Source organism: Roseibium algae (assembly GCF_037783265.1).
Classification (GTDB): domain Bacteria; phylum Pseudomonadota; class Alphaproteobacteria; order Rhizobiales; family Stappiaceae; genus Roseibium; species Roseibium algae.
On sequence record NZ_JBAKIA010000018.1, the window covers coordinates 57,074 to 111,806 of the forward strand.

At 54.4% G+C, this 54,733-nt stretch carries 60 protein-coding genes and 1 tRNA gene (2 of these 61 cut by a window edge); 25 read left to right on the forward strand and 36 right to left on the reverse strand.

What is annotated here, in order from left to right; genetic code table 11:
* Positions 1-2,125, forward strand: the 3' portion of a protein-coding gene (locus V6575_RS19875) for an AsmA family protein (RefSeq protein ID WP_340276836.1). 734 nt of this gene lie to the left of the window's left edge; the window shows 2,125 of its 2,859 coding nt (coding positions 735-2,859); its start codon lies beyond the left edge, outside the window; the stop codon is at positions 2,123-2,125.
* 49 nt (positions 2,126-2,174) lie between these two features.
* Here V6575_RS19875 and V6575_RS19880 read toward each other — a convergent pair whose 3' ends face one another.
* The 10 genes from V6575_RS19880 to phnG form a co-directional block, all read right to left on the reverse strand.
* Positions 2,175-2,555 (reverse strand): DUF805 domain-containing protein, encoded by a 381-nt coding sequence (locus V6575_RS19880; protein ID WP_340276838.1) that lies wholly within the window; start codon positions 2,553-2,555, stop codon positions 2,175-2,177.
* Positions 2,556-2,648: 93 nt separating this feature from the next.
* Positions 2,649-3,230: a phosphonate metabolism protein/1,5-bisphosphokinase (PRPP-forming) PhnN gene (phnN, locus tag V6575_RS19885; RefSeq protein WP_340276840.1), complete on the reverse strand. Its 582-nt coding sequence runs from the start codon at positions 3,228-3,230 to the stop codon at positions 2,649-2,651.
* Positions 3,223-4,365: an alpha-D-ribose 1-methylphosphonate 5-triphosphate diphosphatase gene (locus V6575_RS19890; protein WP_340276842.1), complete on the reverse strand. Its 1,143-nt coding sequence runs from the start codon at positions 4,363-4,365 to the stop codon at positions 3,223-3,225. The genes phnN and V6575_RS19890 overlap by 8 nt, the downstream gene beginning before the upstream one ends.
* On the reverse strand, positions 4,362-5,096 hold the full coding sequence (locus V6575_RS19895; RefSeq protein WP_340276843.1) for a DUF1045 domain-containing protein: 735 nt from the start codon (positions 5,094-5,096) through the stop codon (positions 4,362-4,364). The genes V6575_RS19890 and V6575_RS19895 overlap by 4 nt, the downstream gene beginning before the upstream one ends.
* Positions 5,097-5,196: 100 nt before the next feature.
* Complete coding sequence (phnL, locus tag V6575_RS19900; protein ID WP_340276845.1) at positions 5,197-5,895, reverse strand: phosphonate C-P lyase system protein PhnL; 699 nt, start codon at positions 5,893-5,895, stop codon at positions 5,197-5,199.
* 8 nt (positions 5,896-5,903) lie between these two features.
* The gene (gene phnK / locus V6575_RS19905; RefSeq protein ID WP_340276847.1) at positions 5,904-6,692 is read right to left on the reverse strand and encodes a phosphonate C-P lyase system protein PhnK; all 789 of its coding nucleotides are present in this window, start codon (positions 6,690-6,692) and stop codon (positions 5,904-5,906) included.
* On the reverse strand, positions 6,689-7,624 hold the full coding sequence (locus tag V6575_RS19910; protein WP_340276849.1) for an alpha-D-ribose 1-methylphosphonate 5-phosphate C-P-lyase PhnJ: 936 nt from the start codon (positions 7,622-7,624) through the stop codon (positions 6,689-6,691). The genes phnK and V6575_RS19910 overlap by 4 nt, the downstream gene beginning before the upstream one ends.
* A complete protein-coding gene (locus V6575_RS19915) occupies positions 7,621-8,763 on the reverse strand; it encodes a carbon-phosphorus lyase complex subunit (protein WP_340276850.1) in 1,143 nt (380 codons plus the stop codon). The genes V6575_RS19910 and V6575_RS19915 overlap by 4 nt, the downstream gene beginning before the upstream one ends.
* A 3-nt stretch (positions 8,764-8,766) precedes the next feature.
* Positions 8,767-9,402, reverse strand: coding sequence for a phosphonate C-P lyase system protein PhnH (phnH, locus tag V6575_RS19920; protein WP_340276851.1), 636 nt, complete (start codon positions 9,400-9,402; stop codon positions 8,767-8,769).
* Positions 9,402-9,842 carry a phosphonate C-P lyase system protein PhnG gene (gene phnG, locus V6575_RS19925; RefSeq protein WP_340276852.1) on the reverse strand — a complete coding sequence of 147 codons (441 nt, stop codon included), beginning with the start codon at positions 9,840-9,842 and terminating at the stop codon, positions 9,402-9,404. The genes phnH and phnG overlap by 1 nt, the downstream gene beginning before the upstream one ends.
* A gap of 185 nt (positions 9,843-10,027) precedes the next feature.
* Between phnG and phnF the strand changes: the two genes are divergently transcribed.
* A complete protein-coding gene (phnF, locus tag V6575_RS19930) occupies positions 10,028-10,762 on the forward strand; it encodes a phosphonate metabolism transcriptional regulator PhnF (RefSeq protein WP_340276854.1) in 735 nt (244 codons plus the stop codon).
* Positions 10,763-10,796: 34 nt separating this feature from the next.
* Here the strand turns inward: phnF and V6575_RS19935 are convergent, their stop codons facing one another.
* Positions 10,797-12,356, reverse strand: a complete 1,560-nt coding sequence (locus tag V6575_RS19935; RefSeq protein WP_340276855.1) for a CYTH and CHAD domain-containing protein — start codon at positions 12,354-12,356, stop codon at positions 10,797-10,799.
* Between the two features lie 103 nt (positions 12,357-12,459).
* Complete coding sequence (locus V6575_RS19940; RefSeq protein ID WP_340276857.1) at positions 12,460-13,002, reverse strand: cupin domain-containing protein; 543 nt, start codon at positions 13,000-13,002, stop codon at positions 12,460-12,462.
* 336 nt (positions 13,003-13,338) lie between these two features.
* Between V6575_RS19940 and V6575_RS19945 the strand changes: the two genes are divergently transcribed.
* From V6575_RS19945 to V6575_RS19965, 5 genes are all read left to right on the forward strand, one after another.
* Positions 13,339-14,037 (forward strand): GntR family transcriptional regulator, encoded by a 699-nt coding sequence (locus V6575_RS19945; RefSeq protein ID WP_340276859.1) that lies wholly within the window; start codon positions 13,339-13,341, stop codon positions 14,035-14,037.
* Between the two features lie 269 nt (positions 14,038-14,306).
* Positions 14,307-15,371, forward strand: coding sequence for a TRAP transporter substrate-binding protein DctP (gene dctP / locus V6575_RS19950; protein ID WP_340276860.1), 1,065 nt, complete (start codon positions 14,307-14,309; stop codon positions 15,369-15,371).
* An 18-nt stretch (positions 15,372-15,389) separates the two neighbouring features.
* Entirely contained in the window at positions 15,390-15,905 is a 516-nt protein-coding gene (locus tag V6575_RS19955) for a TRAP transporter small permease subunit (protein ID WP_340276861.1), read from the forward strand.
* Positions 15,906-15,909: 4 nt separating this feature from the next.
* Complete coding sequence (locus V6575_RS19960; RefSeq protein ID WP_340276863.1) at positions 15,910-17,223, forward strand: TRAP transporter large permease; 1,314 nt, start codon at positions 15,910-15,912, stop codon at positions 17,221-17,223.
* Positions 17,224-17,339: 116 nt separating this feature from the next.
* On the forward strand, positions 17,340-18,299 hold the full coding sequence (locus V6575_RS19965) for a dihydrodipicolinate synthase family protein (protein WP_340276864.1): 960 nt from the start codon (positions 17,340-17,342) through the stop codon (positions 18,297-18,299).
* 457 nt (positions 18,300-18,756) lie between these two features.
* Here V6575_RS19965 and V6575_RS19970 read toward each other — a convergent pair.
* Positions 18,757-18,841, reverse strand: a tRNA-Leu gene (locus V6575_RS19970).
* A gap of 177 nt (positions 18,842-19,018) precedes the next feature.
* On the opposite strand from V6575_RS19970, the gene V6575_RS19975 reads away from it, so the two are divergent.
* Genes V6575_RS19975 through V6575_RS19990 form a run of 4 tightly spaced genes read left to right on the forward strand, consistent with a single transcriptional unit; the run spans position 19,019 to position 20,867 of the window.
* Entirely contained in the window at positions 19,019-19,597 is a 579-nt protein-coding gene (locus V6575_RS19975; protein ID WP_340276866.1) for a YqaA family protein, read from the forward strand.
* Between the two features lie 17 nt (positions 19,598-19,614).
* Positions 19,615-20,130 (forward strand): disulfide bond formation protein B, encoded by a 516-nt coding sequence (locus V6575_RS19980; RefSeq protein WP_340276867.1) that lies wholly within the window; start codon positions 19,615-19,617, stop codon positions 20,128-20,130.
* Positions 20,127-20,381 carry a hypothetical protein gene (locus tag V6575_RS19985; protein WP_340276868.1) on the forward strand — a complete coding sequence of 85 codons (255 nt, stop codon included), beginning with the start codon at positions 20,127-20,129 and terminating at the stop codon, positions 20,379-20,381. The genes V6575_RS19980 and V6575_RS19985 overlap by 4 nt, the downstream gene beginning before the upstream one ends.
* Before the next feature lie 51 nt (positions 20,382-20,432).
* Positions 20,433-20,867: a metallopeptidase family protein gene (locus V6575_RS19990; protein WP_340276871.1), complete on the forward strand. Its 435-nt coding sequence runs from the start codon at positions 20,433-20,435 to the stop codon at positions 20,865-20,867.
* Positions 20,868-20,907: 40 nt separating this feature from the next.
* On the opposite strand, the gene ppa is transcribed toward V6575_RS19990, so the two are convergent.
* Entirely contained in the window at positions 20,908-21,447 is a 540-nt protein-coding gene (gene ppa / locus V6575_RS19995) for an inorganic diphosphatase (protein WP_340276872.1), read from the reverse strand.
* A gap of 171 nt (positions 21,448-21,618) precedes the next feature.
* The gene (locus V6575_RS20000) at positions 21,619-22,152 is read right to left on the reverse strand and encodes a GNAT family N-acetyltransferase (RefSeq protein ID WP_340276874.1); all 534 of its coding nucleotides are present in this window, start codon (positions 22,150-22,152) and stop codon (positions 21,619-21,621) included.
* A 471-nt stretch (positions 22,153-22,623) separates the two neighbouring features.
* Here V6575_RS20000 and V6575_RS20005 point away from each other — a divergent pair, with 471 nt between their 5' ends.
* Positions 22,624-23,019 carry a DUF2794 domain-containing protein gene (locus V6575_RS20005; RefSeq protein ID WP_340276876.1) on the forward strand — a complete coding sequence of 132 codons (396 nt, stop codon included), beginning with the start codon at positions 22,624-22,626 and terminating at the stop codon, positions 23,017-23,019.
* A gap of 122 nt (positions 23,020-23,141) precedes the next feature.
* On the opposite strand, the gene V6575_RS20010 is transcribed toward V6575_RS20005, so the two are convergent.
* The 3 genes from V6575_RS20010 to V6575_RS20020 form a co-directional block, all read right to left on the reverse strand.
* Positions 23,142-23,924, reverse strand: coding sequence for a Bax inhibitor-1/YccA family protein (locus V6575_RS20010; RefSeq protein ID WP_340276878.1), 783 nt, complete (start codon positions 23,922-23,924; stop codon positions 23,142-23,144).
* Positions 23,925-24,197: 273 nt separating this feature from the next.
* A complete protein-coding gene (locus V6575_RS20015) occupies positions 24,198-26,786 on the reverse strand; it encodes an ABC transporter permease (protein ID WP_340276880.1) in 2,589 nt (862 codons plus the stop codon).
* Positions 26,783-27,499 carry an ABC transporter ATP-binding protein gene (locus tag V6575_RS20020; RefSeq protein ID WP_340276881.1) on the reverse strand — a complete coding sequence of 239 codons (717 nt, stop codon included), beginning with the start codon at positions 27,497-27,499 and terminating at the stop codon, positions 26,783-26,785. The genes V6575_RS20015 and V6575_RS20020 overlap by 4 nt, the downstream gene beginning before the upstream one ends.
* A 197-nt stretch (positions 27,500-27,696) precedes the next feature.
* Between V6575_RS20020 and V6575_RS20025 the strand changes: the two genes are divergently transcribed.
* The 3 genes from V6575_RS20025 to thpR all read left to right on the forward strand — a co-directional run bounded on the left by V6575_RS20025 (position 27,697) and on the right by thpR (position 30,199).
* Complete coding sequence (locus V6575_RS20025) at positions 27,697-28,335, forward strand: arylesterase (RefSeq protein WP_340276882.1); 639 nt, start codon at positions 27,697-27,699, stop codon at positions 28,333-28,335.
* A 46-nt stretch (positions 28,336-28,381) separates the two neighbouring features.
* A complete protein-coding gene (locus V6575_RS20030; protein ID WP_340276884.1) occupies positions 28,382-29,434 on the forward strand; it encodes an NADP(H)-dependent aldo-keto reductase in 1,053 nt (350 codons plus the stop codon).
* Positions 29,435-29,662: 228 nt separating this feature from the next.
* A complete protein-coding gene (gene thpR, locus V6575_RS20035; protein ID WP_340276885.1) occupies positions 29,663-30,199 on the forward strand; it encodes an RNA 2',3'-cyclic phosphodiesterase in 537 nt (178 codons plus the stop codon).
* Between the two features lie 23 nt (positions 30,200-30,222).
* Here the strand turns inward: thpR and V6575_RS20040 are convergent, their stop codons facing one another.
* Positions 30,223-31,392, reverse strand: a complete 1,170-nt coding sequence (locus V6575_RS20040; RefSeq protein WP_340276886.1) for a glycosyltransferase family 4 protein — start codon at positions 31,390-31,392, stop codon at positions 30,223-30,225.
* An 87-nt stretch (positions 31,393-31,479) separates the two neighbouring features.
* Between V6575_RS20040 and V6575_RS20045 the strand changes: the two genes are divergently transcribed.
* Entirely contained in the window at positions 31,480-32,262 is a 783-nt protein-coding gene (locus tag V6575_RS20045) for an alpha/beta hydrolase (protein WP_340276889.1), read from the forward strand.
* 30 nt (positions 32,263-32,292) lie between these two features.
* Here the strand turns inward: V6575_RS20045 and V6575_RS20050 are convergent, their stop codons facing one another.
* Positions 32,293-32,934, reverse strand: a complete 642-nt coding sequence (locus tag V6575_RS20050) for a DNA-3-methyladenine glycosylase family protein (protein ID WP_340276891.1) — start codon at positions 32,932-32,934, stop codon at positions 32,293-32,295.
* A 98-nt stretch (positions 32,935-33,032) separates the two neighbouring features.
* Between V6575_RS20050 and gluQRS the strand changes: the two genes are divergently transcribed.
* A complete protein-coding gene (gene gluQRS, locus V6575_RS20055) occupies positions 33,033-33,941 on the forward strand; it encodes a tRNA glutamyl-Q(34) synthetase GluQRS (RefSeq protein ID WP_340276893.1) in 909 nt (302 codons plus the stop codon).
* A gap of 393 nt (positions 33,942-34,334) precedes the next feature.
* Here the strand turns inward: gluQRS and V6575_RS20060 are convergent, their stop codons facing one another.
* On the reverse strand, positions 34,335-35,306 hold the full coding sequence (locus tag V6575_RS20060; protein WP_340276895.1) for an AEC family transporter: 972 nt from the start codon (positions 35,304-35,306) through the stop codon (positions 34,335-34,337).
* A gap of 247 nt (positions 35,307-35,553) precedes the next feature.
* On the opposite strand from V6575_RS20060, the gene V6575_RS20065 reads away from it, so the two are divergent.
* A complete protein-coding gene (locus V6575_RS20065) occupies positions 35,554-36,675 on the forward strand; it encodes a hybrid sensor histidine kinase/response regulator (RefSeq protein ID WP_340276897.1) in 1,122 nt (373 codons plus the stop codon).
* 21 nt (positions 36,676-36,696) lie between these two features.
* On the opposite strand, the gene V6575_RS20070 is transcribed toward V6575_RS20065, so the two are convergent.
* Positions 36,697-37,335, reverse strand: a complete 639-nt coding sequence (locus V6575_RS20070; protein WP_340276900.1) for a 2-hydroxychromene-2-carboxylate isomerase — start codon at positions 37,333-37,335, stop codon at positions 36,697-36,699.
* Positions 37,336-37,495: 160 nt separating this feature from the next.
* Here V6575_RS20070 and V6575_RS20075 point away from each other — a divergent pair, with 160 nt between their 5' ends.
* Complete coding sequence (locus V6575_RS20075; protein WP_340276901.1) at positions 37,496-38,278, forward strand: phosphatase PAP2 family protein; 783 nt, start codon at positions 37,496-37,498, stop codon at positions 38,276-38,278.
* An 18-nt stretch (positions 38,279-38,296) separates the two neighbouring features.
* Here V6575_RS20075 and V6575_RS20080 read toward each other — a convergent pair whose 3' ends face one another.
* The 3 genes from V6575_RS20080 to V6575_RS20090 all read right to left on the reverse strand — a co-directional run bounded on the left by V6575_RS20080 (position 38,297) and on the right by V6575_RS20090 (position 39,683).
* A complete protein-coding gene (locus V6575_RS20080) occupies positions 38,297-38,749 on the reverse strand; it encodes a baeRF12 domain-containing protein (RefSeq protein WP_340276903.1) in 453 nt (150 codons plus the stop codon).
* 125 nt (positions 38,750-38,874) lie between these two features.
* A complete protein-coding gene (locus tag V6575_RS20085) occupies positions 38,875-39,165 on the reverse strand; it encodes a hypothetical protein (protein ID WP_340276905.1) in 291 nt (96 codons plus the stop codon).
* A 53-nt stretch (positions 39,166-39,218) separates the two neighbouring features.
* The gene (locus tag V6575_RS20090) at positions 39,219-39,683 is read right to left on the reverse strand and encodes a low molecular weight protein-tyrosine-phosphatase (RefSeq protein ID WP_340276907.1); all 465 of its coding nucleotides are present in this window, start codon (positions 39,681-39,683) and stop codon (positions 39,219-39,221) included.
* Positions 39,684-39,791: 108 nt separating this feature from the next.
* On the opposite strand from V6575_RS20090, the gene V6575_RS20095 reads away from it, so the two are divergent.
* Positions 39,792-40,091, forward strand: a complete 300-nt coding sequence (locus V6575_RS20095) for a 4a-hydroxytetrahydrobiopterin dehydratase (RefSeq protein ID WP_340276908.1) — start codon at positions 39,792-39,794, stop codon at positions 40,089-40,091.
* A gap of 14 nt (positions 40,092-40,105) precedes the next feature.
* Here V6575_RS20095 and V6575_RS20100 read toward each other — a convergent pair whose 3' ends face one another.
* Positions 40,106-40,333: a sulfurtransferase TusA family protein gene (locus V6575_RS20100; protein ID WP_340276909.1), complete on the reverse strand. Its 228-nt coding sequence runs from the start codon at positions 40,331-40,333 to the stop codon at positions 40,106-40,108.
* Between the two features lie 96 nt (positions 40,334-40,429).
* On the opposite strand from V6575_RS20100, the gene V6575_RS20105 reads away from it, so the two are divergent.
* The 4 genes from V6575_RS20105 to V6575_RS20120 all read left to right on the forward strand — a co-directional run bounded on the left by V6575_RS20105 (position 40,430) and on the right by V6575_RS20120 (position 44,617).
* Entirely contained in the window at positions 40,430-40,981 is a 552-nt protein-coding gene (locus tag V6575_RS20105) for a DUF924 family protein (RefSeq protein ID WP_340276911.1), read from the forward strand.
* Positions 40,982-41,436: 455 nt separating this feature from the next.
* Complete coding sequence (locus tag V6575_RS20110; protein ID WP_340276913.1) at positions 41,437-41,775, forward strand: P-II family nitrogen regulator; 339 nt, start codon at positions 41,437-41,439, stop codon at positions 41,773-41,775.
* A 20-nt stretch (positions 41,776-41,795) separates the two neighbouring features.
* The gene (locus V6575_RS20115) at positions 41,796-43,112 is read left to right on the forward strand and encodes an ammonium transporter (protein WP_340276915.1); all 1,317 of its coding nucleotides are present in this window, start codon (positions 41,796-41,798) and stop codon (positions 43,110-43,112) included.
* A 284-nt stretch (positions 43,113-43,396) separates the two neighbouring features.
* Entirely contained in the window at positions 43,397-44,617 is a 1,221-nt protein-coding gene (locus V6575_RS20120) for an ammonium transporter (protein ID WP_340276918.1), read from the forward strand.
* Positions 44,618-44,707: 90 nt separating this feature from the next.
* On the opposite strand, the gene V6575_RS20125 is transcribed toward V6575_RS20120, so the two are convergent.
* From V6575_RS20125 to V6575_RS20170, 10 genes are all read right to left on the reverse strand, one after another.
* Positions 44,708-45,376 (reverse strand): HAD family hydrolase, encoded by a 669-nt coding sequence (locus tag V6575_RS20125; protein WP_340276921.1) that lies wholly within the window; start codon positions 45,374-45,376, stop codon positions 44,708-44,710.
* 9 nt (positions 45,377-45,385) lie between these two features.
* The gene (locus V6575_RS20130; protein WP_340276923.1) at positions 45,386-46,204 is read right to left on the reverse strand and encodes an ABC transporter permease subunit; all 819 of its coding nucleotides are present in this window, start codon (positions 46,202-46,204) and stop codon (positions 45,386-45,388) included.
* Positions 46,205-46,331: 127 nt separating this feature from the next.
* Positions 46,332-47,219 (reverse strand): cation diffusion facilitator family transporter, encoded by an 888-nt coding sequence (locus V6575_RS20135; RefSeq protein WP_340276926.1) that lies wholly within the window; start codon positions 47,217-47,219, stop codon positions 46,332-46,334.
* A gap of 111 nt (positions 47,220-47,330) precedes the next feature.
* Entirely contained in the window at positions 47,331-48,122 is a 792-nt protein-coding gene (locus tag V6575_RS20140) for a DUF1223 domain-containing protein (protein ID WP_340276928.1), read from the reverse strand.
* A 116-nt stretch (positions 48,123-48,238) separates the two neighbouring features.
* The gene (locus V6575_RS20145; RefSeq protein WP_340276930.1) at positions 48,239-48,850 is read right to left on the reverse strand and encodes a DsbE family thiol:disulfide interchange protein; all 612 of its coding nucleotides are present in this window, start codon (positions 48,848-48,850) and stop codon (positions 48,239-48,241) included.
* On the reverse strand, positions 48,843-49,043 hold the full coding sequence (ccmD, locus tag V6575_RS20150) for a heme exporter protein CcmD (RefSeq protein ID WP_340276931.1): 201 nt from the start codon (positions 49,041-49,043) through the stop codon (positions 48,843-48,845). The genes V6575_RS20145 and ccmD overlap by 8 nt, the downstream gene beginning before the upstream one ends.
* A 5-nt stretch (positions 49,044-49,048) precedes the next feature.
* Positions 49,049-49,816 (reverse strand): heme ABC transporter permease, encoded by a 768-nt coding sequence (locus tag V6575_RS20155; protein ID WP_340276932.1) that lies wholly within the window; start codon positions 49,814-49,816, stop codon positions 49,049-49,051.
* Between the two features lie 71 nt (positions 49,817-49,887).
* Entirely contained in the window at positions 49,888-50,559 is a 672-nt protein-coding gene (gene ccmB / locus V6575_RS20160; protein WP_340276933.1) for a heme exporter protein CcmB, read from the reverse strand.
* Positions 50,556-51,230, reverse strand: a complete 675-nt coding sequence (gene ccmA, locus V6575_RS20165; RefSeq protein WP_340276944.1) for a heme ABC exporter ATP-binding protein CcmA — start codon at positions 51,228-51,230, stop codon at positions 50,556-50,558. Before ccmA ends, ccmB begins: the two co-directional genes overlap by 4 nt.
* Before the next feature lie 196 nt (positions 51,231-51,426).
* Complete coding sequence (locus V6575_RS20170) at positions 51,427-54,219, reverse strand: bifunctional aconitate hydratase 2/2-methylisocitrate dehydratase (RefSeq protein ID WP_340276934.1); 2,793 nt, start codon at positions 54,217-54,219, stop codon at positions 51,427-51,429.
* 489 nt (positions 54,220-54,708) lie between these two features.
* Between V6575_RS20170 and acnA the strand changes: the two genes are divergently transcribed.
* Positions 54,709-54,733: the beginning of an aconitate hydratase AcnA gene (gene acnA, locus V6575_RS20175; protein WP_340276936.1), read on the forward strand. 2,651 nt of this gene lie beyond the right edge of the window; 25 of the gene's 2,676 nt are visible here — the first part of the coding sequence; it begins with the start codon at positions 54,709-54,711; its stop codon lies off the right edge, out of view.

A 54,733-nucleotide genomic window follows, 5' to 3' on the forward strand; every position in this document is an offset into this window, starting at 1 on the left:
GGACGTGCTGGTGGGGATCAACGAAAGCAGCCTTGGTGTGACCGGGCAGGCCGGACTTGAGCCGTTGCGTTTGAATGTTGCCGTGTCCGGCTCTGGCCCGTCGCTCAATGACGTCGCGGGTCTGTTTGGTTCACCTTTGGCCAGTGACCCCGGTGCCTTCTCGGTCTTTGCAAATGTGGCTGGTGATGAGACATCGGTGTCCATGTCCGATCTATCTGCCAGCGTTGGCAGTCTTGGTCTTGATGGCCAGGTGGATGCGAATTTGAGGGGAGCCGTCCCGGAAGTGTCCGGCCGGTTGGTTCTGCGGGAAAGTTCTCTGGAAGATCTCCTGAAACTCGCTGGGCAATCCTTTCCTGCGAGCGGCTCTCTTGGGGGAGATGTTTCTTTTTCTGCCAGTGGAGACACCGCAGAAACGCTTTTGGCGACGCTTGACATCAAAGGTAAAGCCAAAGTCAGTGACGGTGCCGTGTCCGGCCTCGGCCTTGCTGACGCGGTGGGCGGCGATGCGTCGGCAGACCAGATTAACGATATTGCTCTGGAATTGACCTTCAACGGTCTCGACGAAAAAGCGAGCCTGAACGGCGGCCTATCCTGGCGCGGTGAAGCTTTTTCGGTCACCGGAAACGCGACACCAGCGCCATTGCTGGATGGCCGTTCTGCGCCAGTTGTCGCCAAAGTAAAGGGCAAACGGTTCAGTGCCGGATTTGATGGCTCGGTATCCGGGGCCAGTGGGCTGATGGGAGCAGTGTCGGTTGAAACTGCCGATTTGCGCAGCCTTCTTGCCTGGGTTGGTCAGCCGATCGAAGCAGGTAGCGGCCTGCAGGCGTTTAAGGCATCAGGCCTGTTTTCCCTGGCTGGAAATACACTCGGTTTTGAAGAAACCCGGTTTATGCTGGATGAAACATCCGGCGAGGCAAATGGGCGAATCGTTTTGAGTGAGCGTCCCAAGATTGAGGCCAAACTGGCTTTGAACGCGCTTGTTCTTGATCCGTATTTGCAGACGGGACAGAGTACAACTGCTGCACCGTCGAAGGGTCCCAAATCCGATGCAGGTCAAGCACCATCGGGCGGGGCTGGGTGGAGTGAGGCAAAGATTGACTTCAGTGGCCTCAAAGCCGCTGACGTTGATTTTGCCATCACGACGAAGGAAATTGTCTGGGACAAAATCAAGATCGATCAAAGTGCTCTTACGGCGACGATCAAGGACGGTGTTCTGACGGCAAAGCTCAACACTCTGCGCCTATATGATGGCCAAGGATCTGGCGAAATACGCCTGAATGGGCAAGGCGCAACCCCTAAGGTGAGTGCGAACTTCTCGCTTGATAGATTGAGCGCTTATCCGGTCTTGAAGGCTGCAGCTGATTTTGACTGGCTGGAGGGCGCTACCAACATTGCTCTCGATGTGACCACGTCTGGTGCATCACAGAGGGCGCTCGTAGATGCTCTCAGCGGGACCGCATCTTTTAACTTTGCAGATGGGGCCATTCGCGGGCTGAATATTCCGAAGCTGGTCAGAGGTCTTTCCATCGAAACCTTGCTGGGTTGGCAAAGTACTCCTGAGGAAAAGACAGATTTCAGCACCTTGTCAGCGTCTTTCGATATTAAAAAGGGTGTTGCGACAAGCGGTGATCTGACGCTGATTGGACCTTTGGTTCGGATGAGCGGACAGGGCACAACCGATATGCCAAATCGCACCCTGGATTGGCGCGTTGAACCGAAAATCGTTGCGAGCCTTCAAGGTCAGGCACCAACTCCGCGCAAAAAGGGCGCAGAGAAGAAAATGGCAGGCCTTGGTGTGCCCGTTGTTATTCGTGGGGCTTGGGATGACCCGCAAATCTACCCTGATATCAAAGGAATATTGGAAAATCCGGAAGCGGCTTACCAGCAACTTCAATCCATGGGGGGAGAGTTGTCGAAAATCCTAAAAGGCGGCAAACCTGATGATGCGTTGGTGGAAACAGCTAATGAAGCCATCAAAAAAGCAACAGGTGGACGGGCGCAGATCGACATCCAAAAAGTTATCGAAGGGGATGTGGATGATCAGGAAATTCTGAAAGCTGTCGAAGAAGGCCTCGGATTGCCTTCGGGGCTACTTGGTAATTTCGGCCGGAAGAAGAAAGAATAAGCCTGCCATCGATAGGATGAGTGGTCCAATGAACCTCTCATCCTGAGCCTTAATACTGCATTGGCCCGTAATCGTTGTAGCCCTGAGTGCCGCCCTTGAGAGACCAGTAGAGCAACAGAAGGGCACCAATCAGCGGAACAAAGACGATAAACAGCCAAAATCCGGACTTGCCGATATCATGCATGCGCCGGACAGTGACTGTGAGACTTGGAAAGAAAAACAGCAGATTGGCCACCATGGTGGCAGGTGACTGGTCTGGGTTCATGATGGCCGTTTGCCCGAATGTCGGGGCGATCAGGTAGCTGTCCACAGCCAGCAATATGAGGGTGGTCAGGAACATGAACAGCATCCACCACCAGTACTCGGCTCGATTGGCTCTGCCTGCGAATGTGAAGTAGTTCGCCAAAACTGTATCAGCAGCTTGAAGCATTCGTCTTCCCCCGAAGAATATCATTACCCAGAGGGATAGTGTCATTTATGCCTAAAATTCAGATTAAAGAACTTGGTTTCTGAAGTCTTGCGCTTAGAAATTCAGCCGCTCCATGATTTTAGCGATGCTTTCCTCTATCGGCCCGACATTATCTATCCTGATCACGTGCTCAGAGACACCGATCTCGAAATTCGCCAGCTTGAGGCGGCTCTCGATTTCCTGGCGACTTTCCCTGCCCCGTTTGGCCAGTCGCTCCGCAAGGACTTCTATTGGTGCTGTGATCAGCAAAATAGAGGCGTTTTGGTATTTCTTGAGGGCATCGGGCAGTGCTCTGCGGGAGCCATTGGCGATGACGGTCTCCCCGCGCTGGATTGCCTCGTCATAGTGTTGCGGAATGACGTAGCCAAGACCATGGGCAGTCCAGGCCAAGGCAACCTTGCCGGAGTGAACAAGGTCTTCAAAAAGACCACGGCTGATCGTGTCGTGATCTTCCGATGCGGCGTCTGAATCGCGTGTGATCGCTCGGCGGGCGAAATGAACCTCCGGGCGATCTTTCAGTTTTTCACGCAAGGCATCCAGAAGTGTGTCCTTGCCAGCCCCACTGGGGCCGACGACCAAGATAATGCGACCGGGACCGATCGGGTTTTCTGTGACTTGTCGACTGTTGTCAGGCAACGCGACGACCTTCCCGCCAGACGCCCCGGACAATCGGCACATTGCCGCTCATGCGGACCTGCACCAGATCAGCTCGGCGGCCTGTTTCCAGTGAGCCTCGATCTCTTAGGCCGATGGTGTTGGCAGGCGTGGATGTCACCATCGCGACTGCCTTCGGCAAGGAAATTGTCTCCACCTCATCGGCGATTTGAAAGGCTGCCTGGAGCAGGGATGCTGGAACGTAATCCGAGGACAGGACGTCCAGACATTCGGCTTCTGCCAGCTCGCGCGCAGAGACGTTTCCGGAGTGCGATCCGCCACGTACAACGTTTGGCGCCCCCATCAGGACAGCCATGTTTGCATCATGGGACGCCCGTGCTGCCTCGACGGTTGTCGGGAATTCAGCAATGCGCGTATCTAGATCGATTGCTTCATTTACATGGCTGATGGATGCATCATCGTGACTTGCTATGGCGATGCCGTGCTCATGGGCGAAAGCTGCGATTGTCTTTCGGTTTTTTGGCGCAATGTCGTTGGCCTGATTTTGACGCTTTTCGATGTAAGCTGCCATTTCCGCATCAGACATGCCTTTTTTAGTCTGGTAGTAGGTCTTGTAGGCATCCAGCGAGACGAATTGGCGCTGCCCCGGAGTGTGATCCATCAAGGATATGAGGCGGACATTTTCATCGCCGTCAAATGCCGAAAATGCCGTCATGACGTCTTCAGCAGAGACTTCACAGCGCAGGTGGATGAAGTGCTCCGCCCGAAGGCGGTTTTCAGCCTGACCGGTTTCAATGGCCTTGGCCAGCTGCTGCATATCGTTGGTGTTCAGATCAGCTTCGCTGTCCATGCCAACGCGCAGGGCATCGAAAACAGTGGTGATGCCTGCGCAGGCAACTTGCGCATCATGCGCCTGAACGGAAGAGATAGGGTTCCAGCGGACCTTGGGCCGGGGCGCGTAGTGAACTTCCAGATGGTCAGTGTGAAGCTCGATCAGGCCAGGGAGAAGGTAGTCACCTTCACAATCATGTCCTGCGACGGAACTTGATTGCGAGATGTCGGAAATCACGCCATTTTCTGAATGAAGTGCACCATCCAGAACGCTGTCTGGCAAGATCAGACGGGCATTTTTGAAAGTGTCTGTTGTGGCGCTCATTTTGAACCTCGGCATTTTGAAACAGCTTGTTCCGGCGTCAATGACCCGGTCAGCGAGAAGATGGTGTGAACCTGAAACGGAGCCCCGCGCTCGGCTTCGGTATAGAGCCCGAAGCTTGAGACCTTTCGGGCAACATCGGTCAGGTTCGCGAAATGAGCTCTTGCAGCCCGGTGCAGATGATCTGCTTCATCATTGCTTTCGAGCTTGTTGCTCAGCGTCATGTGAAAGCGCAGCTCGTCGAAGATATAGGGATAGCCCCAGTCCACCAGATTGCGGTCCTGGGACGGGCTCAGATTGCTATTGCGGCGGCGTTCCAGATCCGCAGCAGAGAGCGTTGCCCGGAATGGCTCGAATTGCCGAACGCATGCCTCGGCGAAGGCTTTGAGATCAGGCTCCGGGTTGTCTGGCGTCAAAGCGAGAAACTTGCCAAGCCGGTTTACGGAAAGCCCGGCCAGATCAAAGGGCGCAAGGTCTGCTGCGAAAGACGAGCAGGCGTTCAGTAGCTCTGTTTCAGTCGTCTCAACCTGCAGTGAAAAAGGCGCTTTTAGCGTTCCGTGAAAGCCATAGCGGCGCGGATCGACGGTCAAGGCCTGGGTGCGTTCCGGGCTTAGGCCGTCAATGGCTGGTTGTTGGAGGTCCAGACCGGTGAACGGATCGCGTCCAAGCCAGTGATTACCAGCCTGCATCAGGGGATCGTCAGCGGGAGCAGCAAAATATATGGCGTAGCGCATTGAAGACTCAAACGGCAAAGGGGGGGAATAGCAGGATCGGCATCATCGACCTAAGCGGTTGTGATGTCGATCCTGTGACAACGGTATTTTTCTACTGTGGTTATGCTGCGGCTTTGAAACCGGTGACGTCAATGATGCGGTCGGCAATGCGTTCGCGCACATCCTGATCGTGCAGGATTCCGATCATGGCAACACCAGCAGCCTTTTTCTCGTCGACGAGTTCGACGACCACAGATCTGTTTACAGCATCCAGCGAGGCAGTTGGCTCGTCGAGCAGAAGGATCGGGTAATGGCCTATGAAGCCACGAGCGATGTTTACTCGTTGCTGTTCACCTCCGGAGAAGGTCGCCGGGGGCAGATCCCAAAGCCGTTCGGGTACATTCAGGCGGGCCAACAGGTCTCGCGCTTTTGCGATGGCAGCGTCTTCAGAAGTGCCTTGGGCGACCAGAGGTTCGGCGACGACTTCCGTTGCCGAAACGCGCGGAATGACGCGGAGGAACTGGCTGACATAGCCGATTGTATCGGACCGCAGGGACAACATATGGCGTGGGGAAGCGTCAGCGATGTTGATGATTTCGTCGCCGTTGGTGACGAGTATCTGACCTTCATCACAGCGATAATTGCCATAAATCATTTTCAAGATGGAGCTTTTACCGGCTCCTGAAGGGCCACCCAGCACAACGCATTCTCCTGCTTCGACGGAGAAATCGACATTTGAAACCACGGGGATCGACGTTCCGCCCAGCAGGTGCATGGTGAAGGTCTTGCCGACGGTGTTGAGGTAAAGACGGACTGGCATGGTGGACCTCAGACCTGGAGAATGGAAGATACGAGAAGCTGGGTATAGGGCTCGCGTGGATCATCTAGAACCTGATCTGTCAGACCGGTTTCGATCACGTTGCCTTGCTTCATGACCATGATGCGATGAGACAGCAGACGAGCCACAGCAAGATCATGGGTAACGATAATGACCGATAGGCCAAGTTCGCTGACCAGTCGGCGCAACATGTCCAACAGCCGTGCCTGAACCGACACGTCCAGACCGCCAGTAGGCTCATCCATAAACACAAGACGCGGATGGGTGACGAGATTGCGCGCGATCTGCAAGCGTTGGCGCATGCCGCCTGAAAACGCCCGTGGATCATCGTCAATACGGTCTGCGGTGATTTCCACCCGGCCAAGCCAATCGGTCGCGGTCTCGCGGATGTTGCCATAGTGACGCTGACCGACAGCCATCAGCCGTTCGCCAACATTCGCGCCGGCGGAGACATTCATGCGCAGGCCATCAGCGGCATTTTGATGGACAAAACCCCAGTCTGTCCGCATCAGAAGACGACGTTCTGCTTCGCTCAGCTGATAGAGGTTGCGCATGGAGCCATCGCGCATGCGGTATTCAATCGCGCCTGCGGTTGGGGCCAGTCGCGTCGCCAGGCAATTGAGCAATGTGGTCTTACCGGAGCCACTTTCTCCCACGATGGCAAGGACTTCGCCCGGCCAAAGCTGGAAATCAACGTCATTACAGCCAATCCGGTCGCCATAGTAGCGGGTGACACCGTGGACCTGCAGCAGAGGTTCTTCGTTGGTTTGGAAACTCATTGGTCTGTCTCCCCGGTCTTGCCTGACAGAATTGAAGCTGCGGGATCTGCTGCCATTGGACCAAGGTGGCCATGGGCGCGGCGGTCCTCGCAAAAGGCGCTGTCCGAACAAACGAACATGCGTCCGCCCTTGTCATCCAGAATGACCTCGTCGAGATAAACATTCTCCGCGCCGCACAGACCGCAAGGCTTGTCAAAGGCCTGCACCTCGAATGGGTAGTCGTCGAAATCGAGGCTCTTGACCTTGGTGTAGGGCGGGATCGCATAGATCCGCTTTTCCCGGCCTGCACCATAGAGCTGCAGAGCAGCCATATTGTCGATTTTCGGATTGTCGAACTTCGGTGTTGGAGAAGGGTCCATCACGTAGCGATCATTGACCTCCACCGGATAGGCATAGGTCGTTGCGATATGCCCGTTTTTCGCGATATCCTCATAGAGCTTCACATGCATCAGGCCGTATTCTTCCAGCGCATGCATCTTGCGGGTTTCCGTTTCACGTGGCTCCAAAAACCGCAGCGGCTCGGGGATCGGGACCTGAAACACGATGATCTGATCTTCAGTCAGCGTTTGTTCGGGGATCCGGTGCCGGGTCTGAATGATGCTGGCATCGCTTGTCAGTGTACTCGTGGCAACGCGGGCTGTCTTTTTAAAGAAGCCACGAATGGCGACGGCGTTGGTTGTGTCGTCTGATCCTTGATCGATCACTTTAAGTGTGTCATCTGCGCCGAGAATAGCGGCTGTTACCTGAACGCCGCCAGTGCCCCAGCCATAGGGCATGGGCATTTCACGGGAGGCGAATGGCACCTGATAACCCGGGATCGCGATCCCCTTAAGGATGGCCCGGCGAATCATGCGTTTGGTCTGTTCGTCCAGATAGGCGAAGTTATATTCGCCCTCGTCCGGGGCAATGGCCTTGGGTGCAGCGGAGGTCATTCTGCAGCTTCCTTCCCGGTGTCTGAATGTGTTTGTTCGTCTTGGGGGAGATCAATTTTTTCTCGAGCGGCAAACCACTCGGCACGCATGCGGCGCACCAGATCGAGTTCTGCCTGAAAGTCGACGTAATGCGGCAGTTTCAGATGTTCGACAAAGCCAGTTGCCTGAATGTTGTCCGAGTGAGACAGAACGAATTCCGTGTCTTGAACGGGAGCTGTTTGCTCTTCGCCCAGTTCTTCCCAGCGCAGCGCCCGGTCAACCATGGACATGGCCATGGCTTTCCGTTCGACCTGACCGAAGACAAGACCATAGCCACGGGTGAATTTTGGTGGAGACTTGGCAGAACCTGAGAACTGGTTGACCATCTGGCACTCGGTCACCTTGATGGTGCCAAGCTTGAGATTGAAGCCAAGCTCTTCTGCAAAGAACTCCACTTCAACCTCACCGTATCGGATTTCTCCGGTGAAGGGGTGTGTGCGGGCGTAGCCCCGTTGTGAGGAGTAGGCGAGAGCGAGCAGGAAGCCTTCATCGCCGCGGGCCAGGTTCTGCAGGCGCAAATCGCGATCCGCTGGAAATGACAGTGGTTCGCGGGTTAAATCTCCGATTGTATCGCCGTTTTCCGGAAGCGGGTCGGCCTCCATCAGGCCTTCTTCACTCAGCAGATCGGTGACGCGTGGCATGGCTTCATCAATCGGGGTTTCGCTCGCGGCTGCCTCCAAGGCCCCTTCTTGTTCCGCAGCCAGTGCGAAATCGAGAAGCCGGTGGCTGTAGTCGAAGGTTGGGCCGAGAAGCTGTCCGCCGGGAAGGTCTTTGTAGGTCGCTGAAATGCGACGTTCGACCAGCATTTTTGCGGTATCGACCGGCTCTGAATAACCAAAGCGCGGCAATGTAGTGCGATAGGCGCGAATGAGGAAGGCTGCTTCAATCAGATCGCCCCGCGCCTGCTTGATGGCAAGTGCCGCAAGGCCTTCGTCATAGAGTGAACCCTCGCACATGACGCGGGCAACGGACAGTGCCAGCTGCTCTGCGATCTGGTCGACGGTCAGAGAGGGAACATTGGTGTCACCCCGGCGGCGTTTTGCCAGAAGCGTATGGGCATTGCGGATCGCTTTTTCGCCGCCCTTAACTGCAACATACATGGGTTAGGCCTCCATACGGGTCAGTTGTGTGGACCGTGGCAGTGCTGCAATCTCGGTCTCGCCAGCGAAAATCAGATCAATTCCGCGTGGGAACTGGGCATTGTTGGCCTTTACCTGATCCCAGAATGTCTGGGGTACGGGGGATGTGCCAAATTGAGTGACATCCTTGATGCCCGGGCCTGTCAGCTGAAGCATGCCTGCGGTATTGAACGTCTGACGCATGAGTATGAGCGTTGCGGAACGGTCGGGATAATCCGGGGTGCCTTGGGCGAAGTTTCCAAGGCCGATCAGTCGTTCAGGATCACTGATTAGGCAAAAGGAGGCCTCAACAGGAACGTTGACGATTGGCGCTCCTGTGTGAAAGCGCAAAAAGGCGGTCGCATCGGGTGAACTGGCAAGCGCCGGGTCCAGCCAGACTGGCGTATCGAAGTCTAGAAGCGTCAGCGCTAGCGCGGCCCCCATGGCCGTCAAAGGGTCTGGTAGATCCTTGAAGTCCGCAGCGAAAGGCTGGAGGCTGCCGGGCCGTGCGATGGCCTGCATGACAGCCCGGAAGCAATTCTGGGCATCGTGAACCGGATTGGAAAAACCAGGAGCAAGTCGAACGGCTGCTGCTGGTGAATGTGTCTGTGTGCCGAGCATCAATCGTCTCCCCGAACCATTGTGAAGAAGTCCACCTTGGTCGCCGCTGTTTCAGCTTTGATCTCGTCGCGCTTTTGTTTGCGCGCCTGTTCCAGAGGCAGAATGACGTTTTTCTCTATACGCTCGTGATGGGCAGGGCTTTGCCAGAGGGCATCGAAAATTGCGGCTTGCAAGGCATGCTGCTTGTGCCTGCCCAAAATGTAGGAGCTGCCGGTCTCTCCGGTGTCCAGTCGAACAACACACCGGGTGACCGTGACCTCGCCAAGGTTGAACGCACTGCCGGTACCGCCCATGCGTCCGCGTACCATCACGAGACCTGTCTCGGGAGCGCGGACCAACTCATAGTCCGGGCAATCTGCATGGGTTGCAAAAGCGCTTGCAATTGCCTGAGGACTTTCTTCCGACAAAATGGCCATGATGCCCTGTCGACGTGAGTTCATATCATTGCTTGGGGTCTGGGGGCTTTGGATATCCGGTGGTGATGAAGCATGTTCCGTGGTGGGCATTGAGCGGACCTTTTTTCGCGCCGTCTGGCGAAGAGGGCTTGAGCAAATCATCAAATTGTCTATTTGTATAGACGAATTTTTAAGTTGACACTTTGCTACCGGGATTTGATGACGGACGAATGACAATGCAGGTGAAGATTGATCGGGGCGCCGGAATCGCCGTTTGGCGCCAGATCGCCGAATGGCTGAAGGCTGAAATTGCCCAAGGTACATTCGTGACCGGAGCCAAATTGCCGACTGAATCTGACATCGCCGCCAGGTTCCAGGTCAACCGCCATACGGTGCGCCGCGCGATTGCTGCCTTGACCGGGGAAGGTCTGCTCAGGGCCGATCAGGGGCGCGGGACGTTTGTCGCCTCAACGCCCATGAACTATCCGATCGGCGCAAGAACACGGTTTTCAGAAATCGTATCCGGGCAAGACAAGACGCCGAGTGGGCGGATGATTGGAACCGGAGTTGAGGATGCAGATGCGCTGATTGCAGGTCAGCTTCAGATGCAGGTCGGTGCGCCTCTCTTGCGGATTGAAACCCTGCGCGTTGTGGATGGTACGCCTGTGCTTGTGGGCACCAGTTGGTTCGAGCAGGCTCGTTTTCCAGGTTTGGTTGCTGCTTATGCCGAAACGGGCTCTTTCACCGAAGCGCTGCGACTCTGCGGCGTTGAGGATTACTCACGTCGTGAAACCCGGGTGAGCGCTGAACTGGTTGATTCGCAAGACATCGCCTTGCTGGAGATTGCAGCTGGCCAGCCGGTGCTCATTGTTGAAAGCGTTAATGTGGATCCGCAGGACAGACCGGTGCAATATACCCGCACACGCATGGCTGCGGATCGGATCCAGCTGGTGGTTGAGAGCTGATTATTTCTTTGGGTGTCAGCGTGGTGTGTCGGGGTTAACGCCAGAATTTCGGAACGGTCTTGGTGTCTGACCAGTAACCTTTGGCATGCTGCCACATGTGATGTGATTGCGCCTCATGCCAGCCGACGGCAAAGCCTACCGCTTTGGCGACGCCAGCTGCCCCTGCGCCCTTTGCAATCGGGTCATCCAACAGCTTCTCTGCCATGGCAATATCATTTAGATAGCCGAAGATGTCCTGGAGTTTCTTGAGCCGCTTGAGGAACGGCTTCACCTCTTGTTTTGGATAAAGGCTGCCAAAAAACTCGATGCCATAACGTATTTTTTTCAAGGCTTTGCGCATCTCATGCCGTTCTGAAATTGCAAGGTCATCAATCCGGGAGCCGTATTTTGCACATTTCTTCCATTGGCGATCCAGAGCCCGATCAGCATGGGCTGAAACGGAAGCCGCCAGCAGGCGTGACTGATCGAAGTTTTCAGCATCCAGCCAGCCCCTGCCTTCCGTATAGGCCGCAAGACTGAAGAGAAACGTGTTTATTTTCTCGGAACCGAGGTAGTCGATGAGGTCTGCCCGACAAACTTGGCGCGTTGTGCCAAGATGTTTCAGCAAAGGCTCCAGTGACAGGTTCTCAGGACGAAAACTCTCCAGTGGTGCCACGATATCTTCGGCCAAAACGTCTAGATCCCGCAAGGCACCTACATGTCCGGCGATCTCTTTGGCCATCTCGTTCAAGGGCGTGAGGGAATGCGGATTCAGCGCTGGTTTGAACAGGCGGAACGCACTACGCAGGCGTCGCAGTCCTATTCTCAACTGATGCGGGCCCTCTGGTAAATCACTTGCAAGAACAGCCATTCGATTGTCGGCGATTTGTGTCAGGCAGGATCTAAGCACGTTCCTGAAGGCGTGTTCCACGGTTTCATCGGTTGAAAGCACCACCTTGGCCGCCAGCGCTGGGAGAATGGTATTGTCACTGTTATCTTCCGCCAATCTGAAGCCGCGTTCTGCCTTGCTGCAAGGTGAAAAACGGAAGGGTGTTGCGCCAAGCAATCCATTAGCCGCCGCATATAAGCTCGCGCTGGAGCCTTGCAGTAGCTCGAATTCGACCTCTGCCAATGGACTGGTTTTGCCGTTGACCTTGATGTCTCCTGCATCGAAAGCGATTTCAATGCGGCTGCCATCATGACTGGTGAGCAGTCGACTGGTGCGCGGCATGACCGTTTCGAACGTTTCGGCCAGAGGGCGTCCATCGATTGTTTCGACTAGGTGCCGCAAGATTTGAGGGTCGTCGATAATCGAAAGGTCAACTGCGCGGCCATCAATGGCATGTTCGACCTCAATCGCTGATGAAAGTCCGCCGGTGACGCCAGTGCCGAACTTTGCGGTTTGTATCCAGCTTTGTCCGACTTTTCGAACCCGCAGCGAGATCTTTGCAAGGCGCAGTGCCTGGTCAGGTGTATCAAAATAGATCGAGTGCAAGGTTTTCGTTGTCGCACGGGTCGATGTGAACCCCGTTGGCGCTGGGGCCTTCTTCAAAGGCTCCTGCGCTTCTGGTGGCACTTCGAGTTTGAGCTCGATCTCTCTTGGCGGACTTGTCATGTTTCAGAGCCTAGTCAAGCTCGTTAAACCTGTCCAGCTCAGGCGCACAAATTGCACTTTTGGGCGTTTGTGATCTTAGACATAAGATGTCGAGACCAACCGCTTAGCCCAGCCCACCTTTGGGCTCAGCCTGGAGGCCTATTAATGTGCGCAATTTTCTGACCACACGCGCGGCGAAGTTAAGATAGCCGGGCACTGGTCTCTGATTAAAGGCGATCTTGCGAATGTAACGTGGAACGTCCCAGGTTGCTGACGTTCCGGCAGGGAAGAAAAGGGTTGTGCCAGGCCGCCCGAGATAGATTTGGCCGCTGTCATCGGTGATGACGACCTCACCTTCCAGAAACATGACAGCTTCATCCCAACCATAGTGCCAACGGAATTTGCCCTTGGTGCAGGACCAATGATCTGTGGTCGCCCAGCCCCGTGTTCCCGTGGACAGATTTTTGCATCTTGCTTCGGGCTTGCCATCCAAAATCCATTCAGCGGGAATAGGTGCTGGTTCCAGTAAGTTGCGGTCCATATGTGCCAAGGTAAAAAGGCCATTTACGGCTTCATTTGGACTTGAAACGTCAACAGTCTGAAGATCTGCCTCTTCGACAATTTCTTCGTTGGCTTGTTTCTGTAGAACCTGATCTGATAACGCCATTTTATCCCCAAACGCTATTTTCCTAGTAGAAATACGCTAGGGGAGCGAAGATGCCATGGCGTTAATACATCAACGATGAGCTGTTAAAATTGCGAGTACTGAGTCTGTTTTATCAGTTTTGGTAAGTGAAGAGTTAACGGTTAGTAAGGCGGAGTTGTTGAGGAGCTCGCCTTAAGTCGATTTACACGGAAGTCTGATATTGTGCCGACCTGATTTGGCGCTCAGCCAGCTGAAGGTTTTGAAACGGCATATTTGTCGTGTTTTGGCTCTGTTTGGAATCTTCTTTTCACGATAGACAAGGGGAGGATCGAAATACAAACAGGAGCCAAGACAGCTGTGAATGCGACGGCGGAGAAGCCCAAACGCGGGCGCGGAGTTTCAACGGCCTATGACAAGCTGAAACAGGAAATTCTCAATTTGACCCTGAAGCCTGGCAGCCCGGTCGACGAGACAGAGTTGTCGCAGCGCTTCGGGATGTCACGCACCCCAATCCGTGAAGCCTTGATCAAGCTGGCAAATGATGGCCTCGTTGTCACCCTGACGAACCGATCAACCATTGTGGCTCCGCTCGATATTCTCGAATTATCTAATTTCTACGATGCACTGACCCTCATGTACCGCGTGACCACACGTCTTGCCGCCCGGAACCGAACCGAGAATGAGGTGGCGCTAATCCGGCAGCTGCAGCTGGATTATGCAGAAGCTGTCGCAGTCAAGGACGTGTCCCGGATGATCGAGGTCAACCGGTTCTTTCATTCCATGATCGCGCAGGCAGGCAAGAACCGATATTACATTGAAATGTTCGACCGACTTCTGGATGAAGGCCGTCGCTTGTTGTGGTTTTATTATTCTTCCTTCAATGACGAATTGCCTCAGGCTTATCTGGACGAGCATGAAATTATGATCGCTGCGATCGAGGCCCGAGATGTCGAGCTGGCCGACCAGATCGCCAAGCAACATGCGGACCAGATCGTCCGGCAAATCCAAAGCTATATCGCCGATGACCGGCGCACAAATAGCGACCTCTCGCTCTGAAAGTTTGTGCCTTCTTGGCCTTAAAGCTCTCAATCAACGTGCAATGTCATGTTTTTTTGAGGGTGGGTTTCTAGTGTTTTCGATTTAAAAACAAACACATAATTTGACCTTTTAGTTTAAATTCCATTTTTGTATTTTCTGTGTCGACAACAAATATATTTTAAATTAACGTTTGTGCAGTTGGAATGCACGGCGCCAATTGAATGCTCACCGTGACCCTTCCAGAAAGCGGGCAAAAGAATTCCGCATACTCTAAAGAGGAGAATTTGATGATGCTTGACCGGTTTAAAATTTGGGGGCTCGCAGCCTCCCTGATAACGGCAGCTGTGCCAGCTTTGGCACAGGACGTAAAATGGCAGATCCCGACATCTGTGCCTGAAGGCTCGCCCTTCTATGTGAATTTTCTAGAGCGTTTCGCAGACAATGCGAAAGTCCTGACCAACGGACGGGTTGAGATTGAACCCTTCGGTGCTGGTGTTCTGGTTCCCGCATTGCAGGTCTATGACGGCGTCAAGGACGGAGTGATTCAGGCAGGGCACTCGACACCAAGTTACCGTGTCAATCAGGATCCTATCAACGCGGTGTTTGCTGGCTTTCCAGGCGGCATGGGCCCTGAGGCCTTCATCACGTGGATCTATGAAGACGGCGGCAAGGAAGCGCTTTACGACCTGCGCGCCAAGGAAGGGTTCAAAAGCCTTATCGTTGGCATCGGGTCTTCCGAGATCATGGCTCATTCCAATGTGCCTGTGCGCAAAGCGGAAGATCTTAAGGGCCTGAAGTATCGTACGTCCGGTCCTTGGGCCCAGGTGATGAAAGAATACTTTGGTGCCGTTCCGACCGTGGTTCCACCAGGAGAAATCTACACCTTGCTGCAGCGCAAGGGCGTGGATTTGATCGAGTGGGGCCCGCCGTCTGCCAATTTGCCCGAAGGATTTCATGAAGCTGCGAAATATATCATTGTTCCAGGTGTTCATCAGCCGACCTTTCTTTGGGAAGTCGTCCTGAAGCAGGAGACCTGGGATGCGGTGGATGATGACCTGAAGCCGTTGATCGAGAAGGCTGCCGAGCTGACCACCATGGAAGCCCTGCTGCATTTCTACAGCGCAGATGTGAAGGCGTTGGAGACCTACCGCACCGGTCGCAATGAGATGATCACGCTTTCGCCAGAGTTCATTGAAGAGCTTTCGTCTGCTGGCCAGGACTGGATTACCAAGAAGGCGGCTGCCCAAAAAGCTGAAGGCAACCCGGCAATGTCTGATCTCCTGGCAAACTACATGGCATTCAAGGACCGTTGGTCCGCCGAAAGCAGCTATTTGATCCGGAACAAAGACTAACTGGAAAAGGCGACCAAGATGACTGGTCTGTTCAACGCGGTTGATGCGATTTCTAAATTCCTGTCGTACATCGCACAGGGCGTGACCCTCATCCTGGTCGCCTCCATGATTTATGAAGTCGCGGCGCGTTATGTCTTTAATGCGCCGACGATGTGGGCCTTCGACATCTCCTATATGTGCACAGGAACTCTTTTCGTGCTCGGAGCATCCTATGCCCTGCGCGAAGATGCGCACGTGCGTATCGATTTCCTCGCAGAGAAAATGCCAGTTCGTTTTCGGCAGTTGATTGAAGGCACTGTCTTTGTTGTTTTCCTGGCTCCGATTTATGGTGGTTTGTCTTGGTTCGCGATGAAGCGGGCATGGCGGGCTTTTGCCACCTCCGAGGTTGAAATGGTCAGTCCCTGGGCGCCTCTGGTGTGGCCATTCTACAGCCTGCTGGCCATTGGCCTTATTGCCCTAACCCTGCAGATCACGGTTGAGGGATTGCGGACATTTTCCGGTGCTCGGAAGCCCGGCTTCGAGCTGGAGGCTTGACCCCATGACAGCTGCAGCCTTGATGTTTCCGCTCTTGTTCATGTTTATCCTTGCAGGAATTCCGATTGCCCTGTCTCTGACAATCGTCTCCGCCGGGGCTGGTTTCCTCGTATTCGGACCGAACGTCTTCGCTCAGCTATTCGGCTCGTTCTATTCGGCCGCCACCAACTTTATTCTCGCTGCCATACCGATGTTCGTGTTGATGGGCGCTATCCTGGAGCGCTCCGGAATTGCCGAGCGCTTGTTCAAGGTCATGCAGCTCTGGCTGGGCCGTTTGCCTGGCGGGTTGGCCGTTGCGACCATTGCCATGGGCGCGATCTTTGCCGCTGCTGCAGGGGTCGTTGGCGCGGTCGAAGTCATGATCGGCATGATGGCGATCCCGGCCATGCAGCGGTTCCGATATTCCAACAGCCTGATATCGGGCACGATTTGCGCAGGTGGCTCACTCGGTACAATGATCCCGCCCTCGGTGATCGCTGTGATGTATGCATCGCTGGCACAGATGTCGGTTGGAGAACTTCTGGCTGGCATGATGTTCCCGGGCCTTGTGATGATTGTCCTCTTCATCGCTTATCTCATCGTCCACGGCATGCTCTGGCCGCCAGAGCAGACTGAAGCCCAGAGCGAAATGGACCTGGTCTCCACCGCCGAGAAAATCCGGCTGACGGTCACGTCGCTGTTGCCGATCTTCGCTCTTATTTTTGCAGTGCTGGGCTCACTTCTGGCAGGCATTGCCTCGCCCACGGAGGCCGCATCCGTCGGAGCGCTTGGGGCGCTGGTGCTGTGCATTGCCTATGGGCGGTTCAGCATCCCCATGCTACGAGAGGCTTTGCAGATCACGGTTCGCATTTCCGCAATGATCCTCTTGATCGTTGCCGCAGGCACCATGTTCATGGGCACATTCGCGGCCAATGGTGGCTCACGCATGATCCGCACTGCCGTGGAGTCCGCCGGGCTTGGCGAAGCGGGCATCATCATCTTCTTCCTCGTGATTGTCTTCCTGCTTGGCTTCGTTCTCGACTGGACGGCCAATGTTCTGATCTGTGTGCCGCTGTTCACACCTATCATTCGGCAAACCGGCATTGATCCGGTCTGGTTCGGCACCATGGTGATTGTGGTTATCCAGACCAGCTACCTCACACCACCGATGGCCTCTTCGATCTTCTATCTCAAGTCGATCGCTCCCCCGGATATGACTTATGGCCAGATGTGCCGGGGCGTGGTTCCCTTTATTGTACTTCAATTGATCACTCTTGCACTGGTTGCATGCTTTCCCCAGCTGTCCACTTGGTTGCCTGATCAGATTGTGGGCTTTTGATCCGCTTTAAAGGCGAAGAAATCCGTTCGTTCGGACAGTGTTCATTTTGCCCGGTGCCGGGCATGTGCGTCACAAAAAAGCTCCCGATTTGAGGGGGCAAGAACAAAGGAAACAAAATGGCGACTACAACTTTCACCGGCTGCATGCCCGCGCTGATGACCCCATGCAAGGCAGACCGGACGCCGGATTTCGATGCCTTGGTGAAAAAGGGCGAGGAGCTGATCACCACAGGGATGTCTGCTGTTGTTTATTGCGGCTCCATGGGTGACTGGCCGCTTCTGACCGACGATCAGCGCAAGGAAGGCGTTGCCCGCCTGGTTGCTGCAGGCGTTCCTGTTATCGTTGGCACCGGCGCGATCAATACGGCCAGCGCTGTTTCCATTACAGCCCATGCGGCAGAAGTTGGTGCCAGCGGCCTGATGGTCATCCCCCGCGTCTTGTCTCGTGGCACGTCAGTTTCGGCGCAAAAAGCCCATTTCAAGGCAGTATTGTCCGCCGCGCCAGATCTTCCAGCGGTCATCTATAATAGTCCCTACTATGGTTTTGCGACACGGGCAGACCTGTTCTTCGAACTACGTTCAGATCATCCGAATCTGATTGGCTTCAAGGAATTCGGCGGAGCAGATGACCTGCGCTATGCAGCAGAGAACATCACCTCCCAGAGCGACGATGTGACCTTGATGATCGGTGTCGACACCAATGTGTTCCATGGTTTCGTCAATTGCGGCGCAACAGGTGCGATCACCGGCATTGGCAACGCTCTTCCGAAAGAAGTTCTGCACCTGACGCGCCTTTGCAAGCTGGCAGCAACCGGAAATGTCGAAGCAAGGATCAAGGCCAAGGAACTGGACGAAGCCCTCCATGTCCTTTCCACCTTCGATGAAGGCCCGGACCTGGTGCTTTACTACAAGCATCTGATGGTGCTGACAGACGATGCGGAATACGCACTGCATTTCAACGAAGATGACAAATTGTCTGATGCGCAACGAAACTACGTCGAAGCCCAGTTCAAGCTGTTCGGCAGCTGGTATTCAGCCTGGACCAAACAGCCGGGCGTTGTTTCTGAAACCGCATAAGACAAAATCATCCCGCACCATTGTCACCCCTCAGGTGCGGGATGATATCCTCGGTTGAGTTCGCTTGCGGTTCTGCTGGGGAAAACGCAGGGCCACGGATGGCGATGATTCAACCGAAGCCCGCCCGTTTTGATTGCGATGCTGTTTCAGTCATTGCGCATTCGATGAAATCACGAGATTAAAAGCTGTCATGCGCAAATCACCATGACACGTCGTGAAATGGTTTTGGTCGAACAGAAACGATTAGTTTCTGGGCCTGATTGTTGATGCCTGCAGGCCTTCCATTATTTCAGTTTGCTCGTAAAAAGTACGTGAGCTGAACGTCAAAACAGCATTCCTGGTGGAAAAATCGACAAGTTCAATAAGTCGGTGACGCGTTTCGAGGAAAACTCTCGAACGGCCAAAACCACTATGCCTTACAAGGCATTGGTTGCTTTTCGCCTGTCAAAGTATGGAATGGTGCCCCCCGCCGGAATCGAACCGGCACTCCCGAAGGAACGGGATTTTGAATCCCGCGCGTCTACCAATTCCGCCAGAGGGGCAGCGTGAAAGGTGGCGCGATAATAGCTACCGGCGGGCTGAGGTCAATCCTTTCAGTGAGGTTTCCTACAGCCTGTGCAAAGGTTCCTTAAAATCATGAATTTGGCGGTGTTTGTGACTGTGTATTTTCGCGCGTTTCGCAGGGTGACTTTCCCAAGGTGAAAGGCTATGCAGAGGCTATGTTAAGACGCCTGTACGATTGGACATTGTCCCTTGCATCCGGCCCCCGCGCGCCTGCCGCGCTGGGAACGGTTTCCTTTGTCGAAAGTTCGGTATTCCCGATCCCGCCGGATATTTTACTGATCCCGATGGTGATCGCAAAAAAGGAAAGCGCCTGGCGTTTGGCGCTTTTGTGTACCGTGACGTCGGTGCTTGGCGGATTGGCCGGGTACATGATCGGATTGTTCCTGTTCCAGCAAGTTGCCGAACCTATTCTGGCGTTTTACGGCTACCTGGATAAGTTCGATCAGTTCAGTACGGTGTTCAAGGATTGGGGCTGGTGGTTTGTCTTTATCGCCGGTCTTACACCCTTTCCCTATAAGGTGATTACGATTGCAAGCGGCGCCGCAGGGCTAAGTTTGCCAGTGTTTTTGCTGGCCAGCGTCGTTTCTCGCGGGATCAGGTTCTTTGTTGTCGCCGGACTGCTGTATTTCTTTGGGCCACCCATTCGTGATTTCATTGAAAAGCGCCTGGGTCTTATGTTCACCATCTTCATGGTTCTACTTGTCGGCGGTTTTGTGCTGATCAAGCTGCTATGAAACCGGAGGTCCTGAGTATGACGACTGCATCTTCTTCGAAAATGCTGGCATTGCTCGCTCTGCTTCTCGGGTTTGCAGCGATCTCAATTGCCTGGGGCTTTCAGCTGATTGGCGGCTATGTGCCTTGCAAGCTTTGTCTTGAGCAGAGGGTGCCATTTTATGTCGGGCTGGCGCTTATTGTTTTTGCGCTGTTGTTGATGGCGCGCGGTCGGCTCAGGCTCGCTGGCAGCTTGTTGGTTCTGGTGGCGCTTGTATTTGCTTATAGCGCCGGGCTGGGAGCCTATCAGGCTGGTGCTGAGTGGCAGTTCTGGGCTGGGCCAAGCGATTGCGGCGGCGGTAATCTGGGGCCTGCCAGTGCGTCGAACATGCTGTCTGCGCTAAAGTCGATGCGGGTGATTAGCTGTACCGAGGCGAGTTTGCGGTTTTTGGGACTGTCATTTGCCGGATGGAACTTTGTCGCGTCTAATGGCCTGGTCATCCTTGCAGCGGCATCTGCCGTTCTTTCCTTCAAGGCAAGAGGCCGGAACGCATGAGCAAACGCCCCCAAAGTGATCAGGATCGCCGCGATGATGCCTTAAGGTCGCTCGAAAGAGTTCAGGCGGAAAGTGAAACCGTCGCAGGTTCCACATTCGTGCGGATGGCAAAGCGGGCGCAGGGGCATTTTGAAGCCTCTGATCAGGACCAGCATGACCCCATGGAAGTCTGGGGAACCCGGATAGGGCGAGCGGCCGGGCTCGTTTTTGCTGTCGGGCTGTTGATTTATCTTGCGATCACCTATCTTTGACGGCACGCAAAAGATACGTACACTCACAAAAAGCTAATGGGAGTTCCGCGAATGGGATCCATTCATCCCAGGCGCATTACCGATTGGTCGGATCGTTTCGCCCCTGATCTGGATGTGTTTGAGGCCTTGGCCAGCGAGACCCTGTCGGGTCTGCCACATGAGATTCTGGTTCAATGTGGTCACGTTCATATCGTTCTGGCTGAATATGCCGATGACGCTGTCCTGGATGCTCTGGGTATTGAGGATCCGCATGAATTGCTAGGTCTTTTCGAGGGCAATGCTCTGACACAGGGCGCGGCTAAAGTTCTTGCTGCGCAGATGCCAAATCGCCTTTGGCTGTACCGGCGCGCGATCCTTGATTACTGGGCGTCCAACACCGAGAGCCTGGGTGACATTGTCACCCATGTCGTCGTTCATGAGATCGGCCATCATTTCGGCTTGTCCGATCAGGAGATGGATAGAATTGAAGCCGCAGCGGGGAATTAACCCTCTGCGGCTTCCTGTCGGTCGAACCTGATGATCTGCGTTACTTGGCTGGGTCAGCCTTGGCGCGTTCAATCGAGTCAACAATCATCTTCTTGGCAGTTTCAATGCCTTCGATGCCAGTGACCTTGACCCATTTTCCGGGTTCCAGGTCCTTGTAGTGTTCGAAGAAATGCTTCACCTGCTCCATGGTGATGTCTGGCAAATCGCTGATGTCGTGGATGTTCTCGTAACGACGGCTCAACTTGTTGCTCGGAACGGCAATGATTTTCTCGTCCATGCCGGACTCGTCTTCCATGATCAGGACGCCAATCGGGCGGCAATTCATGATCGCACCAGGAAGAATTGGACGCTGGTTGACGACCACAACATCAATTGGGTCACCGTCGCCGCACAGTGTGTGTGGAACAAAGCCGTAATTGCCTGGATAGCGCATTGGCGTGTAGAGAAAGCGGTCGACGTACATCGCGCCAGCTTCCTTGTCCATTTCATACTTGATTGGCTCGCCGCCCACGGACACTTCGATAATGACGTTGATGTCATCAGGTGGGTTTTTGCCGATTGGCACCGCGTCAATACGCATGCTTGCATCACTCCTGTTGGCTGTTGAAGGGTCTATTGCAGCCTGATGGCTTCAGTGCAAGCCCTTATTGGTGCGTTGCAACCATATGATGAATGCCGCTTCGTAATGTGAAGGTGAAGTAAGAGGATGACGCTGAGGGCTTGGATTAAACATGCGAAGATCTTCTGGGGCTCATTTTCGGGACGGCTGGCGGTATACTCCTGACCAGAAATAGACTGATAACTCCAGCCTGCTCATTGGGCTTACTTGGGTGGTTGTAGGGATCAATTGACCGCCGAGAGCCTGATAAAAGGCACGAGCTGGGCCATTTTCGCTCAAGACTTGTATGGCAAGGCCTTTCGGATGTCTGACTGCAAGGTCTTTGCGAACCGTTTCGAACAGCTTGCGGCCGAAGCCAAGCCCTTGATACTCGGGTTTCAGGTAAAGCTCATAAATTTCACCGGCGCCGGCCATCAAGGGGATTCTGCTGCTGCCAAATGTGGCATATCCTGCTGGCTCGCCTGCTACGTCAAGCACCTTGATCTGAACGCCTTTGGACAATGCGCCTTGCCACCATGCGGGCGATCTTCGCGCAATCATGCGATCTAGCTCGATCCCATTCAGCAGGCCGCGATAAGCCCCAAGCCAGGCAGCGCTGTGGATCGACGCCAAGGCCTTGCAATCACGACCTTCCGCAGGCCGTAGCTCTATGAGCTCAGAGTTCATGACTGGAAGAATACAGGAGGTTCGCTCGTTCACAAAAAGAAAAAGGGTCTGTCTGTGAGTGGGCTTTGGAAACACATAATGAAAAGGGCCGGCTTGCGGCCGGCCCTTCAGTTGCCCTGATGTTTGGTGAAAAACACCAATCTGATCAACTCTGACCCCGGGGGGCTGGGGGGCTATTGCATCCGAAGCCGAGCGATCACGACCCATCAAGGTATGATTTGAATATGATCGCTTAAAATGGCACGCCAAGGGCTGGAATAAGGCAGGATCGTGATTTCTGACATGCTGTCCCAAAATTGGTTTTATGGAGCAGGCTTGGGGCCAAGGCTTGCAGGCACAGATTTGCTGGCAGAGCCTTGCCAAGTGCAGCAAGACTTGTGCATCATGATGCAATTATAACAATTCGACGTCTGTAAACGTTTAGATGAACAGCGTTCCAGCGCGGTTCTCCGGGTCTTATCAGGAGGCTGAATGAGTGAGACTGAAGACAGCGCGTCGCAGCGGGGCCCCCAGGGATTAAAGGGAACTCCGCAATCTTCGCAGTCAGGACAGGCGACCAAGCCAATCGTGGCTTTGAACAGGCCAGAACTCAACACCATCCTGAAACTCTATGGCCGGATGGTTGCCGATGGAGAGTGGCGCGATTACGCCATGGACTTCACCCAGGACAAAGCGGTGTTTTCGGTCTTCAGGCATAGTTCTGAAATGCCACTGTATCGGATCGAAAAAGATCCGAAGATGGCACGCCGTCAGGGTGCCTATTCCGTTGTGGCTGCTGGCGGCCTGATCCTGAAACGGGGGCATGATTTGGCGCAAGTTCTTAAGGTTCTGGAAAAGAAAAAGCATTTGAGATTGGTCGACGTTTAGCCGCCATATCACATGGACCTATGAAGCGACCGCGATCCGATATTCTATTGGCTGTTTATCTAGCCCACAAAAAAGCCCGGCGGGATGGCCGGGCTTTTCTATTTCAGACTGGACTCTGATGATCAGTCGCGGTTGCCGAACAACTGCAGCAGCATCAGGAACATGTTGATGAAATCCAGGTACAGGCGCAGGGCCCCCATTACGGATTTCTTCGTTGCTGTTTCGCTGTCGTCGCCTTCGTAATACATCGACTTGATCTGCTGGGTGTCGTAGGCGGTGAGGCCAGCAAACACCAACACGCCGATCACGGAGATGGCGAACTGCAGGGCGGAAGACGCCAGGAAGATGTTCACCACGGACGCAATCACGATGCCGATCAGGCCCATGAACAGGAACGATCCCATTGCGGAAAGGTCTTTCTTCGTGGTGTAGCCGAAGAGGCTCAACGCGCCGAAGGAAGCTGCCGTGATGAAGAACACGCGGGCAATTGAACCGCTCGTGTAGATGAGGAAGATCGAAGACAGCGATATGCCCATAACAGCTGCATAGACAAGGAATGTCGTGCGAGCTGTTGATGCGCTCATGGATGAAATCCGGAACGACAGATACATCACCATGCCGAGCGGAGCCAGCATCACAACCCATTTCAAAGGCGATGTGTAAAGCGTGACGCCGAGCGAGGTCAGCATTGTGCCATCAGCAAGGGATGCTGCTGCGGAGCTTGGATCCTGCGTTACAGTCATCGTGAAGACGGCAAGCGCAAAAAAGCCGGTCAGCGCGAGGCCGATCGTCATGTAGTTGTACACGCCAAGCATGTAGGAGCGGAGCCCCTGATCGATGGCTGCATCGGCATGAGTGCCGGCCACCGAATAAGCCGATTGAGAATCTCGGTTGAAGGTCGACATTCGAATTTATCCTCTGTTGAACTTGTTCTTGCCCTGACAAACCCCAGACCAAGCTACTCTATCGAAATATGGGGCTTCCAGGTTAACAGAACAAGACACAGTTTTTGAAAAAACTGTCATGTTTACCTAAGTTTTGAATACGCCGAGCTTGTATTGCTGCAAATATGATCACTCGCCGCTATGTCCAACGGCTTGCACACAGCGGTTTAGGCCAGATTTTCTTCTTCGCAAGCGCTGCAAGTTGGACTTTTTGCAACGCTTGCTTGAAGTCCGTTAGAGGTTTCTGAGCACTGGCGCTGGCTTTTCACCCAAGATCCTCCAAGTGCCGATCAGACCGAAGCCAACAGTCAGGACAAGAGCGGCCAACGCGGCTGTTATGGCTGTGGTTGGCAGCATGACGAAGCTGCCGTTCATGATTCGCGTGATGACGAACCAGGCGGCCAATCCCCCGGAGATCAATGCGAAAATCGCCGTTGTCAGTCCGAGAATGGCATATTCCAGAGCATAGGCCAGGATCAGCCTTCTGCGGGTCGCACCCAGCGTTTTCAAAATCACAGCGTCATAAATGCGACTCCGATGCCCTGCTGCCAGCGCACCTGCCAGCACAAGAATGCTGGCAATCAGGGTGATGGAAGAAGCGCCGCGAATGGCCCAGGCCAATTGAGCGACAAGATCGTTCACCTGAGCAATGGCATCTTTTACGCGGACGGCGGTAACCGTCGGAAAGGCGTCCGAGACCTTGCGCAGAAGCGATAGCTCCTGATCCGTTGATGCGTTTTCCTTCCAGCCCAGGGTCATCAAATGCACGTGAGGAGCGCCTGCAAATGTATTGGGTGAGAAGACCATGACGAAATTTATCGCCATAGAGCGCCATTCGACCTTGCGGGTGTTGGCTATCTTGGCTGTGATTTCCCGTCCGAAAACATTGACGGTAATTTCGTCGCCGACCTTGAGCCCGAGATCCGTTGCTGCCTCATCCTCTAAAGAGACCAGGGGAACGCCCGTGTAGTCGGCTGGCCACCAGTTGCCTGATGTGAGTTCGGAATTGTCCGGTTGGCGAGCCTCATAGGTGATGCCTCTGTCACCGCGCAGGATCCATGCGGCGTTGGGAGGGACTTCAATTTGGCTGGTTGGAATACCCTTGAGGGACACCAGTCTGCCGCGCAGCATGGGGACGCTGCGAATGTTGGCATCATCTGTTTCGGTTTTCAGCAATTGCTCGATGGCGTCTCGTTCATTGGATTGAATATCGATGAAGAAGAAACTCGGCGCCTCATCGGCAACGGTTGCAGTAAGCTCGCGGCGCAAATTTCCATCAATCAGGGCAAGAGCAACGAGCAACGACAGGCCCAATCCCAGGGACAGTACAACTGAAGGGGTCAGTGCACCGGGGCGATGGATATTGGCGATTGCCAATCTAAGTTCCGTGGACCGAACGGTTGGCAGGCGTTTGGCCACGGCCATGATGACCCGGGCTACGAGAACCAGAAGGATGAAGGCCGTTGCCGAGGCGCCTATATAGATGAGCGCAATGCGTTTTTCGTAGGCCAGCAATATGGCGATGGCCGCAAGGGCTGCAACGGTGATGGCCGTTGCGACAAGATAACGCTTGCGCGGCAGGCTGCGGGCCTTGCCAGAGACCATGCCGCGAAACAGGGCCGTTGGTGGGACATCATGAGCTCTGCCAAGGGGCCAAAGCGCAAAGGCAAGCGCGGTCAGGACGCCATAGAGCAATCCGAGGCCAAGTTCTGTGGGGTAAATGGCTGCGGCAAGGTCAATCGGCAGAACGCCACCAAGCGCAGCCGCCGCAGCAAAGGGAATGATGGCTCCCAGAACAAGCCCAATGGCAATGCCGATGCCGGCAAGGCAAAGCATCTGGATCAGATAGACCTGAAAAACAAAACCGCCCGTGGCTCCAAGGCATTTGAAACTGGCAATTACTTCCCGTTTGGTGTCAAGAAAAGCCCGGATGGCATTGGCGACGCCGACACCACCAACCACAAGGGCTGTCAGTCCGACCAGGGTCAGGAACTGGGCAAAGCGGATGATGTTTCGCTGCAGGCCAGGCGCTGCATTGGCTCTGGAGCGAATGCGCCAGCCAGCTTGCGGGAAAGCTTCTTCGGCTTGTGTGATTACCTGTTTGACGTTGTCTTCCGACGCATTGCCATTCAGGCGGACTCGGTAGTGCCACCTGACGAGGCTGCCAGGCTGGATAAGGCCGGTTGCTGGGATGGCTGCTTGTGAAATCATGAGCCGAGGCCCGACTTCCATACCGCCCGCCAATTTGTCAGGTTCGGAGGCAATCACATCGGCAATGCGGACTTCTGCCTTGCCGACAGACACGGTGTCGCCGGGTTTCAATCCAAGGCGGGCCAGAAGGGAAATATCGGCAACGGCACCCCAAAGCCCATCTTTTTCCGACAGGGCATCCTGAAGAGCACCGCCGCCTTCCAGCTTCATGTCGCCATAAAGCGGATACGCATTGTCGACGGCTTTGAGTTCAATGAGGGACTGGTCGCCGGTTTCCGGACGCCGTGCCATGGCGCGCATGGTTGCGACCTCAGAAATGTCGCCGAGCGAGTTCAGCCATTTGTTTTCTGCCTCGTCGGTTTGACGATGAACAATGGAAAAAGACAGATCGCCGCCCAAAATGGACTGACCCTCTGCGGAAATGCCTTCAGTCAGGGCGCGAGACAGAGAGGTCACGCCTGCAATTGCGGCAACGCCAAGCGCGATACAGGCGATAAAGATGTAAAAGCCCTTCAGGCCACCGCGCAATTCCCTTAAGGCAAAGCGCAGTGCGAGGGAAAGACCGGTTGGGGCTTTGCTGCCAGGTTGGGGTTTGCTGGAAGCGGCGTTCATGCGGATGCCTCCGCCCCTGCAGAGCGGACGTCGGACACATCTTCCTCGATCTCGCCGGAGCGCACGCGGATCATTCGGTCACATTTGCGCGCAAGAGCCGGATCATGGGTCACCAGAACCAATGTTGTGCCCCGCTTCTTTTGCGCCTTGAACATCAAGTCAACAATCTGGGAGCCGGTGTTTTCATCCAGGTTGCCGGTTGGCTCATCAGCGATCAGGATTTTCGGATCGACGACCAAAGCTCTGGCGACGGCGACACGTTGCTGTTCACCACCAGACATCTGCGCTGGATAGTGATGAAGGCGATGGCCAAGGCCAACGGCTTCCAGCTCCAGTTTGGCCTTGTCGAAAGCTGCCCGATCGCCAGAAAGCTCCAACGGCACGGCGACGTTTTCCAGAGCTGTCATGTTGGGTACAAGATGAAATGACTGGAAGATGATGCCAACATTGGAGCCGCGAAACCGGGCCAACTCATCTTCGGACAAGGGCCCCAGCTCTGAGCCGACGACTTGAACGAGGCCGCTGTCAGCGCGTTCCAGACCCGCCATCACCATCAGAAGCGTTGATTTGCCGGATCCTGATGGTCCAACGAGACCGACTGCGGTTCCATGGTCAATGGTCAGGTCAATGCCTTTGAGGATGTGAACACGTCCTGCTTTCTCGCCGAGGCTGAGATGTACATCCTTGAGTGCGATAGCCGGTCCGTTCGTCATATTTGACCCAATTCTTTCATGTGTTCACAAAGACGGCGGTGGCTAACCGTCAAACAAGTTGTCAGTCGTTCCAGCGTTCAAAGGCTCTGGCTGGTGCCGACTGTCACCGGATTTTATTCTGGCAAAAATGGTGCAACCTTGCCAATTATATCCCTCGTGACCATATAGGTTGCGAATGGGAGCTAACCAGACCTGCTATGCGCTCAAAATTGTATCAATTTTCGGTTTATTTCTTTCTGATCTTCCCGTTCTCCCTCTCAGCTTATGCTGCGGATGGTTTGAAACTCGTGGTTCTCGGCGACAGCTTGTCGGCAGGCTACCAGTTGGCTCCAGGCGGGTCTTTTCCAAGTCAGCTGCAAAATGCGCTCACTGAAGGGGGGTATGATGTGGAAGTTGTGAATGCGGGTGTCTCCGGTGACACATCGTCGGGCGGGCTTTCCCGTCTTGACTGGTCCGTCGGCCCTGATGTCGATGCGGTGATCGTTGAGCTTGGTGCAAACGACATGTTGCGCGGAATTTCGCCAGAGTTGACGCGCAAGAATATCTCGGAAATAGCTACCCGCTTGAAAGAGCGCGGTGTTGAAATGCTGATTACCGGGATGATTGCCCAGAGTAATCTCGGTGAAGATTATTCTGCCGCCTTTGATCCGATTTTCGCCGAGGTTGCGACGGAAAATGAGGCCCTGTTCTATCCATTTTTTCTGGAAGGCGTTGCGCTGAAGCCAGAATTAAATCTTGCGGATGGGATGCACCCCAATGCCGAGGGCGTTTCCGTCATTGTCCAGAATATGTTACCTAAAGTTGAAGAGCTTCTTGAACGGGCTGGTTCGTCCTGAATTCGCGCCTGATCTCACATTAAAAACCTGATTTGAGGAACCCACGATGGATTATCGTCGTCTTGGTCGAACCGACTTGAATGTCAGCTCCCTGTGCCTTGGCACCATGACTTATGGTGAGCAAAACACGGAAGCGGAGGGGCATGCCCAGATGGATCTCGCACTTGATCGCGGGGTCAATTTGTTCGACGCAGCCGAGCTCTACCCAATTCCGCCAAACCGCGACACGCAGGGGCGTACCGAGCGGATCATCGGGACATGGTTTAAGGCACGTGGTCAACGCGACAAGGTCATCATGGCGACCAAAGTGGTCGGCCGAACAGACATGGACTGGTTCCGCGAGAATGGAGCCCATGCCCGACTGACGCGCGAACAGATTGAATTTGCGGTCGATCGAAGCCTGAAGAACCTGAAAACTGATTATATTGACCTGTACCAACTGCATTGGCCTGACCGGAATGTTTCAGGTTTCGGCACCAACCCGACGCGCTGGACTGATGTTGAGCCAGCTGCTGATGAGAATTCCATCGAGAGCACACTGGATGTTTTGGGTGATTTGGTGAAGGCAGGGAAAATCCGGCATATCGGCGTTTCAAATGAAAGTGCCTGGGGCACGATGACCTATGTAAAGGCCGCCGAACGTCACGGATTGCCGCGCATTGCCTCCATCCAGAACGCCTATTCTCTGGTCAACAGGACCTTTGAGACGGCGCTTGCTGAAGTCAGTCTTCGCGAAGATGTTTCGATGCTGGCTTATTCTGCTTTGGCTCAGGGCTATCTGACAGGTAAATACCGCGATGGCGCGTTGCCTCACGGATCCCGCAAAACCTTGTTTGATCGCCTTCAGCGTTATGAAAAGGCCGGTGCTGAAGAGGCCATCAACGAGTACGTCGATCTTGCCCGCGATAACGATCTCGACCCGTCCCAGATGGCTCTGGCGTTCGCTCAGTCGCGTAGCTTCATGACCTCTGTCATATTGGGTGCGACGAAGATGGAGCAGCTGGAAAACGATCTGGATGCTGCCACTCTGACCCTTTCTGACGAAGTTCTAGCGAAAATCGATGACATACATCAACGTCGGGGCAATCCTTGCCCGTGATTTATTTTGACTGAACGCAAAGACGCGGCGGCAGCAGATCCGCCGCGTTTTTGTTTGTGACAAAGAATCATTTTGCCGCCAAAGACGTCCATATCAAACTCGCTTCCGGAATGCCTGCAATCTTAGAAATTTGAAAAACTTATTTATTACAGTGCTTTATAAAATTTCTTGCGTTGCGGTAAAAGTTGATTCTTGATGATTGTGTCGCAACCAGCGGAGGGGCACCCCATGCCGCGCTTGTTTACAGGCCTTGAGATTCCGTCACAGACGGGGCTCCTTTTGTCGATGCTTCAGGGAGGCCTTCGGGGCACCCGCTGGATCGATGCTGAGAATTTTCATATCACCTTGCGTTTCATTGGCGATATCGATGACCGGACCGCGGATGAAGTGGCCGAGGCCCTTGATCGCATTCGCAGGGACCCGATTGACATTCGTCTGGACGGACTTGGATCCTTTGGAAACGGAAAGCCTCATGCTGTCTGGGCCAGGGTCCAGCCGAACGAACAGCTTGCCGAACTGCAGGCGGAACAGGAACGCATCATTCAGCGGTTAGGATTGCCGTGCGAGCGGCGCAAATATACGCCACATGTCACTCTTGGCCGGTGCAGGACATCCAGCAATGAGGATGTCGCACGTTGGCTGTCAGAGCATGGTGATTTTCAAGCATCACCGTTTGTGGCTGGCCGGTTTGTTTTGTTCTCTGCCAAGGCGAGCGTTGGAGGTGGACCCTATCTGGTAGAGGAAGCCTATCCTCTGGCTGCGTAACGCTGATCTGTACGCGTATTGGATCACAACAAGTCCTGATAAACCTTGAGCGTGCGGGCACACATGGTCTCGACCGAGAAATTCCGGGTGACATGAGCTGCTGCCCGAGTGGTCAAAGCTTTTAGCGCCCTGGAATCCAGGTCGAGTGCATGGCGTAGAGCAATTGCCAGGTCTTCCGGTTTTCCAGGGGGCACGCGCCAGCCAGTGCGGTCTGCTTCATCCGTTTCAGGTGGGCCCAAAACGGTTTCCGGAACAGCACCCAGATCAGACACAATGACCGGGACATGGGCGGCTTGAGCTTCAACAGCAGCACGGCCAAAGGCTTCTGGCTCGATAGAGGCCACAACGGACACATCCGCCAGAGCCAGTGCTGCTGGAACATCGTCACAATGGCCGACAAGAAGGACACGGTCGGCAAGGCCGTGTTTGGCGATCCTGGCTTTCAGGTCCGCCAAATAGGCATCGCGGCCTTGGGCGTCGCCGGCCAGCACGGCAACTGTCTTGTCATCTCCGGCTTCCGCCAACTCCGCCATTGCGTCAATCAACACGCCTTGACCCTTCCAGTTTGTCAGGCGAGCCAGGTTCATGACCACTGGCCGACCTTCTTTCAATCCCCAAGCGCTTGAGAGTGCCTGAAGTCGCTCCGATGAAACTGCACCAGGCGCTAGGGCCTTGAGATCTGATCCTCGCGGTATGATCGAAATTTTATCCTCGGCAATAGGATGCCTTTGTTCGATGAGCCGGGCTGTATAATTAGAGTTTGCAATGACTGCATCGCCCCGGGCCATTACAGAATTGTAGAATGCCTTGAACGCGTTTTTCTGGCCGTAGATGCCGTGATACGTGGTGACGAACGGGATTTTGGCCCGCTGGGCTGCCCGAAATGACGACCAGGCAGGAGCCCGGCTTCTGGCGTGAATGATGTCGACGGAATGCTCTTTGATGAGCGCTTGTAGCCGTGTAGCGTTGCGCCAGATCGTCATCGGGTTTTTGGACTTGACCGGCAATTCGATGTGTTTGGCTCCGATGGCGTCCAGCTCATCAGTCAGGCGTCCACCTTCACTCACGACGAGAGCCGTCCAGCCTGCTTCGACCAAAGCCTTGGCCACATCGACTGTTGTACGTTCTGCCCCTCCGGTGTTCAGATCCGGTATAACCTGCAGAACAACGGGTTTGCGATCTTGATTGGCCACTGAGTGCTCCGTTGTTGCTGCTTCTATTTGCCGACCGCCTGTGCCAAATGAAACACTGCGAGCGACCAAATTTATCAGAGCCATAATATGACTGACACAGATCTGCAATTCATCATGACAGGGAAAAGCACTGAGGAACGGCAAATCGCGGTTCGACACTCTGTCGGGGACGAAAGCGACAGTGGTAAAGTCGGCCTCTTCTGGCTTTCGGGTTTCAAGTCAGACATGAGCGGCACCAAAGCTGTCGCCCTTGCAGAGTATGCTGCATCTGAAAATTTGCGGTGTACCAGATTTGATTATTCGGGGCATGGGCTGTCGTCCGGTGCTTTTGAGGACGGGTGTGTGTCCGACTGGCTGGAGCAGGCGCTGGCTGTATTTGACCGGTTTTGCAGCGGAGCAACTGTTGTGGTCGGATCGTCCATGGGGGGGTGGCTTGCCATGTTGCTGGCTTTGGCCCGCAGGGACAGCAAGTCTCTAAAAGGCATGGTTCTGATCGCACCAGCTGCTGATTTCACAGAAGAGCTTATGTGGAAACAGCGTTTTTCCGATGATATTCGCGAAACTATCCTTCGGGATGGGCGTTGGGAGCAGCCCTCGGAGTATTCAGCTGATCCTTATGTCATCACGAAAAAACTGATTGAAGATGGCCGCAAGCATTTGATCCTGGACAAGCTGCTGGTGTCCGGTTGCCCGGTGACGATCCTGCAAGGGGCGCAGGATCAGGATGTTCCCTGGCAACATGCTCAGCGACTGGCGGAAGCGCTGCCTGACGATGATGTGACGTTCTCGCTGGTGCCTGATGGGGATCATCGTTTGTCGCGACAGCAAGACATTGACCTGATGCTTCGCTCGGTGAAGGCACTGCTTTAGCGACGTGACGCAGAGAAAATAGGAAATGCTCTACAGGGGCAATATTTCCCGTTTCTGCTTCTGGGCCTTGTACCAGGCCCAGAAAAGCCGGGCTGCAATTCCGCGCCAGGGTGACCAGGCCTGAGCGCTTGCGTCGAGGCCTTTCACGGATGGCTTTTCATTCAGCCCATAGGCATCGCGAACGGCAACCCTGATGGCCAGATCGCCGCTTGGAAAAACGTCAGGGTGTCCGGCGCAGAAAAGCAGGAAGATATCCGCTGACCATCGACCAATGCCTTTGATTTCGCAAAGCCTTGAATGGGCCTCGTTCGCCGGTTTCTCTGCGAGATCACTCAGATTCAGTCCAGCCTCGCAAGCATGGCAGATTGCCCGGAGCGTTTGGAGTTTTGCTCTGGAAAAGCCCACGCTCGAGAGATCTTCATCGCGGAACGTCGAGAAATTCTCCACTGTGAGGGGATTAACACAGTCTTCAAGCCGTTTAAAAATCGCAGCCGCGCTTGCCACTGACACCAGCTGGCCCGCAACAATGTTGGCAAGACTGGCAAAATCGGCCTGCCGACGGCGAAGTGGCAGAGGGCCGGCTGCTTTGGCGAAAGGCTCAAGCGTGGGGTCGAGTTCGAGCAGTGAGGCCAAGCCGCTTTCGACATCTGTCAATGTGTTGATGGGTTTCAAGTCGGCTCGCCGGATTGGAGTTTGTCATGGAGCTGGAAGCTGATACCACATGTTCCAGTAGATTTACGGATCTAAATACATTCAACTCTCGAGCTCAAATGCAAACTCCTGTCTTTCGTTTTGCTCCATCGCCCAATGGGCATCTTCATCTTGGCCACGCCTTTTCTGCGATGTTGAATTTTCGAGCAGCGAAGGCTCTGGATGGGCGATTTCTGGTCCGAATCGAGGATATCGACAAGGCGCGCTGCTCGCCTCAACTCGAAGCAGACATGCTGGAGGATCTGGAGTGGCTAGGACTTTCCTGGGAGACGCCCGTTTTCCGTCAGTCAGAGCATTTTGAGACCTATGCATCGGCGCTTCGTAGCTTGGAAAAGCGCGGGTTGATCTATCGCGCCTATTTGACCCGAGGTGAAATCAAACGCTTCGTGGCGACTTATGAAGCGAGCGGGGAAAAATGGCCACGAGACCCTGATGGTGCGCCTCTGTATCCAGGCGATGATGCTGTGCTCAGCCCAGAAGAGGAGAATGCGCGGAAGGACAGCGATGCTGCCTATGCGCTGCGCTTGAACATGGGTTTGGCTCTTCAGGAGGTCGGGTCGAATTTGAGCTGGTGGGAAGGCCCGTCTGAGTGGTTCGATGGTGCCGAAACGGCAGACAGTTGGTATCAGGGTCAACGGGTGCTGGCAGAGCCTGCGGACTGGGGAGATGTCATTTTGGCGCGCAAGGACGTTCCGACCAGTTATCATCTGTCGGTCGTTCTCGACGATGCCCGGCAAGATGTGAGCGATGTGTTGCGCGGCCGGGATCTCTATCACGCAACGTCCGTGCACCGTCTCTTGCAGAGCCTTTTGAGGTTGCCCGAGCCGCGTTATCGGCACCATCGACTTGTGCTGGGTGAAGATGGGAGGAAACTGTCAAAATCGCGTTCAGATGCAAGCCTGAGAGAGCTTGATGCCGAAGGCGTTTCCTCTGAAGACTTGTTCCGAGGTTTAGCTTTATCAAAGTAAATCATATGTATTTCAGAATATAAATATATTTATGAATTATAGGCATAAATACCAAGTAGAAAAAATCAGGCCAATCTTGTCTTTTTGTATACTTATACTGACCTGTAAATTTGGCTGAATTTGTTTTGCGTAATGGAGGTTGAGAATGTTTGAGAACATGCAAATCGTGCTTGGGTCTGCCTGTGCGCTTTTGATGATTTCTACTTGCAGTCTGTCCATTTTGAACTCTCTTTCCCGTCAAAGAGCTGCCTGCAAGAAAAACGAGGCAAGGCATAATGACAGGAGGCATTTTCCTTACTGAGAATGCGGATGATCGCCTCAATTGGCACGTTTTTCTTACTGCCGTCCTAGTTGAATAGCTTCACAGACCGCAGGCTGACTGTCTGCGAAAATTCATAACCCGGCAGATTGCCAATAGGTCAGAATGGCGACCCAGATGCCGCTGGTCAGCACTGCGGCTAATGTGGTCAGGGTGATTGAGTTTGCCGACATTGCGTGGCCGGTCCCGTATCTGTTTGCGAAAATATAGGCATTGATGCCGGTCGGGCAGGCGGCTGTCACGGTCGCCACTGCAGTCCATAGGGGTGGCAGGTGGAACAGATAGGCCCCAGCCAGAAAAACAATCGTCGGCATGATGGCGATCTTCAGGCAACTCAACTGGAGTCCTGGCAGGATGTTGCCGCGAATTCCGTAAATCACCATGCTCATGCCCAGTGACAGAAGGGCGACGGGCAAGGCCGTGGCTGCTATCCGGTCCAAAACATTCTGCAAGATGCCGGAGACCGGGAGGCTGAAGCTCCGCCAAATCAAGGCGCATGCAATCGCGATAATGATTGGATTGGTCGCAAGGTTTCTGCCAATCTTGAGGACCATCTCGCCGATTGGCGGTGGTGTGCTGATCCCGTCAACGGCAGCTGCGCGTTCCATGAGAATTGATATGACCACCGTCATGACCGGCATGTGAACAGAAATGATGATCAGAAGCGGAACCAGCCCATCTTCGCCGTAGATTGATGAAACCAGTGGCAGTCCAACCATGACCGTGTTGGCAAAGGCTGCTGAAATGCCTCCGACAACGCCCGCGCGCGCATCCCTGCCAAATCCTTTTCGAATGATCAGGTTGGCAAGCCCCCAGGTTACAGCCACACCTATAAAATAGGAAATCCAGAGGCCCCATGGACTTTCATCACCGAGCTCAAGGACTGCAAGCGTTCTGAAAATCAGCACGGGTATCGCAATCACATAGACATATTGCCCAAGAGCTTCCCCGACCGCTTGAGACAGAAGGCCGGTTCTTGCGACGCCATACCCCAGACCGATCAGGATAAAGACGGGAACGACGATGGCCAGAATTTCGTATGACATTCGGTACTCGTTTGCAGGCGAACTTCAGGTTTTCGAACCTGGAATCTGGCAGGATGCCGAGGCGCGCGCGTAGACAAAGGCCCAGAGACGATAGGGTCGTGACAAGTGCCAACCGAAAGAAGGTTCTCTTTGGGCGAGGATTGGCAAGTTGAAATTTTCTGGAAGGCCCATTCCTAAAATGACCTGCAAAGGAAAAACTGGCAAGTGGCGTTTGCCGTTTCACTGCAAAGCAGACTAGATTTCGAAGATGGCGAATAATCCTAACAAAAACGATGAGATGGCGCTGCTGGCGCATGATTTACGCACGCCGCTGTCGGCTATGCGGTTGACCGCTGAGTTGATCGGCACGGAAGCCTTGTCGGAGCAACAGTCAGAACGTCTGCAGCTCCTGATCCGCTCAATTGATGCCTTGAGCGAGACAGCAGGTGCCTTGATTCAGGTTTCTGGCAACAGCAGTTTTTGGCTGAACCTTCATGAGGTCGTCAGTGATACGGCCGATCTGTTTCGCGTTGCGGCGGACGTCAAGGGGTTGGCGCTAGTCGTGGATCTGCCGCCGATTGAGGCCAGTCTCGGACTTGCGCAGGCGGGAGCATTGCGCCGGGTTGTCACTGCATTGCTGGACAATGCGGTCAAATACACTGACGCCGGCCAGATTTCCATTTTGCTGAAACAGGTTCCAGGGTCGAGACTCACGCCTGTGATGGTGCGCCTTTGTATTGCTGATACGGGGCCTGGAATCGATCCGGCAGAACGCCGCCGCCTGTTCAAACCGTATGTTCGCGGGCGCGTTGGCGAGGCCCGTGGTGCCGGATCCGGTTTGGGGCTTTGGGGGGCATCACAGCTGGTGTCGGAACTGGGCGGAAAACTGCGTTTGGTCAGCCCAAAGTCCGGAGGGTGTCGATTCGAAATTGAACTGCCGATTGATCAGGCAGCCGAAGCCGAAGCGGAAGTGTTGAAAGCAGATCCTGAAAGCGTTCCTAATGGGGAAGCGCATGTTCTTATCGTTGACGACAATGGCACCAACCGGCGGCTTTTGTCTGCGCTGCTGGAGTCTTTCTCAATCACTTGTGATCAAGCTCCTGGCGGCCCTGAAGCGCTGAAAATGATGGCTGATACAATTTATGATGCGGTTCTTCTTGATCTCCATATGCCGGTCATGGACGGGTTGGAGACTGCAGAAAAGATACGGGCGCTTGGAAATGGCAGTGATGTCCCCCTGATAGCGGTGACGGCTGCTTTGGAAACCGTAGGTGATGACCAATTGCAGAAAGCCGGTTTTGTTGAGGCTTTGGCCAAACCTTTGTCACCAGCGCGCCTGTTCGAGGCAATGGAACATGCGCGGCAGTTTCATCTGGCTCGGAGATCGTAGGCTTGATTTTGGGTTTTTGATTTAGTCGGTCAGCAGGAGCGCGCAGTTCAAAGCCTCTTCCATACGGTCGTGGCCCCAAAACAATTCGCCGCTTGACGTCACAAAGCTTGGCGCGCCGAAAATGCCTTGCGTTTCTGCTTCTGACACGGCCGCGCGCAGTCCGATCTTGATGTCCATGCTTTCGGCTTTTGCAAGTGTTGCTTTGGCATCAGCGCCTGCTTCCATCAGCATGCCTGCGAGTAATGCAGGATCTGAAATGTCCAGTCCGCCGCCAAATTCAGCATAAAAGACAGCGCGAACGAAGGCTCCGATCCAGGGCTCATGTCGTCCGACGTGCGCCAAACGGGCCGCGAACAAACTGTTCTGCGGAAATGGGTCAGGCTGCACCAAAGGAAGCCCCAGAACTTCGCATTGGCGCTCCATATCGCGCCACATGTAACGGCCTTTTGCCGGGATGATATTGAAGGGCGATGTTTCCAGCCCTTGCTTGCGGAATATTGGGCCGAGCAGGAAGGGGTGCCAAACAACATTCACGGACCTGTCGCGGGCCACAGTCTCAATCCGCATTGCAGAGAGATAGCTGTAGGTCGATGCGAAATCGAACCAGAAATGCAGCTCAGGTTTCAGATTTTGAGATGCTGATCCCATCATTGTGTCCATTTCGATTTCAGTCGACGATTTGATACTTGAAGGCTGCAGGAACTTATTGGTTCTAAATCCAAGAATGGGTTAAACACCGCCTATGAGCATACGCAAGGCATTTTGCCAGATACTTCCGGATCATTCCCGCACGGTGGTGAATTGGTCATGGGCGAACCCAATGACTGCGGTCGCAATTTACTTGCTGGCCGTGTCCTGTTTTTTTCTGATTTTCCCAAGTGTAGATCTTTGGGCCAGCGGGCTCTTCTACGTCGATGACGGTGGTTTTTTTGCGCGCAATGAACCGTTTTTGAGGCGGTTTCGTCATCTTGGCCCGCACATCGTAAAAATCATCGCAATTACTTGCGTTTTTGTGTTGCTGGCAAAACTCTTGGTGCCCGGTCGACGTCCGCTCATGCCGCTTCGAAAGCCGATCTTTCTTCTGACGACCTTGATCCTTGGTCCGGGCGTTCTGGTCAACTTGATCCTCAAGAACAACTGGGGCCGTCCGCGCCCGGTCATGGTCGACCTATTTGGCGGCGACATGCCATATCAGCCGGTCTGGCTGCCGACAAATTGGTGCGATACCAACTGTTCCTTCGTGTCTGGGGAGGCATCTGCAAGTATGTGGCTGATTGCGGCGGTCTTCGTGGCCCCTGTTGCCTGGCGCCGGCCAATGCTGGCTTTCCTGTTGCCGCTTGGCTTCTTGCTGTCCCTGAACCGAATAGCCTTTGGGGGGCACTTCCTGTCTGATACGCTGATCTCCTGGGGCTTGACCCTTCTGGTGATCCTTGCCGTCTATCGTTTCCTGTTCGTTTTGACCCCGCGCTGGGCGGGAGACAGAAATCTGGATGAATGGTTCACCCGAAAGGGACGTCTTTTGGAAGTTGTTCTCCAGAAAAACGGCGCACGGGCCAATGCCCAATTGCGCCGTTTTTTCGTGATGTTCACGGGCCGAGAATAGGCCGCCTGCGTTTTGTGATTATGCCTTCTGGGTCAAGATACGCTCGATCTCGAGCGGGGGGTGGCCTGTCAGGGTCTTGTGAACCTCGGCAACAACACGGTCTTTGACTTCTTTGTGAAAGGCTTTTCTGAGATCTCCAAGGATCATGGGTGGTGCTGCGACGACCAGCTTGTCAAATCGACCCTTGTGAGCCGCTTTATAAAGCATGTCGGCCATGCCCTTGGCAAAACGGTGCTTTTCCATCGTATGCCAGTCCGTCGGCTCCATGGCGCTTTTCTGATGTCCGGGTCCTGAATTGTTCCGGCCTGGGGCATCTGTACCCTGATCTGACGTTTTCGGATTTTCGATTTCCAAATGGCGGATCACCTGCAGGTTTGGGAAAACATCGTCACCCTCATTATTGAAGATGAGGGCTTTCTCGCCGTCACCAACCAAAACCCATGTATTGTGATCTATTTTTACGCCTGTCATGACGAGACTCCATTTTGTTTGCCTTGTCGAAGCAGGCGCTTTCAGTTGCGCCTGCCTTTTTTGATGTGGCTATTCAATTGGAGTGTTCAAGAGAAGTCCGGCTGCGACGTAATGGCCTACCGGCTTCATCTGCTGCTGATTTTTCTCGAAGAATTGGGCAGGTTCCGGGGCCGGGTTCGCTTCAGGATCCGGGATAAGCGCAAAGGGGAGCGGTCTTCAAGCCAGACGAAGATGTGGTTGAGGGCCGGTCCGCGCCGCCTGCGGTTGCGAAGGTTGCGTGCGGCTTGCCGGCTGGTGCTGATGATGAGAATAGACCCCAGAGCCAGCAACGGGACGCCGGTCGGTATGGGCAGCCAGATTGTTGCCAGGCCGAGTGCAATCAGCACTGCGGCGACTGTCCACCAAAGCAGTTTCATCGGCCATTCAAGCTCCTATCGCTTCTTCCGAATATGGAGTCTTCAAGACAGCCTTATGAAGGGTCGCTGGCAATCAGCTCTTTTAGTAATTTTTCGCTGCCGCCTTTCAGCATTTGATAGATCGTTTCAAAGCCTTTATCGCCGCCGTAGTAAGGATCGGGCACATCGGTATCCGGGTCTGTAAGGAACAGGCGCAAGGCCGCTCTGGAGCGGGATGGTGCGTGCGCCTGAAGATCTGACAAATTGTCCTGATCCATGGCGAAGATGTAGTCGAAATTCCCGAAATCTTCGAGCCGGACTTGTCGGGCGCGTTGGCCTGAAATGTCGATGTTGTGGCGTAGAGCGACGTCCATGGACCTTGGATCAGGCAGGGAACCCACATGCCAGGCACCAGTTCCTGCCGAATCAATCGTGATTTGATTTGCGCGTCCGGTCTGGTCGAGAGCGTGGCGGAAAACACCTTCGGCCAACGGTGACCGGCAGATGTTGCCAAGGCAGACAAAGAGGATTGAGGTCATGTCTGGTGAGGCTCCATCTTGTACAAGGGCTGTTTTCGCATGCTAGGCACACTATCTGATAATCAGACAAGGGTGCAGCAGTGACTTGAGAAATGACGAGGTGTGAAGATGGCAAAACGGCTTGAGCAGATCGAGATTCAGTCCCGGTTGACCCAAATGACGGGCTGGGTGCTTGGTGAGGGTGAACGGGAAGTCATCTCGCGGCGTTATCAGTTCAAAAACTTCAACGAGGCGTTTGGCTTCATGACACGGGTGGCTCTGATGGCGGAGAAGATGAACCATCATCCGGAATGGAGCAATGTCTACCGCACGGTTGATGTGACCCTCACCACCCATGATGCTGGCGGATTGACAGAACTTGATTTCAAGCTGGCAACGGCCATGGATGCTTATTCCAAGGCAAGCTGATGTGGCCTGCGGCTTCAGGCCTTGACGATGGTAAACCTGCCGGACTCGCCGTCTTTTTCGGACGCCTCCAGGGTATGGCCGTCCTCATTGCAAAAATGCGGGATATCCAGAAAGGCCATCGGATCTGTCGTCAGAACCACGATGCGGTGGCCGCTTTCCACCCGGCTCAGAGCTTTGCGGGTCTTGAGCACGGGAAGTGGGCACTTCAAGCCCTTGAGGTCTAGGATCGTGTCTTCACTCACTGCGATAACTCTTGGCGATCTTGGTTTCGATTTGCGTTACCATGTCCCATATCATCTTTATTGTCTTAAATATCCCGGATTTTACTGGAGAAAATCATGACCGAAGTTTCCGTTTCCCCCATCGATGTTCTGGATTTCTGGTGGAAGGCAGGCGGAGCGAAGTGGTTCAGTCGATCAGACGATTTTGATGCGGATATCCGAAGCCGTTTTCTGAAGGCTATCGAAGCGGCCAAGGCAGGTGATCTGGGCGGATGGAGCGACACACCTCACGGCTGTCTGGCGCTGATCATTCTTCTTGATCAGTTTACCCGCAATGTTTTTCGAAACGACCCAAGAGCCTTTGAGGCGGATGGAAAAGCTTTGGCTTTGGCTAAAATCGCGCTGGAGCGCGGATATGACCGGGCTTTTCCAAAGGAAGTCCGGGTGTTCTTCTATTTGCCGTTTGAACATGCTGAAAACATGGATGAACAACAAACCAGCGTTGATATCACCCGCAAGCTCGGGGACCAGAATTTTTACCTCTATGCCTTGACCCACATGGATGTGATCCGACGCTTTGGCCGGTTTCCGCATCGCAATGCCGTGCTTGGCAGAACCTCGACCCCCGAAGAGGCTGCGTTTCTTGCGGATGGCGGGTTTTCAGCTTGATGCTGACAGCCGATCGATCCTAAAGAATCCTTAAAAGCGTTTGAAAACGGTTATTTACCCGGCGAGTGCTCGCCGGGTGAGCATTTTTCTTGCTGTTTTTTTGACCGCTCCTTCTGCGCCTTGATTTAAATGCAAATAAAATGAGCAAAATTGAATTTTTGAGTAACAATTGATCATTTTCTAAAGTTTTACACTATGTTGATTTTGCGTTTCGTGCTTGCGTCTTGATAGCTCTGGCTCTGAAATTGGCTGGATACTGCCATTTCTCTACATCTTTTTCCGAGTTGGCACGGTCCTTGATTATAAAGGCCCGACACCGACCCGACTTTGTCTGTGCTCAGGCCCTTTTTGGAGGCTGTGACGCAGGATGAAACGGAGCCCTGGGGGGTACCAGCGGGCGGTCGGCCAGCCTCTTCACGGTGAAGAGGCGCTAGGAAGAGGAATGGGAACGAGCAATGAAAATTGTGATGGCCATTATCAAGCCGTTCAAACTCGACGAAGTGCGTGACGCACTTACGGCGATCGGCATCCAGGGCCTGACTGTAACTGAGGTCAAGGGATACGGCCGACAGAAAGGTCATACCGAAATCTATCGCGGCACTGAATATGCCGTCAGCTTCCTTCCGAAGCTGAAGATCGAAGTGGCAGTCGCCAGCGAGTCCGTCGACAAGGTCGTGGAAGTTATTTCCGCAGGCGCCAAGACCGGTCAGATCGGCGATGGCAAGATTTTCGTTTATTCGATCGATCAAGTCGTTCGTATCCGCACCGGCGAAACAGACGCCGAAGCTCTTTGATTGTATTGAGGGTCAGTACTATGAACAAACTCGTCGCAAAAAGCGCGGCTATGCTTGGTGCCCTCGGCCTGATGGTCGCGCCGGCACTGGCACAGGACGCGGCTCCTGCTGTTTCGCCTGAAACGCAGTATATCTTCAACACACTGTTGTTCCTTATCGGTGGCTTCCTTGTTATGTGGATGGCCGCTGGCTTTGCCATGCTGGAAGCTGGTTTGGTGCGTTCCAAGAACGTTTCAATGCAGTGCCTGAAGAACATCACCCTTTACTCCATCGCTGGTCTGATGTTCTGGATCACCGGTTACAACCTGATGTACACCGGCGTGGACGGCGGTTTCATGGGCTCCTTCGGTCCATATGCGTTCGATGCAGTTGGTGCCGACGCACTCGATACAGGCTACTCGACAGCCTCCGACTGGTTCTTCCAGATGGTGTTCTGTGCAACCACAGCCTCGATCGTTTCCGGCACTCTGGCCGAGCGCATCAAGCTTTGGCCTTTCCTGATCTTCACGATCGTCCTGACTGGTTTCATCTATCCAATCACCGGTTCCTGGGAATGGGGTGCTGGCTGGCTCGACGGCATGGGCTTCTCTGACTTTGCCGGTTCCACGTTGGTTCACTCTGTTGGTGGCTGGGCGGCTCTGTCCGGTGCGATCATCCTGGGTGCCCGTAAAGGCAAATACGGTCCAAACGGCCAGGTCACACCGTTCCCGGGCTCTTCCATGCCGCTTGCAACACTGGGTACATTCATCCTGTGGCTCGGCTGGTTCGGCTTTAACGGTGCGTCTCAGCTCGCAATGGGCACCATCGGCGACGTTACCGACGTGTCCCGGATCTTTGCAAACACCAACATGGCCGCTGCTGCCGGTGTTGTTGTTGCGGTGATCCTGACACAGGTCATGTACAAGAAGGTCGATGTGACGATGGCCCTGAACGGCGCGCTTGCCGGTCTGGTTTCGATCACAGCTGAGCCATTGGCTCCAAGTGTTCTTCAGTCGGTCATCATTGGTGGCGTGGGCGGGGCAATCGTTGTCTTCGCGGTTCCAATGCTCGATAAGCTGAAAATCGATGACGTCGTTGGCGCCATTCCAGTTCACTTGCTTGCCGGTATCTGGGGCACGCTGATCGTACCATTCTCCAACACTGAAGTTGCCTACTCCGTGCAGCTGATTGGTATTGTCGCGATTGGTGCCTTCACGTTCATCGTGAGCTCGATTGTCTGGGTTATCCTGAAATCAACCATTGGCATCCGGGTCACCGAAGAAGAAGAAGCTCTGGGTCTCGACAAGGTCGAGGTTGGTGTCGAGGCCTATCCTGAGTTCGGCATTGGCGGGCGGTAATACCCACCACTCCTAAAAGGCAATCTCTCAATGGGGTTGCAGCACAAGCCCGGGATTCTGCCCCGGGCTTTTTGCTTTGTGGCTTCTGCCTATAAATTTATCGTTTGCCTAATAATTGCGACCGTTAATTGAGCAATTTTCTGGTGTGATGCATTGATCAATTCCTCCAGAAGCCATGATTTCGGGCGAAAAAAGTCTTTTTGCCTAGTTGGCATGCAGTTTGAGTGCGTGTGGCCCTAAAAGACGCTCCGTTTGTGAGCAGTCTGCATAAATGGGAGCCAAATATGTCTGATAATTCTGTTGGCGGAGATGTGTTCTTCGTTCTGGTGGGAGCCATTCTGGTTTTTGCCATGCATGGCGGCTTTGCCTTCCTTGAGGTTGGGACAGTCCGGCAGAAAAATCAGGTCAACGCTCTGGTGAAGATCCTGGTCGACTTTGCGATTTCGACCGTTGTCTACTTCTTTGTCGGCTACACCTTCGCCTATGGCACGACGTTCTTTGTCAACGCGGCCACGCTGTCCGGTGGCGGGGCAGGCTTTGAGCTTCAGGGCCTGACCCTGGTGAAATTCTTCTTCCTGACCACGTTCGCAGCCGCGATTCCGGCGATCATATCTGGCGGAATTGCCGAGCGGATGAAGTTCCTGCCCCAGTGTATGGCAACCGTCGCTCTGGTCGGCATCGCCTATCCATTGTTTGAGGGCATCGTCTGGAATGGCAATTTTGGTATTCAGGCTTGGTTGGAAGCGACATTTGGCTCTGGCTTTCATGATTTTGCCGGGTCGGTTGTCGTTCATGCGGTCGGTGGCTGGATCGCTCTTGCAGCGGTTCTGCTTCTGGGCGCGCGCCGTGGCCGCTATGATCGAAATGGCAAGCCGGTTGGTATTCCGCCCTCGTCCCTGCCATGGTTGGCCATGGGGTCCTGGATGCTCTGCGTCGGCTGGTTCGGTTTTAACGTGATGACAGCCGGGTCTTTGGGCGCTGCATCCGGCCTTGTCGCGATCAATTCTTTGATGGCGATGGTGGGCGGAATCCTGACAGCGCTTATTGCGGGACGCAATGACCCGGGATTCGTTCACAATGGTGCGCTTGCTGGCCTTGTCGCTGTGTGTGCAGGGTCAGACATCATGCATCCGATGGGCAGCCTGGTGGTTGGCGGAGTTGCCGGGGTCGTGTTCGTCAAGGGTTTCGAGATCTGCCAGAACAAGCTGAAAGTTGATGATGTGCTTGGCGTGTGGCCGCTGCACGGTATCTGTGGCGCCTGGGGCGGGATCGCTGCGGGGATCTTCGGGCTGGAAGCCTTCTGGGGCCTTGGCGGCGTGTCGTTCATGTCCCAGCTCATCGGAACGGTTGCAGGCGCCGTCTATGCGCTGGTTGCAGGATTTATTGTCTACGGTGCTTTGAAAGTGCTCATGGGGCTGCGGCTGTCGCCAGAAGATGAGCACATCGGTGCCGATTTGGCGATCCACAAAATCAGTGCCAATCCCGAGCATGATCTGGGCCGATGAGCCTGACAATGATCTCAAACACGGAAACGCCTGGAGCTCGCTTCCGGCGTCTCCCGTGACTTGCTCCTGTCGGCAACAATAAGCCTGCCTTTAAATCCGCGCGGCCATGTCGTCGAACGATAAGATGACATCATGGGCGCCAGCGTCTCTCAAACGGTCTGCAAGCCCTTCATCTGCATGGCCTGCGCCTACGAAGCCCCAGACTGTCATGCCTGCGGCAAGACCTGCCTTCACGCCGTTGATGCTGTCTTCCAGGACGAGGCAGTCTGATGGGGCCTGCCCGATCTTTTCAGCGGCCATCAGAAAGAGATCTGGTGCCGGTTTGCCGTTGTCGACCTGATCACCTGAATAGACATGCTGGTGGAAATGATCTGTCAGTCCGGTGATCTGCAACTTGCGCTTCAAGCCCTTCATGCCTGAGGACGAAGCTACCGCGCGCGGTCCCTTGTGAAGATCGAGGAGGCGATGGATATCTGCGACTGGTGTAAGTTCGGTTTCCATACGCCGGTACATCTCCGCGGTCATTCGATCCTTAAAGTCATCGGGAAACGGGCCGTTGTTCAGCGCTGCATGATCGGCCTTTATTGCCGCCATGAAATCGCGGCCATGAAGCCCGGTAAACCGGCTGCGATAGGCAATCGGTTCATAGGTCAGGCCGATTTCGCCAAGATATTCCATCTCCACAGCATGGTAGATGATCTCCGAATTGATCAGAACGCCGTCGCAATCGAAGATGATGGGAGTTTGGTTCAGTGACATGGAAAACCTTTAGTGACTGCCGTCGAAGAGACCTTTGACGAACTGGCGCTGGAAGATCACAAGCAGCAGTGCTGGCGGCAAGACGGCTAGACAGGCGAGCATCATGCCGTTCAAGCTGGTGCGGCCGAAGAACTGCAGGCCTCGAACGATGGTGTAGCGGGCCTCGTCGGAGGTTACCATGACGGGCCAAAGATACTGGTTCCAGCCATTGACGAAGGTGACCAGAAACAGGGCGCCAGCCATGGGCAGTGACAGCGGCATCAGGATATCCATGAAGAATTTCACCGGTCCTGCACCATCGAGCCTTGCAGACTCCAGCAAGGAATCCGGTACATTTTGCAAGAATTGGCGGAAGAAGAAGGTTCCGATACCGGACGCGGCAAGCGGCAGGATCAGGCCTGCTTGCGTGTTGACCAGGCCGAGGTCTGAGATCACGTCGAAGGTTGGCAGAAAACGTGATTCCAGCGGCAACATCAAGGACATCAGCAGCAGCCAGAAAATCAATCCGGCAAAGCGCATGCGAAAATAAACCAGGGCGTAGGCTGCTAGCAGAGACAGTGAGACTTTCGTGATGGCGAAGCCTGCGCCCAGCAGAAACGAATTCCAAAGCATGCCGATGGCAGTGATGTCGCCTCGAAACCCGCCGCCAGACTTCAAAAGCCAAGTGTAGTTGGTCAAGGCCTGATCGCCGAGGGAGAAAGTCAGCCCGACGTCACGCAGCGTATCAGCATCATGTGTGGTTGTCAGGAAAACAGCCAGCAAGGGGCCGCACATTGCCAGCGTTCCGGCGATGAGTATGGCGTGGTCGGTGAATGTTTGTCTGCGCATGTTTACAAGGATCCATCTGCCGGGCGTGGCAGAAACGGTCGGATTTAAAACCTTATGCCTAAATCGAACTCGATGACAATTTAAAGGCTGGTGGGCATAAAGCCATTCATAACTCTGAAACTGAACCCTAAAGCACCACAATACCTGAGTGTTTGGCTTTGTGGTCCGGCTCCACATGGATGGTGACGTGGGCGCCGGGGATGGAATTGCCGATTGCCTGTTCGATCCGGTCGCAGATGTCGTGGGCCGTATTGACCGTCATGTCGGCGGGAACGACGAGATGAAAATCGATGAATGTCACTCGGCCTGCGATCCGGGAGCGTAGGTCATGGGCTTCCAGCGCGCCATTGCCATGGTTTGAGATCAGCTGGCGGATCTGGTCCTGAACGTCTTCAGACGCGGCTTCATCCATCAGGCCGGAAATGCTTTCCTTGACGATTTGCCAGCCGGTCCACAAAACGTTGAGCCCGACAACGGCTGCCAGAATTGAATCCAGCCTGTTCCAGCCGGTGAGGACGACCAGGCCAACGCCGAGAAGAACCCCAATGGATGTGATGACATCGGTCAGAAGATGTTTGCCGTCCGCCACAAGCACGGGCGACCTGGAAGACTTGCCAACACGCAGAAGCACATAGGCCCAGGTGCCATTGATGATGGCTGCAAAGGCATTGATGCCCAACCCGAGCGGAGAATAGATGATGCTCTGATCACTCAGATAGCCGCGCCATGCCGCCTGAAAAATCGAGACCGCGGCCAGTGCGATCATCACGCCGACCAGCACGGCAGCAAAATATTCTGCCTTGTCATGACCATAGGGGTGGTTGGAATCTGCGGGTTTGGAGGCAAACCATATGGCAATCAGCGCTGCAATGGAGGAGGCAACATTGACGACGGTTTCCAGAGCATCTGAGTAAAGCGCAACGGATCCGGTGAGCCGGTAGGCCGCATATTTCAGGGCAAGAACAACAAGGCCAACCCCAATGCTACCGATGGCGACTTTTAATCTGAGGTTCATCCCGAAGGCTTCCCTTGCACCGTGCGTTGATTTTAGCGCTTTGCGGTGGCAATGGGTAGCAGTTTTGAAGGAGAGGGCAACCCTTGATAACGAGCGATACACAATCAGAAATTAATTTGTGTTCGCCGAAATCTTATTTTTCTGAGAGGTGTCTATCAAGCCAGCGCCAATGATTGTGCCGGGGCCGTCGCTGTCTTCGAGCTGGACAAGTATTATGCAGCCTTCTGCTCCCGCCCGGATCAGTTCGCTCTTGGGCATCCGAAATGTTTCAGCTGCCCCGGACCACATGCCAATCGGTTGCAAGGATTTTACGACATTGACATAGGTGATTGTTCGGCCTGCATTCTCGCCGCGCCCGACCTCTATTTTCTGTCGGTTTTTGATATTGGCGAAATAGATTGTCGCCATTTTTGCCTTGGCGGGCAGGGTGCCCGTGACGGTCGCCTCTATCCCCATATCGTTTTGGACCAAAGCAACATTTGCCGTGAATTTGTTGGCATTTTTAATTGCTTTGAAGACAGCATCTCTGTCGCTGCCGACAACGTGTTCCAGTCCGTTGATCACGATTTGCGGCGTATAGACGGAGCGGTCGCCCCGGTGGATGGCATAGGCTCGCTGGCGGGCGGAATTGGCAGGATCTGCGAGCGTGTCTTTCCAGCCCAGGTAATCCCAGTAATCAACCGGCAGTGACAGGGCGAGGACATGGCCCTGATCGGCGATTTCGCCAAGCAGCTTGTCTGCGGGCGGGCAGGATGAACAGCCTTGACTGGTGAAGAGCTCGGCAACGGCAACAGGTTTGGCCTGTGCGCCCTCGGTTATGCTGAACATGGCTATGAGGCATGTGACGGCGGCAAAAAGCGACCCGCACCGGGTGCTGCGCGAGCCCATCTTAATATTGCCCATGGGGGCGATCCTTGTTGTTTCTTCCTTGAGTGAAAGTAGGTGTAGGTGAGGTAAAGAGCCAGTCACGAGCCAGTGAGCCTCTGTTCATTGGCAGTCAGGGCTGCTGAATTACCACCCTAGGTGTTGGGAGACTTCAGGATTTTTTCCAGCTCTGGCAGGAATGTGGATCGATAGCTTTCGGGGGACAGCGGCCCGATGAATTTATAGCGGATGATGCCGGATTGATCGACGATGAAGGTTTCCGGCACACCATAAACGCCCCAGTCGATGGCGACCCGTCCGTTGTCATCTGAGCCGACACGGTCATATGGGTTGCCCAGTTTGCCAAGAAACCGTCGGGCGTTTTCCGGCTTGTCCTTGTAGTTGATCCCGATCATCTGAAACCCGCCCCGAGAGGCAAGGTCTTCCAAAAGCGGGTGCTCTTGGCGACAGGGTACACACCAGGATGCAAAGACGTTGACGACGGAGACTTTGCCCAGCAGGTCTGACCGGGAAAACCCGGGCACCGCAACATTGTTGTTCTTGAGATCAGGTACACCCGCGAGCGTGTCTTCCGGGATCGGCTTTCCGATCAGGGCCGAGGGGATCGTGCTGGGGTCGGTGCCGAGGGTCAGTTGAAACAGGAACAGTCCTGCTAGGGCTGCAAACAGAATGAGCGGCAACAGCACCAGCACGGGGAGCCTGCGTTTTGGCGCGCTGGCGGGGTGGGGTTCTTTGGTCTCAGTCATTGAGGGCCTGACCTGAAGCCTCTGGCTTTTGCTCTGCTGAGCGGTTTCTTGAAACGCCTCGCGCGGCAAGCTCTTTCAAGGTCGCCTCAAGTTTCGCCCGGTCCATGCGAACCCAGAGGATCAGTCCCAGAACAACAGCAAAGCAGATGGCGTAGGAGGAGATGATGAAGTCGGAGTGCGGTCCAAGGTCCATGGAGTTTACTCCGCCGGTTGGATGGTTGAGCTGGGGCGGGCCGGGCGCGCTGTCGACGCTGCGCGCAGGCGTAAAGACCTGACGCGGCGGCGCAAAATTTCGTTTTGCATGGCCATCAGATGCAAGGTGAAGAACAGCAGTGTGAAGGCGGCCGCCATGACCAGAAGCGGTATCAGGATATCCGGGTGGATCGTCGGGCCGTCCATGCGAACGACACTGGCAGGCTGATGCAGCGTGTTCCACCAGTCGACTGAAAATTTGACTATCGGCAGGTTCAGCGTGCCTACGAGCGTCAAAATTGCCGCGGCTTTCCCAGCCTTGATCGGATCTTCCATGGTGCGCCACAAGACCATCAGGCCGAGATACATGATGAACAGAATGAGCACAGACGTCAGCCTGGCATCCCACACCCAATAGGTGCCCCACATGGGTTTGCCCCAAAGGGAGCCTGTCACTAGCGCTATAAATGTGAAAGCAGCTCCGATAGGTGCTGCGCATTTGGCCGAGACATCCGCCAGGGGGTGCTTCCAGACCAGCGTTCCAAGAGACGATAGCGCCATGACCGAATAACACATCATGGCAAGCCAGGCGGCTGGAACGTGAATGAACATGATCCGCACGGTGTTGCCCTGCTGGTAGTCTTCAGGAGCCCTGAAGAAGCTCATGTAAAGACCAACCGCAAAGGTAATCGCACAGAGACCGACAAGCCAGGGCAGAGCCAGCTGCACCAGTTTCATGAAACGCGTCGGATTTGCAAAGTTCAAGATACCCATGGAACTGTTCTAATCTGAAGTTCGGCCTGCTTCAATGTACAAGACTGTCACAGTCTGCAGATTGCGACTTATCAATTAGACGAAAACCGCAAGGCTGCAGCCGACGCGATAGGGCCAATGACCCCTGTAATCAGGGTGAGGGCGCACAGGATCAGGAACGGTGTCAGGAAAGGGACTGGGTCGTGGATGGCGGCATCAGCGGCACTGACGCCGAATATCAGGACTGGAATCGCCAGAGGGATGACCAGAACGGCCAGCAGAAGACCGCCTCTTCGCAACGTGACCGTGAGCGAAGCGCCGATGGCGCCAATCAAAGTTAGCGCAGGCGTGCCGACCAAAAGAGTAAGTGTCACAGCGCCCATTGCGTTTGGCTCCAAGTTCAGGAAAATCGCCAGAACAGGAGCGGATGCAACCAGTGGCAGGCCGGTCGCGACCCAATGAGCGAAGCATTTGATCAGAACCACCAGCTCCAGCGGACGACCCGCCATCAGTATGAGATCCAGCGATCCATCATCCCTGTCTGCCTGAAACAGCCGGTCAAGTCCGAGAAGCGTCGCCAGCAAGGCGCCAATCCACAGGATGGCAGGACCAATTCTGGCAAGGAGGTGCAGATCCGGGCCAACGCCGAAGGGGATGACGCTAACGACTGCGAGAAAAAACAACACGCCGACGAAAGCCCCGCCGCCTACACGCACGGCAAGGCGTAATTCGCGTTGAAACAGGGGGATTGCCCAGCCGGTCATTGCATGTCCCCGAAGCTGTCATCAAACGTCATAGCGTCATCTGCTGCCAGAGTTTCAAGATGCAGCACATGCAAAGGCGACAGACCAAGCCGGGTGTGCGTCGCTGTGATGATCATGCCGCCGTCAGACAGATGGTCGTTCATCAGGCCGATCAACTGGGCCTCTGCGGCTGTATCAAGGGCCGAGGTTGGCTCGTCCATAAGCCAGATTGGCCGAGGCGAGACAAACAGGCGCGCCAGTGCAAGCCTTCGGGTCTGGCCTGCGGACAGATAGGCTGCGGGCAAATCTGCGGTATGGCCAATGCCCAGAAGCTCCAGAATATCGTTAAGGCCATAAGCTGGCGCTGCAAAGGGTGCCGCTCGGGCTGGTGCTGTGAAATCTCGCCAGAAGGAGAGGTTTTCCAGAACACTCAGGGCTGGCTTAATCGCGCTTTGATGGCCGAAATAGTGGGTGTGCTCAGGAACCGTCAGATCCGCCTGGCCGCCATCAAGTGTGATTTTTCCCTCAACCTGAACGACAAGACCTGCCAAGGTTCTGAGCAGGGAAGATTTGCCGACACCATTGGCACCCGTGACTACAAGCGCGTTGCCGCTTTCAAGCGAAAACGACAGCCCGGCAAACACCCGTCTGCCGCCGCGATCAACGGTCAGATTGTCGGCAATGAGTTTCAGCGGATATCTCCCGGTGTATCACAGCAGTCTGCCTTGTTAGAGCGGAGAGTGGTCCAATGGCAAGTATGAGATCATCCGGATGTGCAGAACAGAACGCAATCGAGCATGCTGCGCTTAGTTTCAGTCTTGCAGCATGCTCGAAGGTTTTTCCGGTGATTCCGGTTTGAAAACCGGAATCACCTTTTGGGGTGCGCTCTTAAAAGTGAGCTGACCGTGTGGCTGTTGGCTTTTGGAGTGGTGGAGCGAACTTGGTCAGGTCGATTCCCTCCACAGCAGCCTTGTACTCTTCCATGTCGGGCGTTCTGCCAAGAATTGCGGACAGGACCACCACTGGAGTTGAGGCCAGCAGGGATTCGCCCTTCTTCTCGGAAGCATCTTCCACGACACGTCCTTTGAACAGACGGGTGGATGTTGCCAGGACAGTGTCGCCTTTTGCCGCCTTTTCCTGATTACCCATGCAAAGGTTACAACCAGGGCGTTCAAGGTAGAGGATGTTTTCGTAGTCGACGCGGGCGGCGTTCTTCGGCGCATTGTCGTCGAACTCAAACCCGGAATACTTCTGGAGAACAGCCCAGTCGCCTTCTTCCTTCAGCTCGTCGATGATGTTGTAGGTTGGTGCTGCGACCACCAATGGCGCCTTGAACTCGACCTTGCCGCTGGCCTTTTCCAGGTTCTTGAGCATTTGAGCGACAATTTTCATGTCGCCCTTGTGCACCATGCAGGATCCGACGAAGCCAAGGTCTACTTTTTTCTCGGCGCCATAGAATGAAATCGGTCTGATTGTGTCGTGGGTATATCGCTTGGACACATCGACATTGTTCACGTCCGGATCTGCGATCATTGGCTCATCGATCTGATCCAGATCGACAACAACTTCCGCAAAATACTTGGCGTTTTCATCCGGGGTCAGAGCTGGTTTCTCACCAGACTTGATCTCAGCAATTCTCTTGTCGGCGATGTTGATCAGCCCCTGGAGAACCCGGGTGTCATTGTCCATCCCCTTGTCGATCATGATCTGGATACGGCTCTTGGCGATCTCAAGAGATTCGATCAGGGTCGCGTCCTCGGAGATACAGATGGATGCCTTTGCCTTCATTTCGGCCGTCCAGTCGGTGAACGTAAAGGCCTGATCGGCAAGCAAAGTTCCGATATGGACCTCAATGATGCGTCCCTGGAAGACGTTGTCGCCAAATTGCTTCAACATCTGAGCCTGTGTGTCATGGACAACGTCGCGGAAATCCATGTGGCTCTTCATGGTGCCCTTGAAGGTCACCTTGACAGATTCAGGGATCGGCATTGTGGCTTCACCCGTAGCCAGTGCAAGGGCAACTGTTCCGGAGTCCGCCCCGAACGCAACGCCCTTGGACATGCGGGTGTGGGAATCGCCGCCAATGATGATGGCCCAATCGTCGACGGTCAGGTCGTTCAGGACCTTGTGGATCACATCCGTCATGGCGTGGTAGTTGCCCTTGGGATCGCGTGCGGTGATCAGGCCAAACTTATTCATGAATTTCATAAGCTTGGGGATGTTGGCCTGCGCCTTCAAATCCCAGACCGATGCTGTGTGACAGCCAGATTGGTAAGCACCATCAACCGTCGGGGAAATGACTGTTGCCGCCATGGACTCCAGTTCCTGAGACGTCATCAAGCCTGTCGTGTCTTGTGATCCGACAATATTGACCTTGACCCGGACATCGGAGCCAGCGTGCAGGACAGTTCCTTCGCTCACGCCGACGGCGTTCTTGTTGAAGATTTTTTCAACAGCGGTGAGGCCTTGGCCCTTATGTGAAATTTCCTTTGAGGGCGCGAAGGCGGACTTCAGCTCTACGCCGAGTGTTTCGCATGCAAGGGTCTGCAGCTTTTTGCCAAAAACGATTGCGTAAGATCCACCAGCCTTGATGAATTCCAGCTTTTGCGGTGTGAAAGAGGACGACACATCCACAAGCTCTTCATCGCCAGCGTCGTTATAGAGCTTCTTGCTCTTTGTGTTGATGGTCAAAACGGTGCCGGTCTCGACAGAGTATTTCTGCTCCAGAACCGGATTGTCGTCATTGTTCAGAATTGGGTTGCCGTCATCATCCAGCTTCTTGACCCAGTTTTTCAGATCAATCCCGATGCCGCCGGTCACACCAACCGTCGTCAGGAAGATCGGAGAGATCCCGTTTGTGCCTGCAACCACCGGGGCAAAGTTGACGAAAGGAACATAGGGGCTTGCCTGCTTTCCGGTCCACAAGGCCACGTTGTTGACGCCGGACATACGAGAGGAGCCAACGCCCATGGTGCCTTTTTCGGCGATCAGCATGACGCGTTTGTCCGGATGCTGTTTCTGCAGCTCCTGGATTTCTGCTTGCGCTTCCTCGGAGATCAGGCATTTGCCGTGCAGTTCACGGTCAGATCTGGAGTGAGCCTGGTTGCCAGGTGACAGCAAGTCAGTGGAGATATCGCCTTCACCGGCGATATAGGTCACGACCTTGATTTCTTCGTCTATGGCAGGGAGCTTTGTGAAAAACTCGGCCTTTGAATAGCTTTCGAGAATGTCTTTGGCGGTCGCATTGCCTGCAGCGTAGGCTTCCTTGAGCCGATCTGTATCGGCCTCATAGAGGAAGAACTGGGTTTTGAGGACGTCAGCGGCGGCCTGTGCAATGGAGGCATCATCTCCCAAGGCCAGATCGAGCAGGACCTTGATTGAAGGTCCGCCTTTCATGTGAGACAGCAATTCATAGGCAAAGGTCGGAGAAATTTCCTCAACGACTGTCGTGCCTAGAATGATCTCTTTCAGGAAGTCTGCCTTTACACCGGCAGCGCTCGTTGTGCCGGGCAAGGTGTTGTAAATGAAGTATTTGAGGGAATCTTCCCGATGCTCGTTCTTGAGATCCTTGATTTGCGAAACCATCTCATTGACGAGTGCGCCGTCTTCAATGGGCTTGGGGTGCAGTCCCTGGGCTTTTCGCGTTTCAATTTCATCGAGGTAGTCTGTGTACAAGCTCATGATGATCCCGGCGTCCTGGTTTTAGATGAAGCTTAAATGCCGGGTCGCAGGCAGGTCTGGCGGGCCGGGATAAGCTAGCTGGCTACTACATAATTCAGTATACAATGGTATGCAATATGTTTTCTGCCTTGAGATTTCTGCTTACTGGCTTTGCTGTACCATCTCGTTGTGTCGTGGTTTCTACTGGGGTGCAGGGTGCGTTGCATACCTCAAAATTCCCTTAAGCTGGGCCTTTTTTCGGCTTTGTAGCGGGTTGGCAATTTGAAGAGCCTAGCCGAAGGTCTATATAGAGGTCGTGAAGCGTCGAATTGCATCTGCGCACTTGAGGTTTAATCAAGCCGTTAAACAGATGCGATTAGATTAGGCGCACTGCCCGTAAGAGGCACCCCAGAGACAGCGGTCCTGCCGCTGCATCAGAGATTTTTAGACCGCGGCCTGCCTTTGCTTCCCCGAAGGCGTGGCTGGAGGTTCGTTGAGGAGATCGCCGCCGTGACCCAGTCCCTTGATACATTCA

Excerpts from the sequence above, each read along its gene's own strand:
- V6575_RS20170 (WP_340276934.1), bottom strand. The coding sequence starts at position 54,219 with ATGAGCTTGTACACAGACTACCTCGATGAAATTGAAACGCGAAAAGCC.
- V6575_RS19985 (WP_340276868.1), top strand. The coding sequence starts at position 20,127 with ATGAGCAAACGCCCCCAAAGTGATCAGGATCGCCGCGATGATGCCTTA.
- V6575_RS20120 (WP_340276918.1), top strand. The coding sequence starts at position 43,397 with ATGTCTGATAATTCTGTTGGCGGAGATGTGTTCTTCGTTCTGGTGGGA.
- V6575_RS20025 (WP_340276882.1), top strand. The coding sequence starts at position 27,697 with ATGCGCTCAAAATTGTATCAATTTTCGGTTTATTTCTTTCTGATCTTC.
- V6575_RS20105 (WP_340276911.1), top strand. The coding sequence starts at position 40,430 with ATGACCGAAGTTTCCGTTTCCCCCATCGATGTTCTGGATTTCTGGTGG.
- V6575_RS20135 (WP_340276926.1), bottom strand. The coding sequence starts at position 47,219 with ATGAACCTCAGATTAAAAGTCGCCATCGGTAGCATTGGGGTTGGCCTT.
- V6575_RS20095 (WP_340276908.1), top strand. The coding sequence starts at position 39,792 with ATGGCAAAACGGCTTGAGCAGATCGAGATTCAGTCCCGGTTGACCCAA.
- V6575_RS20090 (WP_340276907.1), bottom strand. The coding sequence starts at position 39,683 with ATGACCTCAATCCTCTTTGTCTGCCTTGGCAACATCTGCCGGTCACCG.
- V6575_RS20140 (WP_340276928.1), bottom strand. The coding sequence starts at position 48,122 with ATGGGCAATATTAAGATGGGCTCGCGCAGCACCCGGTGCGGGTCGCTT.
- phnL (WP_340276845.1), bottom strand. The coding sequence starts at position 5,895 with ATGCCAGTCCGTCTTTACCTCAACACCGTCGGCAAGACCTTCACCATG.
- V6575_RS20015 (WP_340276880.1), bottom strand. The coding sequence starts at position 26,786 with ATGAACGCCGCTTCCAGCAAACCCCAACCTGGCAGCAAAGCCCCAACC.
- V6575_RS19915 (WP_340276850.1), bottom strand. The coding sequence starts at position 8,763 with ATGTATGTTGCAGTTAAGGGCGGCGAAAAAGCGATCCGCAATGCCCAT.
- phnH (WP_340276851.1), bottom strand. The coding sequence starts at position 9,402 with ATGCTCGGCACACAGACACATTCACCAGCAGCAGCCGTTCGACTTGCT.
- V6575_RS20155 (WP_340276932.1), bottom strand. The coding sequence starts at position 49,816 with ATGGGTATCTTGAACTTTGCAAATCCGACGCGTTTCATGAAACTGGTG.
- V6575_RS19935 (WP_340276855.1), bottom strand. The coding sequence starts at position 12,356 with ATGACAAGTCCGCCAAGAGAGATCGAGCTCAAACTCGAAGTGCCACCA.
- V6575_RS20000 (WP_340276874.1), bottom strand. The coding sequence starts at position 22,152 with ATGAACTCTGAGCTCATAGAGCTACGGCCTGCGGAAGGTCGTGATTGC.
- ccmD (WP_340276931.1), bottom strand. The coding sequence starts at position 49,043 with ATGGACCTTGGACCGCACTCCGACTTCATCATCTCCTCCTACGCCATC.
- V6575_RS20045 (WP_340276889.1), top strand. The coding sequence starts at position 31,480 with ATGACTGACACAGATCTGCAATTCATCATGACAGGGAAAAGCACTGAG.
- dctP (WP_340276860.1), top strand. The coding sequence starts at position 14,307 with ATGATGCTTGACCGGTTTAAAATTTGGGGGCTCGCAGCCTCCCTGATA.
- V6575_RS19880 (WP_340276838.1), bottom strand. The coding sequence starts at position 2,555 with ATGCTTCAAGCTGCTGATACAGTTTTGGCGAACTACTTCACATTCGCA.
- V6575_RS20020 (WP_340276881.1), bottom strand. The coding sequence starts at position 27,499 with ATGACGAACGGACCGGCTATCGCACTCAAGGATGTACATCTCAGCCTC.
- V6575_RS20065 (WP_340276897.1), top strand. The coding sequence starts at position 35,554 with ATGGCGAATAATCCTAACAAAAACGATGAGATGGCGCTGCTGGCGCAT.
- V6575_RS20005 (WP_340276876.1), top strand. The coding sequence starts at position 22,624 with ATGAGTGAGACTGAAGACAGCGCGTCGCAGCGGGGCCCCCAGGGATTA.
- V6575_RS20110 (WP_340276913.1), top strand. The coding sequence starts at position 41,437 with ATGAAAATTGTGATGGCCATTATCAAGCCGTTCAAACTCGACGAAGTG.
- V6575_RS20060 (WP_340276895.1), bottom strand. The coding sequence starts at position 35,306 with ATGTCATACGAAATTCTGGCCATCGTCGTTCCCGTCTTTATCCTGATC.
- V6575_RS20010 (WP_340276878.1), bottom strand. The coding sequence starts at position 23,924 with ATGTCGACCTTCAACCGAGATTCTCAATCGGCTTATTCGGTGGCCGGC.
- phnK (WP_340276847.1), bottom strand. The coding sequence starts at position 6,692 with ATGAGTTTCCAAACCAACGAAGAACCTCTGCTGCAGGTCCACGGTGTC.
- phnG (WP_340276852.1), bottom strand. The coding sequence starts at position 9,842 with ATGAACTCACGTCGACAGGGCATCATGGCCATTTTGTCGGAAGAAAGT.
- V6575_RS19895 (WP_340276843.1), bottom strand. The coding sequence starts at position 5,096 with ATGCGCTACGCCATATATTTTGCTGCTCCCGCTGACGATCCCCTGATG.
- V6575_RS20030 (WP_340276884.1), top strand. The coding sequence starts at position 28,382 with ATGGATTATCGTCGTCTTGGTCGAACCGACTTGAATGTCAGCTCCCTG.
- V6575_RS20085 (WP_340276905.1), bottom strand. The coding sequence starts at position 39,165 with ATGAAACTGCTTTGGTGGACAGTCGCCGCAGTGCTGATTGCACTCGGC.
- V6575_RS19910 (WP_340276849.1), bottom strand. The coding sequence starts at position 7,624 with ATGACCTCCGCTGCACCCAAGGCCATTGCCCCGGACGAGGGCGAATAT.
- V6575_RS19990 (WP_340276871.1), top strand. The coding sequence starts at position 20,433 with ATGGGATCCATTCATCCCAGGCGCATTACCGATTGGTCGGATCGTTTC.
- V6575_RS20115 (WP_340276915.1), top strand. The coding sequence starts at position 41,796 with ATGAACAAACTCGTCGCAAAAAGCGCGGCTATGCTTGGTGCCCTCGGC.
- V6575_RS19975 (WP_340276866.1), top strand. The coding sequence starts at position 19,019 with ATGTTAAGACGCCTGTACGATTGGACATTGTCCCTTGCATCCGGCCCC.
- thpR (WP_340276885.1), top strand. The coding sequence starts at position 29,663 with ATGCCGCGCTTGTTTACAGGCCTTGAGATTCCGTCACAGACGGGGCTC.
- V6575_RS19965 (WP_340276864.1), top strand. The coding sequence starts at position 17,340 with ATGGCGACTACAACTTTCACCGGCTGCATGCCCGCGCTGATGACCCCA.
- V6575_RS20145 (WP_340276930.1), bottom strand. The coding sequence starts at position 48,850 with ATGACTGAGACCAAAGAACCCCACCCCGCCAGCGCGCCAAAACGCAGG.
- V6575_RS20080 (WP_340276903.1), bottom strand. The coding sequence starts at position 38,749 with ATGACAGGCGTAAAAATAGATCACAATACATGGGTTTTGGTTGGTGAC.
- V6575_RS20125 (WP_340276921.1), bottom strand. The coding sequence starts at position 45,376 with ATGTCACTGAACCAAACTCCCATCATCTTCGATTGCGACGGCGTTCTG.
- V6575_RS20130 (WP_340276923.1), bottom strand. The coding sequence starts at position 46,204 with ATGCGCAGACAAACATTCACCGACCACGCCATACTCATCGCCGGAACG.
- gluQRS (WP_340276893.1), top strand. The coding sequence starts at position 33,033 with ATGCAAACTCCTGTCTTTCGTTTTGCTCCATCGCCCAATGGGCATCTT.
- phnF (WP_340276854.1), top strand. The coding sequence starts at position 10,028 with ATGACAATGCAGGTGAAGATTGATCGGGGCGCCGGAATCGCCGTTTGG.
- V6575_RS19960 (WP_340276863.1), top strand. The coding sequence starts at position 15,910 with ATGACAGCTGCAGCCTTGATGTTTCCGCTCTTGTTCATGTTTATCCTT.
- V6575_RS20075 (WP_340276901.1), top strand. The coding sequence starts at position 37,496 with ATGACTGCGGTCGCAATTTACTTGCTGGCCGTGTCCTGTTTTTTTCTG.
- V6575_RS19980 (WP_340276867.1), top strand. The coding sequence starts at position 19,615 with ATGACGACTGCATCTTCTTCGAAAATGCTGGCATTGCTCGCTCTGCTT.
- V6575_RS20070 (WP_340276900.1), bottom strand. The coding sequence starts at position 37,335 with ATGGACACAATGATGGGATCAGCATCTCAAAATCTGAAACCTGAGCTG.
- V6575_RS19940 (WP_340276857.1), bottom strand. The coding sequence starts at position 13,002 with ATGGCGTTATCAGATCAGGTTCTACAGAAACAAGCCAACGAAGAAATT.
- ppa (WP_340276872.1), bottom strand. The coding sequence starts at position 21,447 with ATGCGTATTGACGCGGTGCCAATCGGCAAAAACCCACCTGATGACATC.
- ccmB (WP_340276933.1), bottom strand. The coding sequence starts at position 50,559 with ATGACCGGCTGGGCAATCCCCCTGTTTCAACGCGAATTACGCCTTGCC.
- V6575_RS19890 (WP_340276842.1), bottom strand. The coding sequence starts at position 4,365 with ATGAGCGCCACAACAGACACTTTCAAAAATGCCCGTCTGATCTTGCCA.
- V6575_RS19955 (WP_340276861.1), top strand. The coding sequence starts at position 15,390 with ATGACTGGTCTGTTCAACGCGGTTGATGCGATTTCTAAATTCCTGTCG.